At 61.1% G+C, this 57,386-nt stretch carries 53 protein-coding genes (2 of these 53 only partly in view); 22 read left to right on the plus strand and 31 right to left on the minus strand.

What is annotated here, in order from left to right; translation table 11 throughout:
• A protein-coding gene (locus tag AD665_RS16155) for a hypothetical protein (protein WP_024776347.1) crosses the window boundary here: on the plus strand, positions 1–109 show its 3' end. The gene continues 650 nt to the left of window position 1, outside the view; only the last 109 of its 759 coding nucleotides appear in the window; the start codon falls outside the window, past its left edge; the stop codon is at positions 107–109.
• 123 nt (positions 110–232) lie between these two features.
• Here AD665_RS16155 and AD665_RS16160 read toward each other — a convergent pair whose 3' ends face one another.
• Positions 233–697 (minus strand): CopD family protein, encoded by a 465-nt coding sequence (locus AD665_RS16160; protein ID WP_053192790.1) that lies wholly within the window; start codon positions 695–697, stop codon positions 233–235.
• 99 nt (positions 698–796) lie between these two features.
• Here AD665_RS16160 and dinG point away from each other — a divergent pair, with 99 nt between their 5' ends.
• From dinG to pdxH, 4 genes are all read left to right on the plus strand, one after another.
• The gene (gene dinG / locus AD665_RS16165; RefSeq protein WP_053192791.1) at positions 797–2,941 is read left to right on the plus strand and encodes an ATP-dependent DNA helicase DinG; all 2,145 of its coding nucleotides are present in this window, start codon (positions 797–799) and stop codon (positions 2,939–2,941) included.
• A 270-nt stretch (positions 2,942–3,211) separates the two neighbouring features.
• The gene (locus tag AD665_RS16170) at positions 3,212–4,357 is read left to right on the plus strand and encodes a serine hydrolase domain-containing protein (protein ID WP_053192792.1); all 1,146 of its coding nucleotides are present in this window, start codon (positions 3,212–3,214) and stop codon (positions 4,355–4,357) included.
• A 117-nt stretch (positions 4,358–4,474) separates the two neighbouring features.
• On the plus strand, positions 4,475–5,587 hold the full coding sequence (locus tag AD665_RS16175) for an OmpA family protein (protein ID WP_053192793.1): 1,113 nt from the start codon (positions 4,475–4,477) through the stop codon (positions 5,585–5,587).
• Positions 5,588–5,611: 24 nt separating this feature from the next.
• Positions 5,612–6,259 carry a pyridoxamine 5'-phosphate oxidase gene (gene pdxH / locus AD665_RS16180; protein WP_053192794.1) on the plus strand — a complete coding sequence of 216 codons (648 nt, stop codon included), beginning with the start codon at positions 5,612–5,614 and terminating at the stop codon, positions 6,257–6,259.
• Here the strand turns inward: pdxH and AD665_RS16185 are convergent.
• Entirely contained in the window at positions 6,207–6,491 is a 285-nt protein-coding gene (locus AD665_RS16185) for a hypothetical protein (RefSeq protein WP_024776353.1), read from the minus strand. The genes pdxH and AD665_RS16185 overlap by 53 nt on opposite strands.
• 171 nt (positions 6,492–6,662) lie before the next feature.
• Between AD665_RS16185 and AD665_RS16190 the strand changes: the two genes are divergently transcribed.
• Positions 6,663–7,127 (plus strand): outer membrane lipoprotein, encoded by a 465-nt coding sequence (locus AD665_RS16190; protein ID WP_024776354.1) that lies wholly within the window; start codon positions 6,663–6,665, stop codon positions 7,125–7,127.
• A 300-nt stretch (positions 7,128–7,427) separates the two neighbouring features.
• Here the strand turns inward: AD665_RS16190 and nhaA are convergent, their stop codons facing one another.
• The gene (gene nhaA / locus AD665_RS16195; protein WP_024776355.1) at positions 7,428–8,615 is read right to left on the minus strand and encodes a Na+/H+ antiporter NhaA; all 1,188 of its coding nucleotides are present in this window, start codon (positions 8,613–8,615) and stop codon (positions 7,428–7,430) included.
• A 259-nt stretch (positions 8,616–8,874) separates the two neighbouring features.
• On the opposite strand from nhaA, the gene AD665_RS16200 reads away from it, so the two are divergent.
• Positions 8,875–9,969: a PLP-dependent cysteine synthase family protein gene (locus AD665_RS16200; RefSeq protein WP_024776356.1), complete on the plus strand. Its 1,095-nt coding sequence runs from the start codon at positions 8,875–8,877 to the stop codon at positions 9,967–9,969.
• Positions 9,970–10,141: 172 nt separating this feature from the next.
• On the opposite strand, the gene AD665_RS16205 is transcribed toward AD665_RS16200, so the two are convergent.
• From AD665_RS16205 to AD665_RS16215, 3 genes are all read right to left on the minus strand, one after another.
• Entirely contained in the window at positions 10,142–11,755 is a 1,614-nt protein-coding gene (locus AD665_RS16205) for an NAD(P)/FAD-dependent oxidoreductase (RefSeq protein ID WP_053192795.1), read from the minus strand.
• An 87-nt stretch (positions 11,756–11,842) separates the two neighbouring features.
• On the minus strand, positions 11,843–12,517 hold the full coding sequence (locus AD665_RS16210; RefSeq protein ID WP_053192869.1) for a COG3650 family protein: 675 nt from the start codon (positions 12,515–12,517) through the stop codon (positions 11,843–11,845).
• Positions 12,518–12,596: 79 nt separating this feature from the next.
• On the minus strand, positions 12,597–13,196 hold the full coding sequence (locus tag AD665_RS16215) for a short chain dehydrogenase (RefSeq protein ID WP_053192796.1): 600 nt from the start codon (positions 13,194–13,196) through the stop codon (positions 12,597–12,599).
• Between the two features lie 104 nt (positions 13,197–13,300).
• Here AD665_RS16215 and AD665_RS16220 point away from each other — a divergent pair, with 104 nt between their 5' ends.
• Positions 13,301–14,215 (plus strand): LysR family transcriptional regulator, encoded by a 915-nt coding sequence (locus tag AD665_RS16220; protein ID WP_053192797.1) that lies wholly within the window; start codon positions 13,301–13,303, stop codon positions 14,213–14,215.
• Between the two features lie 84 nt (positions 14,216–14,299).
• On the opposite strand, the gene AD665_RS16225 is transcribed toward AD665_RS16220, so the two are convergent.
• The 10 genes from AD665_RS16225 to AD665_RS27410 form a co-directional block, all read right to left on the minus strand.
• Entirely contained in the window at positions 14,300–14,785 is a 486-nt protein-coding gene (locus AD665_RS16225; protein WP_053192798.1) for a DoxX family protein, read from the minus strand.
• Positions 14,782–15,543 carry an HvfC/BufC N-terminal domain-containing protein gene (locus AD665_RS16230; protein ID WP_053192800.1) on the minus strand — a complete coding sequence of 254 codons (762 nt, stop codon included), beginning with the start codon at positions 15,541–15,543 and terminating at the stop codon, positions 14,782–14,784. Before AD665_RS16230 ends, AD665_RS16225 begins: the two co-directional genes overlap by 4 nt.
• The gene (gene bufB, locus AD665_RS16235; RefSeq protein ID WP_053192802.1) at positions 15,540–16,427 is read right to left on the minus strand and encodes an MNIO family bufferin maturase; all 888 of its coding nucleotides are present in this window, start codon (positions 16,425–16,427) and stop codon (positions 15,540–15,542) included. Before bufB ends, AD665_RS16230 begins: the two co-directional genes overlap by 4 nt.
• A gap of 25 nt (positions 16,428–16,452) precedes the next feature.
• Positions 16,453–16,758 carry a BufA1 family periplasmic bufferin-type metallophore gene (locus AD665_RS16240; RefSeq protein ID WP_024776364.1) on the minus strand — a complete coding sequence of 102 codons (306 nt, stop codon included), beginning with the start codon at positions 16,756–16,758 and terminating at the stop codon, positions 16,453–16,455.
• Between the two features lie 357 nt (positions 16,759–17,115).
• Positions 17,116–17,817 (minus strand): ABC transporter ATP-binding protein, encoded by a 702-nt coding sequence (locus AD665_RS16245; RefSeq protein ID WP_024776365.1) that lies wholly within the window; start codon positions 17,815–17,817, stop codon positions 17,116–17,118.
• Positions 17,818–18,585, minus strand: coding sequence for a high-affinity branched-chain amino acid ABC transporter ATP-binding protein LivG (gene livG, locus AD665_RS16250; RefSeq protein WP_024776366.1), 768 nt, complete (start codon positions 18,583–18,585; stop codon positions 17,818–17,820). It abuts the gene before it with no gap.
• A complete protein-coding gene (locus AD665_RS16255) occupies positions 18,582–19,835 on the minus strand; it encodes a high-affinity branched-chain amino acid ABC transporter permease LivM (protein ID WP_024776367.1) in 1,254 nt (417 codons plus the stop codon). Before AD665_RS16255 ends, livG begins: the two co-directional genes overlap by 4 nt.
• Positions 19,832–20,755 (minus strand): high-affinity branched-chain amino acid ABC transporter permease LivH, encoded by a 924-nt coding sequence (gene livH / locus AD665_RS16260; protein WP_024776368.1) that lies wholly within the window; start codon positions 20,753–20,755, stop codon positions 19,832–19,834. The genes AD665_RS16255 and livH overlap by 4 nt, the downstream gene beginning before the upstream one ends.
• Positions 20,756–21,029: 274 nt before the next feature.
• On the minus strand, positions 21,030–22,157 hold the full coding sequence (locus AD665_RS16265) for a branched-chain amino acid ABC transporter substrate-binding protein (protein ID WP_024776369.1): 1,128 nt from the start codon (positions 22,155–22,157) through the stop codon (positions 21,030–21,032).
• Between the two features lie 60 nt (positions 22,158–22,217).
• Positions 22,218–22,496: a hypothetical protein gene (locus tag AD665_RS27410; RefSeq protein ID WP_057430961.1), complete on the minus strand. Its 279-nt coding sequence runs from the start codon at positions 22,494–22,496 to the stop codon at positions 22,218–22,220.
• Between AD665_RS27410 and AD665_RS16270 the strand changes: the two genes are divergently transcribed.
• Complete coding sequence (locus tag AD665_RS16270) at positions 22,495–22,800, plus strand: DUF2288 domain-containing protein (RefSeq protein WP_024776370.1); 306 nt, start codon at positions 22,495–22,497, stop codon at positions 22,798–22,800. The two genes, AD665_RS27410 and AD665_RS16270, sit on opposite strands and share 2 nt — an antisense overlap.
• Before the next feature lie 296 nt (positions 22,801–23,096).
• On the opposite strand, the gene AD665_RS16275 is transcribed toward AD665_RS16270, so the two are convergent.
• Entirely contained in the window at positions 23,097–25,274 is a 2,178-nt protein-coding gene (locus tag AD665_RS16275; protein WP_053192804.1) for a hypothetical protein, read from the minus strand.
• Positions 25,275–25,557: 283 nt separating this feature from the next.
• Here AD665_RS16275 and AD665_RS16280 point away from each other — a divergent pair, with 283 nt between their 5' ends.
• Entirely contained in the window at positions 25,558–26,907 is a 1,350-nt protein-coding gene (locus AD665_RS16280; RefSeq protein WP_053192806.1) for a spinster family MFS transporter, read from the plus strand.
• Between the two features lie 44 nt (positions 26,908–26,951).
• Here the strand turns inward: AD665_RS16280 and AD665_RS16285 are convergent, their stop codons facing one another.
• Complete coding sequence (locus tag AD665_RS16285) at positions 26,952–28,469, minus strand: MDR family MFS transporter (RefSeq protein ID WP_053192808.1); 1,518 nt, start codon at positions 28,467–28,469, stop codon at positions 26,952–26,954.
• Positions 28,470–28,539: 70 nt separating this feature from the next.
• Entirely contained in the window at positions 28,540–29,730 is a 1,191-nt protein-coding gene (gene pobA / locus AD665_RS16290; protein ID WP_053192810.1) for a 4-hydroxybenzoate 3-monooxygenase, read from the minus strand.
• Positions 29,731–29,903: 173 nt separating this feature from the next.
• Between pobA and AD665_RS16295 the strand changes: the two genes are divergently transcribed.
• A complete protein-coding gene (locus tag AD665_RS16295) occupies positions 29,904–30,797 on the plus strand; it encodes a helix-turn-helix domain-containing protein (protein WP_024776375.1) in 894 nt (297 codons plus the stop codon).
• Positions 30,798–30,804: 7 nt separating this feature from the next.
• On the opposite strand, the gene AD665_RS27605 is transcribed toward AD665_RS16295, so the two are convergent.
• The 12 genes from AD665_RS27605 to gap all read right to left on the minus strand — a co-directional run bounded on the left by AD665_RS27605 (position 30,805) and on the right by gap (position 43,394).
• Positions 30,805–30,981, minus strand: a complete 177-nt coding sequence (locus AD665_RS27605) for a hypothetical protein (RefSeq protein ID WP_167355727.1) — start codon at positions 30,979–30,981, stop codon at positions 30,805–30,807.
• Between the two features lie 137 nt (positions 30,982–31,118).
• Entirely contained in the window at positions 31,119–31,478 is a 360-nt protein-coding gene (locus AD665_RS16305) for a DUF5064 family protein (protein WP_024776376.1), read from the minus strand.
• Positions 31,479–31,542: 64 nt separating this feature from the next.
• Positions 31,543–32,472 (minus strand): carbamate kinase, encoded by a 930-nt coding sequence (gene arcC, locus AD665_RS16310; RefSeq protein WP_024776377.1) that lies wholly within the window; start codon positions 32,470–32,472, stop codon positions 31,543–31,545.
• 131 nt (positions 32,473–32,603) lie between these two features.
• Positions 32,604–33,614, minus strand: a complete 1,011-nt coding sequence (locus AD665_RS16315) for an ornithine carbamoyltransferase (RefSeq protein WP_024776378.1) — start codon at positions 33,612–33,614, stop codon at positions 32,604–32,606.
• 67 nt (positions 33,615–33,681) lie between these two features.
• A complete protein-coding gene (gene arcA / locus AD665_RS16320; protein ID WP_024776379.1) occupies positions 33,682–34,938 on the minus strand; it encodes an arginine deiminase in 1,257 nt (418 codons plus the stop codon).
• Between the two features lie 264 nt (positions 34,939–35,202).
• Positions 35,203–36,549: a CoA transferase gene (locus tag AD665_RS16325; protein WP_053192812.1), complete on the minus strand. Its 1,347-nt coding sequence runs from the start codon at positions 36,547–36,549 to the stop codon at positions 35,203–35,205.
• A 45-nt stretch (positions 36,550–36,594) separates the two neighbouring features.
• A complete protein-coding gene (locus AD665_RS16330; protein WP_024776381.1) occupies positions 36,595–36,999 on the minus strand; it encodes a YbaN family protein in 405 nt (134 codons plus the stop codon).
• Positions 37,000–37,170: 171 nt separating this feature from the next.
• Positions 37,171–37,761 carry a biliverdin-producing heme oxygenase gene (locus AD665_RS16335; RefSeq protein WP_053192814.1) on the minus strand — a complete coding sequence of 197 codons (591 nt, stop codon included), beginning with the start codon at positions 37,759–37,761 and terminating at the stop codon, positions 37,171–37,173.
• A 163-nt stretch (positions 37,762–37,924) separates the two neighbouring features.
• Positions 37,925–40,516 (minus strand): TonB-dependent receptor, encoded by a 2,592-nt coding sequence (locus AD665_RS16340; RefSeq protein WP_053192816.1) that lies wholly within the window; start codon positions 40,514–40,516, stop codon positions 37,925–37,927.
• Between the two features lie 119 nt (positions 40,517–40,635).
• Positions 40,636–41,541, minus strand: a complete 906-nt coding sequence (locus tag AD665_RS16345) for a FecR family protein (protein WP_392396959.1) — start codon at positions 41,539–41,541, stop codon at positions 40,636–40,638.
• Positions 41,542–41,683: 142 nt separating this feature from the next.
• A complete protein-coding gene (locus AD665_RS16350) occupies positions 41,684–42,190 on the minus strand; it encodes an RNA polymerase sigma factor (protein WP_053192820.1) in 507 nt (168 codons plus the stop codon).
• 202 nt (positions 42,191–42,392) lie between these two features.
• On the minus strand, positions 42,393–43,394 hold the full coding sequence (gene gap, locus AD665_RS16355; RefSeq protein WP_024776385.1) for a type I glyceraldehyde-3-phosphate dehydrogenase: 1,002 nt from the start codon (positions 43,392–43,394) through the stop codon (positions 42,393–42,395).
• 228 nt (positions 43,395–43,622) lie between these two features.
• On the opposite strand from gap, the gene edd reads away from it, so the two are divergent.
• The 11 genes from edd to AD665_RS16410 all read left to right on the plus strand — a co-directional run.
• Entirely contained in the window at positions 43,623–45,449 is a 1,827-nt protein-coding gene (gene edd, locus AD665_RS16360; RefSeq protein WP_024776386.1) for a phosphogluconate dehydratase, read from the plus strand.
• Positions 45,446–46,405: a glucokinase gene (locus tag AD665_RS16365; RefSeq protein ID WP_053192823.1), complete on the plus strand. Its 960-nt coding sequence runs from the start codon at positions 45,446–45,448 to the stop codon at positions 46,403–46,405. Before edd ends, AD665_RS16365 begins: the two co-directional genes overlap by 4 nt.
• Before the next feature lie 199 nt (positions 46,406–46,604).
• A complete protein-coding gene (locus AD665_RS16370; RefSeq protein ID WP_024776388.1) occupies positions 46,605–47,336 on the plus strand; it encodes a response regulator in 732 nt (243 codons plus the stop codon).
• Positions 47,326–48,795 (plus strand): ATP-binding protein, encoded by a 1,470-nt coding sequence (locus tag AD665_RS16375; RefSeq protein ID WP_053192825.1) that lies wholly within the window; start codon positions 47,326–47,328, stop codon positions 48,793–48,795. The genes AD665_RS16370 and AD665_RS16375 overlap by 11 nt, the downstream gene beginning before the upstream one ends.
• A 232-nt stretch (positions 48,796–49,027) precedes the next feature.
• The gene (locus AD665_RS16380; RefSeq protein ID WP_053192827.1) at positions 49,028–50,287 is read left to right on the plus strand and encodes a D-mannose isomerase; all 1,260 of its coding nucleotides are present in this window, start codon (positions 49,028–49,030) and stop codon (positions 50,285–50,287) included.
• A 114-nt stretch (positions 50,288–50,401) separates the two neighbouring features.
• A complete protein-coding gene (locus tag AD665_RS16385; RefSeq protein ID WP_024776391.1) occupies positions 50,402–51,688 on the plus strand; it encodes an ABC transporter substrate-binding protein in 1,287 nt (428 codons plus the stop codon).
• Positions 51,689–51,861: 173 nt separating this feature from the next.
• Entirely contained in the window at positions 51,862–52,770 is a 909-nt protein-coding gene (locus AD665_RS16390) for a carbohydrate ABC transporter permease (protein WP_024781174.1), read from the plus strand.
• Positions 52,763–53,608, plus strand: a complete 846-nt coding sequence (locus tag AD665_RS16395; RefSeq protein ID WP_024781175.1) for a carbohydrate ABC transporter permease — start codon at positions 52,763–52,765, stop codon at positions 53,606–53,608. The genes AD665_RS16390 and AD665_RS16395 overlap by 8 nt, the downstream gene beginning before the upstream one ends.
• Positions 53,609–53,610: 2 nt before the next feature.
• Entirely contained in the window at positions 53,611–54,771 is a 1,161-nt protein-coding gene (locus tag AD665_RS16400) for an ABC transporter ATP-binding protein (RefSeq protein WP_053192829.1), read from the plus strand.
• Between the two features lie 229 nt (positions 54,772–55,000).
• Positions 55,001–56,347, plus strand: a complete 1,347-nt coding sequence (locus tag AD665_RS16405; RefSeq protein WP_053192830.1) for a carbohydrate porin — start codon at positions 55,001–55,003, stop codon at positions 56,345–56,347.
• 240 nt (positions 56,348–56,587) lie between these two features.
• Positions 56,588–57,386, plus strand: the 5' portion of a protein-coding gene (locus tag AD665_RS16410) for a D-hexose-6-phosphate mutarotase (RefSeq protein WP_024781178.1). Its footprint extends 56 nt past the window's final position; only the first 799 of its 855 coding nucleotides appear in the window; its start codon is at positions 56,588–56,590; its stop codon lies beyond the right edge, outside the window.

The following is a 57,386-nucleotide window of genomic DNA, read 5'->3' on the forward strand; positions in this document are numbered from 1 at the left end:
GGGATGTTTCGTCTACACCGCCGACGGCGGTAAAAGTGGCCGCCCCGGAGCCGCTGGCCAGCCTGGACCTGCCGGAGCGGCGGGCACAGTGACCGTGCAACGATTCTAAGTCCAGGAAATAAACCCTGTGGGAGCGAGCCTGCTCGCGATAGCAATCCATCAGTCACATCAGGGCTAACTGACCGGACACAATCGCAAGCAGGCTCGCTCCCACAGGGGCTGTACGCAGTCTTCAGAACATCGGCCGGGCCGCGCCAATCGCCACCACCAGCAATCCGATCAGCAAGTTGCCCCCCACCAGCTTGCGGATTTTTCCCAGCACCGACGCAGCCGTCGGCCAGTCCTGCGCCGTCACGGCGTTGCGCAATGCCGGCAATTGCAAGCTCTGGATACGGATGAACAGGGCTGCCATCACCACATACAGCCCCATCATCACCTGTACGTAACGTGGTGCCGTTTCGAAACCGGCGAAGCGCACATGAATCAGTCCTACGCCGCTGATCGGCAAAAGCACCACCGCCACCCAGACCCAGATGAAAAAACGTTGAAACACTTCTACCCACAGTTTCAGCCGGGCAGGGCCCTCAAGCGCCGTCATTGCGGCGGGGCGCAGGATCATCCAGGCGAAAAACATGCCGCCAACCCAGACCAGGGCCGCCAGCAAATGCAGGGTGTAGATGAAGGCAAAGGGTGTCATTGAGTTACTCCGTTCTGCGCAGGATTCATTAGCGGGGTATGATAGCCGCCGAACCGAACCACTGAAAATTTATCCAGCGTTTCCAGCGCCCGACCATTCATGATCAGCACCGAACTCAAAACCACGATCCAGGGCGCCTATTCGCGTTTTCTCGAAGCCAAGAGCCTCAAGCCCCGTTACGGCCAGCGCCTGATGATCGCCGAGGTGGCGAAAGTCCTGGGTGACATCGCCACCGACGACGAGGGCCGACGCGGTGGTGATCCCGCCGTCGTGGCGGTGGAGGCCGGTACCGGTACCGGCAAGACCGTTGCCTACAGCCTGGCGGCGATTCCCACGGCCAAGGCCGCCGGCAAGCGCCTGGTCATCGCCACGGCCACCATCGCGCTGCAGGAGCAGATCGTTTTCAAGGACCTGCCGGACCTGATGCGCAACAGCGGATTGAATTTCAGCTTTGCACTGGCCAAGGGGCGGGGGCGCTACATGTGCCTGTCCAAGCTCGACATGCTGCTGCAGGAAGGCCAGGCGCAGACCGCCACGGCCCAGTTGTTCGAGGAAGAAGGCTTCAAGATCGAAGTCGATGAAGCCAGTCAGAAGCTGTTTACCAGCATGATCGAAAAACTGGCCGGCAATAAGTGGGACGGCGACCGCGACAGCTGGCCCACCACCCTGGAAGATGCCGATTGGGCTCGCCTGACCACCGACCACAGCCAGTGCACCAACCGCCATTGCCCGAACTTCGGCCAGTGCGCGTTCTACAAGGCCCGCGAAGGCATGGGTAAGGTCGACGTCATCGTCACCAACCACGACATGGTGTTGGCCGACCTGGCCTTGGGCGGTGGCGCGGTGCTGCCGGACCCGCGCGATACGATCTACGTATTCGACGAAGGCCACCACCTGCCGGACAAGGCCATCGGGCACTTTGCCCATTACACCCGGTTGCGTTCTACCGCCGACTGGCTGGAAACCACCGCCAAGAACCTCACCAAGCTGCTGGCCCAGCATCCGCTGCCTGGTGACCTGGGCAAGTTCATCGAGCAAGTGCCGGAGCTGGCCCGCGAGATCAAGACCAACCAGCAGTTCATGTTCACCGCCTGTGAGCAGGTGGCCGACTTCAAGCCGGGTGAAGACGTCGAGGGCCGCGAGCGGCCACGCCATCGTTTTGTCGGGGGCGTCATCCCCGAGCACATGCGTGAAATGGGCATCGAGTTGAAGAAGGGTTTTGCCCGCCTGACCGATCTGTTCACCCGTCTGACCGACCTGCTCAAGGAAGGGATGGACGGCGAGGTCAATATCGGCATCGCCAGCAACCAGGCCGAGGAATGGTACCCGCTGTTCGGCAGCCTGTTGTCCCGCTCCCAGGGTAACTGGGAGCTGTGGACAGCCTTCACTACTGAAGACCCGGAGGACAACCCGCCGATGGCGCGCTGGCTGACCCTGGCCGAAAGCGGTTCACTGTTCGATATCGAGGTCAACGCCAGCCCGATCCTGGCGGCGGACATGTTGCGTCGCAATCTGTGGAACGTGGCCTATGGGGCCCTGGTGACGTCCGCAACGCTGACCGCCCTGGGCACGTTCGATCGCTTCCGCATGCGTGCCGGCCTGCCGAAAGCCGCCGTGACCGCCGTGGTCCCGAGCCCGTTCCATCACGCCGACGCCGGTGTGTTGCGGGTACCGGACCTGAAGGCCGATCCACGGGATGCCGCCGCGCACACCGCCGCGATCATCCGTGACCTGCCGGAACTGGTAGAGGGTTCGCGGGGCACCCTGGTGCTGTTTTCCTCGCGCAAGCAAATGCAGGACGTATTCGACGGTCTCGACCGTGACTGGCGCAAGCAAGTGTTCATTCAGGGCAACCTGTCGAAGCAGGAGACCCTGAACAAGCACAAGGCGCGGGTCGATGGCGGAGATTCCAGCGTGCTGTTCGGCCTGGCGAGCTTTGCCGAAGGGGTTGACCTGCCCGGTGCGTATTGCGAGCACGTGGTGATCGCCAAGATCCCGTTCTCGGTCCCGGATGACCCGGTGGAAGCGGCATTGGCCGAGTGGATCGAAGCCCGGGGCGGTAACCCGTTCATGGAGATATCCGTGCCGGATGCCTCGCTGAAGCTGGTCCAGGCCTGCGGTCGTTTGCTGCGTACCGAAGAAGACCGCGGCACCATCACCTTACTTGACCGTAGACTGGTGACCCAACGCTACGGCAAGGCGATCCTCAATGCGTTGCCGCCGTTTCGGCGGGAGATTTCCTGATATCGACGGCACGGTCCCATGGCGAGGGGATTCATGCCAGGCTCTGTAGGAGCTGGCGGAGCCTGCGATTTTTTGATCTTTCGCTTGGGACTCAAGTGTCAGGGGAAAGATCGCAGCCTCGCTGCGCTCGACAGCTCCTACGAACGTAATTCAGCAGGGATAAATCAGGCAGCGTCAACCAGCCAGCTGTCCCATTGGTAGTTTCCAAAACCACCAATGGCTGAAACAATGCGGACACTTGAGAAAGTCTTTGTTTCAAAGGAGTTGCGGGTGCAGATTCAAGGCCATTATGAGCTTCAGTTCGAGGCGGTACGCGAAGCGTTCGCAGCACTGTTCGATGATCCCCAGGAGCGCGGTGCGGCGCTGTGCATCCAGGTCGGCGGCCGGACGGTGATCGATCTGTGGGCCGGTACGGCTGACAAGGACGGTCATGAAGCCTGGCACAGCGATACCATCGCCAATCTGTTTTCCTGCACCAAGACCTTCACCGCCGTCACTGCCCTGCAGCTGGTTGCCGAAGGCAAGTTGCAACTGGACGCCCCGGTCGCCCGGTACTGGCCCGAATTTGCTGCGGCAGGCAAGCAATCCATTACCCTGCGCCAATTACTCTGCCATCAGGCCGGATTACCGGCGTTGCGTGAATTGCTGGCGCCCGAAGCCCTGTATGACTGGGGCAAGATGGTCAACGCCCTGGCTGCCGAAACGCCTTGGTGGACGCCGGGGGATGGCCATGGTTATGCCGCGATCACCTACGGCTGGCTGGTCGGCGAACTGTTGCGCAGGGCTGACGGTCGAGGACCGGGAGAGTCCATCGTGGCACGGGTGGCCAAACCGCTGGGCCTGGATTTCCACGTCGGCCTTGCGGACCAGGAGTTCCACCGCGTGGCTCATATCGCCCGCGGCAAAGGCAACGTCGGCGATGCAGCGGCGCAACGCCTGCTTCAGGTGACAATGCGCGAACCCACCGCCATGACCACCCGGGCCTTCACCAATCCGCCGTCGGTCCTGACCAGCACCAACAAGCCCGAGTGGCGACGCATGCAGCAACCGGCCGCAAACGGTCACGGCAATGCCCGCAGCATTGCCGGGTTCTACGCCGCTCTGCTGGATGGCAGCCTGCTGGAAGGTGAAATGCTCGATGAACTGACCCGCCAGCACAGCTTTGGCGAAGACAAGACGTTGCTGACCCAGACCCGTTTCGGCCTGGGTTGCATGCTGGACCAGCCGGATGTACCGAACGCCACCTACGGCTTGGGCCCGAGGGCATTCGGCCATCCGGGGGCAGGCGGTTCCATAGGGTTTGCCGATCCGGAACATGACGTGGCGTTCGGCTTCGTGACGAACACGCTTGGACCTTACGTATTGATGGATCCGCGCGCGCAGAATCTGGCAAGGGTACTTGCCACTTGTCTGTAAAACGTTCTTGAAAGGGGGCGCGCCGGAACCTGGTGTCCTTTTTGGTTTCAAAGCGTCTGTTTATGTGTCCAGGACAGGGTCCTGTATTTTTCATTTACATCATTTTGTGGATATCCAATGTTATCGAATAAATCCATCGCCCTGGCGCTATGCTTCGCTATTACCGGTTGCGCGCAAACCCCACAAAATGATGCCAAGGGCGGCAGCGGCTGGTGGCCGTTCGGCTCTTCCGACCAGGCAGCGGTCAAAGAAGTGGTGCCAGTGGCTCCCTTGAAACCGACGTCCGTCGCGCCACAGGCCAAGGCCGAGAGCGTCAGCCACTGGTGGTGGCCGTTCTCCTCCGATGATGTCGCCAGCGAAGCTGCAGAAAAAGCCCCGGTCAAGGTTGAAACCAAGCCTGAAACGAAGGTACCGGCGCCTGTGGCCCAGGCCGAAACGCAGAGTGGTGGGAAATGGTGGTGGCCGTTCGGCGGCAAGGATCAGCAAGCCGTCAAGGCGGCGCCGTTGCCCGATCCGAAAGTCACCCAGGCCTGGCTCGATGACTATGAACCAAAGCTGCGCACTGCCATCGAGGGCAGCAAGCTCCAGCTGGAACGTCGCGACAACGTCCTGGTGGTCACGGCCCCGGTGGACGGGTCTTTCAACCCGGATCGCCCGGCCATGCTGCTGCCGGTGACCCTTGGCCCGTTCACTCGCGTGGCGAAGGTCCTGGAAGCCGACCCGAAGTCCGCCGTACTGATTCTTGGCCACGCCGACACCTCGGGCGCTGCGCCGGCGAACCTGAAGCTCAGCCAGGAGCGTGCCCAGTCCGTGGCGGCTATTTTCCGTCTCAGTGGTCTGCAACGTGATCGCCTGATGCTGCGGGGCATGGGTTCGGTAGAGCCGCGTGCAGCCAACGACAGCGTTGAAGGTCGCGCCTTGAACCGTCGCGTGGAATTGCTGGTGACGCCACAGAACACCTTGGTCGCGCTGCTCGGCAAATACAACATGCCGGCCCCGGCACCGCTCACGCTGGTGGCTGCCCAGGATGTGAAACCCGCTGTCCCGACGCCTGCGACCCGTAAAGCCGCAGTCCCGGCCACTAAAAAAGCGCCGGCCAAGAAAGCAGTCGCCAAGGCTCCAGCGAAGAAAGCACCGGCCAAGAAGGCCACCCCGGCGAAGAAGCCTGAGCCGGCCAAGGCCGCCACCGATGCCAAGAAAGTCGCGGCAGCCGATACCCCCAAGCAGTGATAGGCGAACCACAAGGAGTGCGCCATGACCCAAACGCTGGCTGATATGCGCCGCGACTACACCCGCGATGGCCTGACCGAGGCACAAGCTCCGACCGAGCCATTTGCGCTGTTCCATCAATGGTTCGCCGAAGCGGTGAAAACCGAACAGGCCCCGGTGGAGGCCAATGCCATGACCCTGGCCACGGTGGACGCCGATGGCCGTCCTCACTGCCGGATCCTGTTGCTCAAGGGCCTGGATAGCCAAGGCTTCACATTCTTCACCAACTACGACAGCGACAAGGGCCAGCAACTGGCCGCGAATCCGTTCGCGGCCATGACATTTTTCTGGCCGACCCTGGAGCGTCAGGTGCGCATCGAGGGCAAGGTGGTCAAGGTCTCGGCACAGGAGTCGGACGCCTATTACCAGGTTCGGCCCCTGGGCAGTCGCCTCGGCGCCTGGGCTTCACCCCAGAGCCGAGTGATTGACGGTCGTGGTGAGCTGGAAAACTTGCTCAAGGCCACCGAACAACGCTTCAGTGATAGCCAGCCCCACTGTCCGGAGCATTGGGGGGGGTATCGTTTACTGCCCGAGCGCATCGAATTCTGGCAGGGCCGCCCGAGTCGCCTGCATGATCGCCTCAATTACCGTCTGCAAGGGGCGGACTGGACTCGCGAGCGTCTGGCGCCTTAGCATCGGCATAGCCTGTCGCAGCGGCTTGAAGCCATTGCGGCAGGTCCCGACGCTTGATCCCTTGTTCTCGGGAGCGGGCCAGTTGTTGCAGCATGTAGGTTTTCTTCTGCTCATCCTGCCCCGCCAATGACAGCGCCAGATCGCGGTCCACCCAGTGTTTGATCCGCACGTATAACCACCAGTGAAAATACAGGCCGGCAACGGTGGTCGCGACGATGATGAAATAATCCATGCAAAATCCTTGGGCTGATGACGCAGGTTTCGGAAATTGACGCTACTGTTGGGTTAATTTTTCGGGTGCGCCTGTATCCCGCCTGAATGAAAACAATTTTATCCCGGCCGGGCCGTGACAGGCGTCAAGCTGCGGAGTTTAATAGTTCCCTGTCTTTTGGAGTTTGATCCTATGCGTAAGTCTGTTTTGCTGGTTGCTTCCTTTTCCACGATGGCGATGTTGCTCACTGGCTGTCAGTCGAGCCTGACCGGTGACTCTTACTCCCGTGACGAAGCGCGTCGCGTGCAGACCATTCGCATGGGGACTATCGAATCCCTGCGTCCGGTCAAGATCGAAGGCACCAAGACCCCGATCGGCGGTGCCGCCGGTGCGGTGGTGGGTGGTGTAGGCGGCAGCGCCATCGGTGGCGGCCGTGGCAGTATCGTCGCAGCCGTTATCGGTGCCGTGGCTGGCGGCCTGATCGGCTCCGCGACCGAAGAAGGCCTGACCCGTACCCAGGGTGTGGAAATCACCGTTCGCGAAGACGACGGCAGCATGCGCGCATACGTGCAACAGGTTCAGGAAAACGAAGTCTTCCGAGTGGGTGAGCGGGTTCGTATTTCCACTGTGGGTGGGACGAGTCGCGTATCGCACTAAGCTGATTGGGTAAGCGTTTCTCTGGTTTTTATGTTTGCTCAAGAAAAACGGCGCTTCTTCCATTGGGAAGGGCGCCGTTTTTTTGTGCAAAGCCAAAGCAAGGCGGTCTTACAGCGGACCGGAAGTTTGAGTGTACGTGTTCCCCTGTGGGAGCGAGCCTGCTCGCGATAGCGGTGGGACAGTTTGAATAGATGCTGGATGTGCCGACGCTATCGTGAGCAGGCTCGCTCCCACAGAGGGATAGCGTTTGCTTCGAGAAGAAGGGATCGCTATACAGCGATCCCTTCTTGCGCGGGCGTATCAGGAGGACAGTGCGGAAGGCTTGCGGCTGGCCGCCGCGGCCACTGCGTAGCCCAGCAGTGCCGCGAGGATCGACCCCGTGAGGATGCCCATCCGGTCCATGCCGGCATACTCGCTGACGCCGGGCTCGAAGGCCAGGGAACCGACGAACAGGCTCATGGTGAAACCGATCCCGCACAGGATCGCCACCCCCAGTATCTGACCCCAATTGGCGCCGAGGGGCAGGTTGGCGATGCCGATTTTCACGGCTAGCCAGGTCAGGCCGAACACGCCGACGGTCTTGCCCAGCAACAGGCCGACCGCGATGCCCATCGGCACGTGGTGGGTGAAGCTCTCGATGGTGACACCGCTCAAGGACAGGCCAGCATTGGCGAAAGCGAACAGAGGCAGGATGCCGTAGGCCACCCATGGATGCAGGGCATGCTCCAGGGTCAACAGCGGCGAGGTTTCGGCGTTCTTCGTGCGCAACGGAATGCAGAACGCCAACGTGACGCCGGCCAGGGTGGCATGAACCCCGCTCTTGAGCACGCAGACCCAGAGAATCAGGCCAACAATCATGTAGGGGCCTAGCCTGACCACGCCCATCCGGTTCATCGCCACCAATATGGCAATGCATGCCGCCGCCAGCATCAGGGACAAGGTCGACAGGGAGCCGGAGTAGAAAATGGCGATGATGATAATGGCGCCCAGGTCGTCGATGATCGCCAGGGTCATCAGGAACAGCTTGAGTGAAACCGGCACTCGTTTGCCCAGCAAGGCCAGCACCCCGAGGGCGAAGGCGATGTCGGTGGCCGTCGGGATTGCCCAGCCCGAAAGGGCCGCTGGATTGTCACGATTGAGGAACCAGTAGATCAGCGCGGGCACCACCATGCCGCCAATCGCCGCTGCCCCCGGCAGGACGATTTGCGAAGGCTTCGACAATTGTCCATCGAGCACTTCACGTTTGACTTCCAGGCCGATAAGCAGGAAGAACATTGCCATCAGGCCATCGTTGATCCACAGCAGCAAGGGCTTGGCGATTTTCAACGCGCCGACCTGGACCACCACGGGAGTATCCAGCAGGCCGCCGTACAACCAGGAAAGAGGTGAGTTGTTGATGACCAGGGCCAGCACTGCGGCGGCAATCAATAGCAGGCCACTGGCAGCCTCCAGCTGGAAAAAACGCGTCAGGGAATTACGTAGAGGCAAGATCGCTCTCCATTCGTCAATCAAAAAAGTGGATACACCCTAACCTGTGCTGTTAGTTGTTAAAACAAAAGTTATATTCTTTTTTGTTATATGACGTTACAAAGCCGTCGAGGCGGTCGGGCAGTTGCCGGGCATATTGGACCTTAGCTGTACCTGTGCGCGATGTCGGTTTTTTCCTAAGCTTGTGACTGGTTTTTCCCATATCCGGTCCAGACCGCCAGACTTTCCCTGCGTTGGACCTATTCCTGCGAGAAAACATATGAACGACCACCGTCAGTGGGCACGCGAAGCGATTCGCATCATTGAGGCTGATTTCCAGCGCAGCGCCGATACGCATCTGATTCCGCTGCCACTGCCGGGTTTTCCGGGCATCGAGTTGTACTTCAAGGATGAGTCCAGTCATCCCACCGGCAGTCTCAAGCACCGACTGGCGCGTTCGCTGTTTCTCTATGCACTGTGTAATGGCTGGCTCAAGCCCGGCGCCCCGGTGATCGAGGCTTCCAGTGGCTCGACGGCCATTTCCGAGGCCTATTTCGCCAGGTTGCTGGACCTGCCGTTCATTGCGGTCATGCCGGCAACGACGTCCCGGGAAAAAATCGCACAGATCGCTTTCTATGGTGGCCAGAGCCATCTGGTGGACGATCCTACGCAGATCTATGCCGAGTCCGAGCGTCTTGCCCGTGAGCATGACGGGCACTTCATCGACCAGTTCACCTACGCCGAACGCGCCACGGACTGGCGGGCCAATAACAACATTGCCGAGTCGATCTTCCAGCAGATGCGCTTCGAGCAGCACCCGGAGCCGAGCTGGCTGATTTCCAGCCCAGGTACCGGGGGGACCACCGCGACCCTGGGCCGTTATGTACGCTATCGGCAACACGGTACCCGCGTATTGTGTGCCGACGCAGAGCGTTCGGTGTTCTTCGACTACTACCGCAGCGGCGATGCCAGCCTGCGCCTGGAGTGCGGCTCGCGGATCGAAGGTATCGGCCGGCCACGGGTCGAGGCGTCGTTCCTGCCCAAAGTCATTGATGCGATGGTCAAGGTACCGGACGCCTTGTCACTGGCGGCGATGCATTACCTGGCCCAGCGATTGGGACGACGGGTCGGCGGGTCCAGCGGCACCAACCTGATCGGTGCGCTGATCGCCGCGAAGCGGATGGTGGAGGCTGGTGAGTCGGGGTCGATCGTGGCGATCCTGTGCGACGGCGGCGAGCGTTATGCCACGACGTATTACGACCCGGCGTGGCTCAAGGCCCAGGGGTATGAATTGGATGGGCTGATGGACGCCGTGGCGGCGAGCGCGGAGCGCGGCGAGGCGTTGCCGGAGACGGTGCTGCGGGCCAATATCTGAGACCTTCCGGACACTGGAAATCCCTGTGTGAGCGAGCCCTGTGGGAGTAAGGCTTGCCCGCGATGCATACGCCTCGGTAGCAAGATAAACCGAGGCGTATGCATCGCGGGCAAGCCTTGCTCCCACAAATGCTCGTTCCCACAGGGGATGGCGGAGCGCTCGTGAAAGGGGATCAGGCTTCGAGGCCGAGGATACCCCGCGCCACCGCTTCGGCAATGCGGATCCCGTCCACGCCCGCCGACAGAATCCCGCCGGCATAGCCGGCGCCTTCACCTGCCGGGTACAGGCCCTTCACATTCAAGCTCTGCAGCGATTCGTTGCGGGTGATGCGCAGCGGCGATGAGGTGCGGGTTTCGATCCCGGTCAACACGGCGTCGTGCAGCGAATAGCCGCGAATCTGTTTCTCGAAGGCCGGCAGGGCTTCGCGGATGGCTTCGATGGCGAAGTCTGGCAGCGCAAGGGCCAGGTCACCCAGCGAAACCCCGGGCTTGTAGGAAGGTTCGACGCTGCCCAAAGCCGTGGACGGTTTGCCGGCGATGAAATCGCCCACCAGTTGAGCCGGAGCTTCGTAATTGCTGCCGCCGAGTACGAAAGCGTGGGATTCCAGGCGTTCCTGTAGCTCGATCCCCGCCAGTGGACCGCCCGGATAATCGACTTCCGGGGTGATCCCTACGACGATGCCGGAGTTGGCGTTGCGTTCGTTACGCGAATACTGGCTCATGCCGTTGGTCACGACGCGGTTCGGCTCGGACGTCGCCGCCACCACGGTGCCGCCTGGACACATGCAGAAGCTGTACACCGAACGACCATTCTTGGCGTGGTGCACCAGTTTGTAGTCGGCGGCGCCGAGTTTCGGGTGACCGGCGTATTTGCCCAGGCGCGCGCTGTCGATCAGCGATTGCGGGTGTTCGATACGGAAACCCACCGAGAATGGCTTGGCTTCCATGTACACCCCCCGGCTGTGGAGCATGCGGAAGGTGTCCCGGGCGCTGTGGCCCAGGGCCAGGATCACATGCCTGGAATGAATGCGTTCACCGCCGGCCAGTTCGACACCGACCAGTTGGCCGTTCTCGATCAACACGTCCGTGACCCGCTGCTGGAAGCGCACTTCACCGCCGAGTGCACGAATCTGTTCGCGCATGGTTTCCACCACGCCTGTCAGGCGAAACGTCCCGATGTGCGGTTTGCTGACATAGAGGATTTCTTCCGGCGCCCCGGCGTTGACGAACTCGTGCAGTACCTTGCGACCGAGGAACTTCGGGTCCTTGATCTGGCTGTAGAGCTTGCCATCGGAAAACGTCCCCGCGCCGCCTTCGCCGAATTGCACGTTGGATTCGGGGTTGAGCACACTTTTGCGCCACAAGCCCCAGGTGTCCTTGGTGCGCTGGCGCACTTCCGGGCCGCGTTCGAGGACGATCGGCTTGAAGCCCATCTGCGCCAACAACAGGGCGGCGAAGATGCCGCACGGGCCGAAACCGACCACTATCGGCCGCTCGTCCAGGCCTGCCGGTGCCTGGCCGACCATCTTGTAGCTGACATCCGGCGCTTCGTTGACGTTACGGTCGTCGGCGAACTTGCGCAGCAGGCCGGCTTCATCGCGTACCGTCAGGTCGAGGGTGTAGATGAAGCACAGTTCGGAAGATTTTTTCCGCGCGTCGTAGCTGCGCTTGAACAAGGTGAAGTCGAGCAGGTCATCGCTGGCGATGCCCAGGCGCTGCAGGATGGCAGGGCGCAGGTCTTCTTCGGGATGGTCGATCGGCAGCTTGAGTTCGGTGATTCGTAACATGACGGGATCCGGTTCGCGGGGCGCACAACTGCGCCAGGGCGTTCTTCAAACCGGCGATTATAAGCTGCAATCCCCTGTCACAGTGAATCAGTCGTTACGCGCACCACCAAAGTAGGCGCAGCCACGCTGGACCGCGCCATTGACCCGCAGCTCGGCACTCATGTGCTGGACACTGCCGCTGACACTGTCGACGCAGCGCTGGGGCGCGACCCACAGCTCGACTTTCTGGCCATTCGCTTCGGTGCTCAGGTCGAAACGACCGTCCCCCAGTTGCTCTTCAAGGTACGGTACCGCCAGCGCAGGCTGGCCGTCACGTTCCAGCACAAGGCCCTTGCCACTGGCCTTGAGGCTCCACTCCGGGCCGTGGCCGGCGGCGTGCAGGACCAGCCGTTTGAAGTCGCCATCGTCGCAGGCCGTGCCCGAGCGTTCCAGGCGATACAACTGCTCCAGGTCCAGTTGGCTGTCGGCCCCCGCCGTGGCGCTGGAGACGATATGGCCGCGCACGTCGGCGAACAGCTTGCCGCGCTCATCGGCCAGGGCGGCGGCCTGTTGCAGCACGCTGGTACCGCCGCTGTCGTTGACGATGTAGCGACGTTGTTCCTGGCACGGCTGGAACACCAGCTTGCCGTCGGCCGCCGTGAGTTCGCCTTGCATGCGTGTCTGGCCGGCGTGGGACGCGCTCTGGCGCGGGGCGTCGAGCAGTTGGCAGCCAGCGAACAGGGGAAGGAGGGCAACACACAACAGGGAACGGGCGGCACGCATCATCGGGTCTCCAGACAGGTGCCGCCACGTTACTCAGACTGCTCCCGCATCACAAGCGGGAGCGTAGGCAAAGTGCTATTCAACCTACGTGAAAGGTCTGGCCGGTTTGTAGGCCTTCGACACTTTTTGCGTAGGCCAGTGCCACATCGGCGGCCGGCACCGGTTTGTAGCCGCGGAAGTAAGGGGCGTATTTGTCCATGGACTCCAGCAGCACGTTCGGGCTCACCGAGTTGACTCGCAGGCCCCGTGGCAATTCGATGGCTGCCGCCCGCACGAAACTGTCCAGGGCCCCGTTGACCAGCGCCGCCGAAGCACCGCTCTTGATCGGGTCGTGGCTCAGCACACCGGTAGTGAAGGTGAAGGATGCGCCGTCGTTGGCGAACTCCCGACCGATCAGCAGCAGGTTGACTTGGCCCATCAGTTTGTCTTTCAAGCCGAGGGCGAAACTTTCTTCGGTCATATCGCCCAACGGTGCGAACGTGACGCTGCCGGCGGCGCAGATCAGCGCATCGAAACGCCCGGCTTTTTCGAACAGGGCGCGGATCGAGGCGCTGTCGCTGATGTCGACGTGCAGTTCACCGCTGTTGCGGCCGATTCGAATGATGTCGTGGCGTGGTGCCAGTTCGCTGGCAATGGCCGAACCAATGGTGCCGTTGGCGCCGATCAACAGGATTTTCATGGACTGTTCCTCAGTGGCTTAAACGAGACTGCAGTCTAGAGTGGTTTTTTTCATTGATAAGCGTGCTAATAGGCAACCTTTGGTTTTCTATTGGAAACAATCCAGTGAGCGAGATGGATGACCTGGCGGCGTTTGCCGTTTTGATCGAGGCCGGCAGTTTTACTCTGGCGGCCCAGCAGTTGGGGTGCAGCAAGGGCCAGCTGTCCAAGCGTATCAGCCTGTTGGAAAGCCGTTTCTCGGTGGTGTTGCTGCAGCGCACCACTCGGCGCTTGAGCCTCACGGCGGCCGGGGCGGCCTTGCTGCCCCAGGCCCAAGCGCTATTGGTTCAGGTGCAAAGGGCGCGTCAGGCACTGGCTCGATTGAAGGACGATATTTCCGGACCGGTGCGTATGACGGTTCCGGTGTCGTTGGGCGAAACCTTTTTTGAAGGACTGCTGTTGGAGTTCGCCCACACGTACCCCAACGTGCAGATCGAACTGGAGCTCAGTAACGGTTATCGCGACCTGACCCGGGACGGTTTCGACCTGGCGATCCGCTCCGACGCTGCCATCGATGAGCGATTGGTCGCCCGGCCGTTGCTGGCGTGGCACGAGATGACCTGCGCCAGCCCGGCTTATCTCGATCAGTACGGCGAACCACAAACCCCCCAGGCCCTGGCTGAACATCGCTGCCTGCTCAACAGCCACTACAGTGGTCGGGAAGAGTGGCTGTACCACCAGCAACACGAGCTGCTGCGGGTCCGGGTGTCGGGTCCGTTCGCCAGCAATCACTACAGCTTGCTGAAAAAAGCCGCCCTGGCGGGTGCCGGAATCGCTCGGCTACCGTCCTACCTGCTGAATGAAGAATTGGCGGATGGACGCCTGTGTTGGCTCCTGCGGGATTTTCAGACCCGTCGCATGCCGATGTATCTGGTACATCCCTATCAGGGCGGCCTGCCCAAACGCACCCAGGTGCTGGCCGATTATTTGATTGACTGGTTCAAGCGCAGTGGTGAGGCGCTTGACCGACTCCAGCAATAGCGAGGCATCACCCCAGCCCTTGTGGGAGCGAGCCTGCTCGCGATAGCAATCTCAGCCTCAGCACAGTTGTTGACGGACCCACCGCTATCGCGAGCGGGCTCGCTCCCACACGGCAATCCGGTGGTCGATGGACAGCACGCCGGGGCCCCGGGCCATCAGGTAAAGCAATACCGCCGCCCAGGTGCCGTGGGTCGGGTAGGCGTCGGGATAGACGAACAGCTGAATGGTCAGGGTCATGCCCAGCAGCGCCAGCGCCGAAAACCGTGTGGCAAACCCCAGCAGGATCAGTACCGGAAAGAAATGCTCGGCGAACGCGGCGAGGTGTGCGGCGATTTCCGGTGACAGCAGCGGGATGGCGTATTCGCTCTTGAATAACGGGATGGTTGAGTCGGCCAGGTGTGGCCAGCCGATCTGGAAGGTGCCATCGATCAAGTCGATGGCCAAACCTTCGATCTTGGTCTGCCCGGATTTCCAGAACACTGCCGCAATGGAAAACCGCGCAATGAACGCGATCAGGCTGTGGGGGATTTTCTCCAGCAGGGTAATGGCGCGAATGACCGGGCTATTCATGGCGATACCTTGTCGTGATGCAGGCGGGTAATGGCGCCGTGACTGATCAGCAGTGCCAGGGTTTGTGTAATGTCGAACGTGGGTGCGCAGGCCAGCGCCTGCCCGAGCGGTTGGCCACTTTGCAAGTTGCGCAGAAAAGTGAAGGCACCGCGGTCCAGGGCAAAGACTTCAACCTCGTGCCCGTTGCGCAGTACCAACGCGTATTGCCCTTGGTTCGGGTCGATCTCGGCGAGCCCGATGTCCGTTTGATGGGCAGCCCAGATCGCTACGACCGCGAACGCTGAATCGAACAGGCGCACGGATGGATGAAGGGTTACGCACAGCCCGTCCAGGGATTGTGGATCGGCGAGTGCTGCGGCGATCTGCTCATGGCCCAGAGGGTGAGCGTCAGCAGCGTGATAGGCGAGGGTGCGCAATCTTTCCAACCTGGCGACATCCGCCAGATACGGTACGGAGGACGCCGGTTCGAAGCCTTCGATAAAGTCGGCCAGATCCGCGCCATAGCCACTCATCAACGGACTATGGGGGGCTGAAACTTGCACGTAAGCGGCCGCCATGGCCCGGAAGAACTCATCCCCGACCAACTGCCGAACCACCGGGTAGGCCTCCGCCAATGCATTGATCAGTGAACCCTGGACGTTGTTGCGGTACACGGCGAAACGGCTGGCCGGGTCTGCACCGTTGGAGCTGTACAAGCCTTCCGGGCATGGTTGCCGGATGTCGAGCAGGGCGGCGGTGAACGCGGCTTGGCTGCTCATGTCGGCTTCCTCGCAGACAGCAACAGTTCGTCGGCCTGATAGGCTTCGGCCAACAGGACGCTGAAAGCCGGTACCTGATTGTCACGCTCGATCAGGGTGGCTACCGGGCCGACACGTTCCAGCGCCTGTCGGTACAACGCCCAGACCGCCAGGTCGATGGGCGCGCCATGATCATCGATCAACAAGCGGTCGCCGAGACTGTCGGAGTCTTCGGCAAAACCGGCCAGATGAATCTCGCCCACTGCCTGCAACGGCAACGCATCGAGATAGGCCAGTGGATCGCGTTGATGATTGATGCAGGAAACGTAGAGGTTGTTGACATCCAGCAGCAGCCCGCAGCCAGTGCGGCGAATCACTTCGCTGATGAAGTCCGCCTCGTCGAGGGTCGAGCGCTGGAATGCCAGGTAGGTGGCGGGGTTTTCCAACAGCATCGGGCGCTTGAGGGTATCCTGCACTTGTCCTATATGGGCGCAGACGCGGTTCAGCGTCGGCGCGTCGTAAGCCAGGGGCAGCAGATCATTAAGGAACACCGGGCCATGGCTGGACCAGGCCAGGTGTTCGGAAAAGGCTTGGGGCTGATAGCGTTCGATCAGTTCGGCGAGGCGCTGCAGGTGTGTCGCATCCAGCTTGCCCTCGGTACCGATGGACAGGCCTACGCCGTGCAGCGACAGCGGATACTGCTCGCGGATCAATCCCAGGAAATGGTGGAACGGACCACCGTCCACCATGTAGTTTTCGGCGTGGACTTCAAAGAAACCGATGTCCGGCCTGGAACCGAGCACTTGCTGGAAGTGCCCGGTCTTGAGCCCCAGCCCGGCACGGGGCGGGAGCTCGACGCTGGCTGCCTGAATGCCGGTGAAAGCAGGTTTGCAAGACGTGGTCATGGTCGACACTCAGGCAGGCAGTGAATCAGGACTTGGCTTTGTAGGCTTCGAGCTGACCGAAACCGGTTGGCGAGGTCTTGCTCATGGTGGTCATGCAAGTGCCTTTCGGAACGAGCTTCCAGGCGTTGCTCTGGTAGTCCATCTTGGCGGTACCGGCGCAGGTGGTGCCGGCACCGGCGGCGCAGTTGTTTTGTCCTTTCATGGCCACGCCAAAGCATTTTTCCATGTTGTCGTCAGCGGCGTGGACGGTCGATACGGCGGCGATGCTCAACGCGGAACCGAGGGCCAGGACCAGGGCGGAGGCGGACAGGGTACGGGTGGTAGCGGACATGATGGTTCTCCAGTTCTTCTTGGGAAATGAACCGGCTTCAGCGCCGGTCTGCTGAACTAGAGAGGGGAGGTGGGGAAGTGTTACAGCGAGTTTCGAATTATTTTTGATCACCGCGAAATTTGTGTACAGAAAGAGATTAAAAGAAGCATCTCCATCTTTTGTGGCGAGGGGATTTATCCCCGCTGGGCTGCAACGCAGCCCCAAACCAGGCAACTCGGTGAGTCAGGCAGATTGAGGCTGCTGTGATGGGGGCTGCTTCGCAGCCCAGCGGGGATGAATCCCCTCGCCACAAAGGTGTTCACATCTAGCTGGTGCAAAAAAAACGGCCCGAAGGCCGCTTTTGTTTACTGCAACTTCTTACCCGCCCAGGTACGCCTCGCGCACCTTCGGATCGACCAGCAGCGCTTCGCCGGTGCCCTGCATCACCACGCGACCATTTTCCAACACATACGCCCGGTCGGCGATTTTCAGGGCCTGGTTGGCGTTCTGCTCCACCAGGAACACCGTCACGCCATCCTTGCGCAGTTGTTCGATGATGTCGAAGATCTGCTGGATGATGATCGGCGCCAGGCCCAGGGAGGGCTCGTCGAGCAGCAGCAGCTTGGGCTTGCTCATCAGCGCACGGCCAATGGCGAGCATTTGCTGTTCACCGCCGGACATGGTGCCTCCGCGCTGGGTAAAGCGTTCCTTCAGGCGTGGGAAAAGGTGCAGGACCTTGTCCATCTGTTCCTGAAAATCGCCCTTGTCGGTGAAGAATCCGCCCATGGCGAGGTTCTCTTCCACGGTCAGCCGGGCAAACACCCGACGACCTTCCGGCACCACGGCGATACTCTTGCGCATGATCTGCGATGAGTCCTGGCCCACCAGCTCCTCACCCATGTAGCGGATGCTGCCACTTTGGGCCTGGGGCGAACCGCAGAGCGTCATCAGCAGCGTGGACTTGCCGGCGCCGTTGGCCCCGATCAGCGTCACGATTTCGCCCTGGCGGACCTCCACGTTGACGCTGTGCAGGGCCTGGATCTTGCCGTAGAAGGTGGAAACGTTTTCGAACTGCAGCATTTACGCTTCCCCCAGGTAGGCTTTGATCACTTCAGGATTGTCCCGGATCTGTTCCGGCGTGCCGTTGGCCAGGGGCGTGCCCTGGTTGATCACCACGATATGGTCGGAAATGCTCATGACCAGTTTCATGTCGTGCTCGATCAGCAGCACGGTGACGTTGTGCTCCTCACGCAACACGCCGATCAGGGCTTTCAGGTCTTCGGTTTCCCTCGGGTTCAGGCCGGCGGCCGGTTCGTCGAGCATGAGGATCCGCGGACGGGTCATCATGCAACGGGCGATTTCCAGGCGCCGCTGCTGACCATAGGCCAGGGTGCCGGCGGTACGGTTGGCAAACTCCTTGAGATTGACCTTTTCCAGCCAGTACTCGGCGTACTCCATCGCTTCGCGCTCGCTCTTGCGGAACGACGGGGTCTTGAACAGGCCGGCCAGGAAGTTGGTGTTCAGGTGACGATGCTGGGCGATCAAGAGATTCTCGATGGCCGTCATGTCCTTGAACAATCGCACGTTCTGGAAGGTGCGCACCACGCCCTTGAGGGCGATCTTGTGCCCCGGCAGGCCCTGGATCGGCTCGCCGTCCAGCAGGATGCTACCGCCGGTTGGCTGATAGAAACCGGTCAGGCAGTTGAACACTGTGGTCTTGCCTGCGCCGTTTGGTCCGATCAGGGCAACCACTTGTTTCTCTTTCACGGTCAGGGCCACGCCATTGACGGCCAGCAGGCCGCCGAAGCGCATGCTTAGGTTTTCAACCTTGAGGATCTCGCGGCTCATTTGCGCAGCTCCATGTGTGGGCGTTGCATAGGCAGCAGACCTTGAGGACGCCAGATCATCATCAGCACCATCAAGGCGCCGAACATCAACATGCGGTATTCGCTGAATTCACGCATCATTTCGGGCAGCAGGATCATCACGATGGCGGCCAGGATCACACCCAGCTGCGACCCCATCCCGCCCAGCACCACGATGGCGAGGATGATTGCCGACTCGATGAAGGTGAACGATTCCGGCGTGACCAGACCCTGACGGGCGGCGAAGAAGCTGCCGGCGAAACCGGCGAATGTGGCACCGAGGGTAAAGGCCGACAGCTTGATCACGGTCGGGTTGAGACCCAGGGCACGGCAGGCGATTTCGTCTTCGCGCAGCGCTTCCCACGCACGTCCGATGGGCATGCGCAGCAGGCGGTTGATGACGAACAATGCGGCCAGGGCCAGCAACAGCGCAACCAGATAGAGGAACACCACTTTGCTCACCGGGTTGTAGGTCAACCCGAAGAACTCGTGGAAGGTTTGCATGCCCTCGGCTGCATTGCGGTCGAAACTCAATCCGAAGAAGGTCGGCTTGGGAATGCTGCTGATGCCATTGGGGCCGCCGGTGAGGTCCGTGAGGTTACGCAGGAACAGGCGGATGATCTCACCGAAGCCCAGGGTCACGATGGCCAGGTAGTCGCCCCGCAGACGCAGCACCGGGAAGCCGAGCAGGAAGCCGAACGTGGCCGCCATCATCCCGGCGATCGGCAGGCAGATCCAGAAGCTCAGGCCGAAGTAGTGGGACAGCAGCGCGTAGGTGTAGGCGCCCACGGCATAGAACCCCACGTAACCCAGGTCGAGCAGCCCGGCCAGGCCGACCACGATATTCAGGCCCAGACCCAGTAACACATAGATCAGGATCAGGGTGGCGATATCCACCGCCCCGCGGGAGCCGAAGAACGGCCAGACCAGCGCAACCACGATCAGGCCGATGATGATCCGGCGCTGGGTACGCGGCAGGGTCAGGAACTGGCTGAGCTTGGGCGAAACCAGCGGGCCACGGCTGGAGCGCAGCGCGGCGCCGACCTGTTGGCTGAACAGCACCCGCAGGAACATCAGCACCGAGCACAAGGCAATGACACTCAGGGTCAGCGGGCCGGTGCCGTGCACTTCAAGGTTGACGCCGACAATGCTCAGCTTGAGGCCGAGCACCGGAAAGGCCACGGCCCAGACCAGCAGGGCGCTGAACAGCGCCTGTTTAAGATATTTGCTCATACTTTCTCAACCTCCGGACGGCCCAGGATGCCGGTCGGCCGGAACAACAGAACCAGGACCAGGAGACCGAACGCAACCACGTCCTTGTACTGGTCACCGAAGATATCGGCGCCGAATGCTTCGGCCACCCCCAGCACCAGCCCGCCGAGCATCGCTCCCGGAATACTGCCGATGCCACCCAGTACCGCTGCGGTGAAGGCCTTCAGGCCCACCAGGAAACCGGCGTTCGGGTTGATCACGCCATACTGCATGCTCAACAGCACGGCAGCGACGGCCGCCAGTGCGGCACCGATGACGAAGGTCAGGGCGATGATGTTGTTGGTATTGATGCCCAGCAGGTTGGCCATCTTGATGTCCTCGGCACAGGCGCGACAGGCGCGGCCCAGGCGGGAACGGGAGATGAACAGGGTCAGGCCGAGCATGGCGATCAGGGTCACGACAAAGACCAGGATCTGCATGTAGGAAATCAGGACTTCTTCAGCACCGCCCGGGCCGAAGGAGAAACTCCCCGGGATCAGGTTGGGAATGGACTTGTCCTTGGAGTCCTGGGACAGCAATACAGTGTTTTGCAGGAACAGCGACATGCCGATGGCGGAAATCAGCGGGATCAGACGGTTGCTGCCACGCAAGGGCTGGTAGGCAACACGCTCGATACTGTAGCCATAGGCACTGGTCACGACGATCGATGCGACGAACGCAGCGGTCATCAACAGCGGCAGTGAGTGGATACCCAGCATGGCCAGCCCGGCAAGGGCAATGAAAGCCACGTAGGAACCGATCATGTAGACCTCGCCATGGGCGAAGTTAATCATTCCAATGATGCCGTAAACCATTGTGTAGCCAATGGCTATCAAGGCATAGGTGCTGCCAATGGTCAGGCCATTAACCAGCTGTTGGAAAAAGTGATAGATCTCAGGCATTACAGCGCTCCTAAAAACCCGATACGCATTTCACTGGTGGAGTCATGTTCCGGCCCGGTGCTGTGTTCTGTGATCACATTTGCACGGAGCGTTTGCCAGCGAACCGCTGGTGACGGTTTTAAGATTTTCAGGTGAACCAGCGCCCGGATCGCGGGTGCCTGGCCCATAAACCTCGTAAAACAAAGCCCACTGCTTGCACAGTGGGCTCGTTGACCGTGAGTGTCCCGTATCACAAAAAAAGAACGTATTTGTGAAACAGGACACTAGGCCTGGCTTACTGAGGGGAAACTTCAGTTTTCGGTTTGCCGAAGTGCCACTGGTAGACCACGAATTTGAAGTCCTTCAGGTCGCCCTTTTCATTGAACGACAGTTCGCCGGTCGGGGTCTTGAAGGTGCCTTTGTGGAGGGCTTCAGCGACCTTGGTGGTGTCGTCGCTCTTGGCGGCCTTGATGCCTTCGGCGATCAGCTCGACGGCGGAGTAGGCCGGGAACACGAACGGACCACTTGGATCCTTGCCGTCGGCCTTGATGGCCGCAACGATCTTCTGGTTCTCAGGATCGGCGTCGAAGGATTTCGGCAGGGTCACCAGCAGGCCTTCGGAAGCGTCCTGGGCAATTTGCGAGATGGAGTCGTTGCCGACACCTTCAGGCCCCATGAACTTGGCGTTCAGGCCTTTTTCCTTGGATTGACGCAGGATCAGGCCCAGCTCAGGGTGGTAGCCGCCGTAGTAGACGAAGTCGACGTTGTTCTGCTTGAGCTTCTGGATGATCGAGGAGAAGTCCTTGTCACCAGCGTTCAGGCCTTCGAATACGGCGACTTTCACGCCTTTGCTCTCGAGGGTCTGCTTGACGGCGCTGGCGATGCCTTCACCGTACTGCTGCTTGTCGTGCAGGACCGCAACGACTTTCGGCTTGACGTAGTCGGCAATGTAATTACCGGCGGCAGGGCCCTGGGCGCTGTCCAGGCCGATGGTGCGGAAGACCAGCTTGTAGCCACGGGCGGTGATTTCCGGGCTGGTGGCCGCTGGGGTGATCATGATCACGCCTTCGTCTTCGTAGATGTCCGAAGCCGGTTGGGTGGAGCTGGAGCACAGGTGACCGACGACGAACTTGACGCCATCGTTGACCACTTTGTTCGCCACGGCTACGGCCTGTTTAGGGTCGCAGGCATCATCGTATTCCTTGGCTTCGAGCATTTTGCCGTCGACGCCGCCCTTTGCGTTGATGTCCTTGATGGCTTGTTTCGCGCCGACGAATTGCATGTCGCCGTACTGGGTCACCGGACCGGTCTTCGGACCGGCGATGCCGATCTTGATGGTGTCGGCGGCGAACGAATGGCTGGCAACCCCGGCCAGAACCATAGCGGCAAACAGTTTGGAAATCTGCTTAGTAGCCTTAGTCATAGTGCTCCACTCATGCTGTTGTAGTTTTTATAGTCCTGGCGCCGTAGCGGCAGAACCGGGTCAGATATTCTGGATATCCCCCCGGAAAATGCCCCCGGCAACTGTACCGGTACAGTGTAGAGCGCCGGTTGTTGGCAAGGGAAGCTGGCGCTTGGGGGCAAAATCAGAGGGTGTCGCTTTATCGAAAGAAAAAGACAGAATAGCGGCGGGCAATGTCCGGTCAAATCGGCAGTCCCTGGCTTTGCTGTGCTTTTCAATCGTACTCCAATTGCTACCGGGTTTTTCTGCCAGACCACCGACGTTATCATTCGCGTCGATTTCTTTTCCGGACAGTCCCATGAATCAAGAACCTAGCACCCTCTATGCCAAACTGCTTGGAGAAACTGCATCCATCACCTGGAAGGAGCTGGAGCCGTTCTTTGCCAAGGGTGCCCTGTTATGGGTCGAGCCGGCACTGGATTTGATCGCCGCCGCCGAGGCAGTCGCTCAGGATGAAGGCGATAAAGTCGCCGCCTGGCTGGCCGCCGGGCAACTCGCCAAGCTGTCTGAAACGCGGGCGCTGGATTTTCTGGAGCGCGATCCATTGCTGTGGGCGGTGGTGGTTTCGCCGTGGATAATGATCCAGGAAAGGGCGTCGAATTGATCGATGCACCAAATTGGGTCGTATCTTGATCGAATAAAAGTGTGTAGCTGAGTAGCGTGATGGCACCCTGCCGTGGTGAAACGCCACAGGGCAGGGTGACGTATACGTAACGGGAACAGTTCATGGGGCAGCCTTCGGGCTGCCTAATTGTTTCTGGATGTTGTTCCGGGGTGTTGTCCAGGCCGCCATCGCGAGCAGGCTCGCTCCCACGGAGGACCGATTTCTTCCAGGAAGATCGCGATTCAATGTGGGAGCGAGCCTGCTCGCGATAGATGCGCGGCGGTCTCGCGACAGCTTCAGTAAGTCTTGCCGGTATGGTTATTGAGCGAAATGACCTTGGTCTTGCCGATGCGATGGCGGTAGATCTCGCGCAGATATTTGATGGCCTTCTTCACACAATCACGGGACAGGCGGATATCGTTGATCGAGACGAACTTGTCCTTGTCGTTGATGAGTTCGCGGTACTTCTTCTCGTACATCGGCTTGATCGCGTACCAGTTGGTATCGAGGATCTTCGCCGGGTTCTCGAATTCGTTGAGCAGGTCGTCGATCCGTTCCTCGTCGAAGTCTTCATTGATGATGAAGTCCAGGATCGAGTTGTCCAGGGTGTCGTCGAAGCGATACGGGTTGCGGGCGAAGCAGCGCTTGATGAAGGCCACGATCAGGGTCAGGAAGTCATCCGACAGGCACGGGCTCTTGGCGATCAGGGTGGTCAGCGACAGGTTGGCCGATGCGCCGATCACCAGGGCATAACGCTTTAGGGTGGTGTTGGGAAACAGGCTGTTGAGATGGGTCTTGAGCCGGTTCAGGTCCATGTAGGACAGCTTGTAGTCCTTGGGCAGCGAAACGATGGACACCACCGAGGAGCAGTTCTTGAAGAAGTGCAGGTCATGCAGGGCGGCGGCGTCGTAGCCGGAATTCTTGTATTGCTCCAGCGAAGCCCGGTAGCGCTTGGATTCGATCGGCAACAGGCTGATCCCCTCGATGGCCTGGGTCACTTTATTGAAGTGCGGCAGGTCGATGGAGCGGAAGAACAGGTCGTCGATGTTCAGGCGCGGCGGTTCTTTGTCGAACACCTTGAACTTGTCGCTGCTTGGCGCCGGGGTTTCCGGGACGACGGATTCGGCGTAGGCAATCGCCACGGGGCCGGCCAGACTCATGAACAAGTCGTTGGCGTCCAGGCGAATGGTTTCACCGATGTCGATGCCGGCACGACGGAAGTAGTTCTGGTCGTAATCGGTGGTGACCGCCTGGGCCGTCAGGATGTTGAAGATCTGCTGGGAGATGTACTGGTTGGCGTGCTTCTCCATGGCGTTGACGTCGATGTTCTGGATGTTGCCGTCATCGTTCTCTTCGGCGTAGCGCATGATGTCGTTGGAGATCAGCATCATTGCGTTCCACGGGCGGATACGGCCCATGACGCTGGCTTCGCTGCTGTCTTCATTAGCGAAGTTGTACGAGAAATCCCATTCTTCCGACAGGTACTTGCACAGTAGACGCCCGGCGTTAATGTGCAGGGCTTCGGACATTTCGCTGCGGTGATCGGAAATGTTCGGCAGTACGCAGATGCCGCTGGTGAAAATTGGTTCGAAGACGAAAGAGTGACCACTTTTGCCGTCGTGCTCATCCATCGGCTTGGTGTCGAACGTCTTGTTCATGTACGAGTGCTGTTGGGCCAGGCCGAACTCCGAGGCCATGCCCGAACCGGTACCGCCGCCGGCGCTGAAGATCGAGAAGTACAGGCGCGACTGGTTGGCCTTGATGCCGCAGCTGTCGATCAGGTACGAGTGGATCATCTTCCAGTCGGGGCTGGAGAAGCGCTGGGTGTCCTTGTTCAGGATGATCTTGGCCAGGTACTGGCCCAGGATCGGCGCGTTACCGGCGCCACCGGCATGGACTTCCGACAGGTCCATGATTTTCATCTTGCTGTAGTCGCGCAGGAAGCCGGTTTTTTCGCCCTTGCGTGAGAATCGGATGCGTCCGGCAATGTCCTTGTCCAGATCGCCGAGCATCACCAGCGGCTCCACCAGGAACACCGGTTTGGTCGCCTTGCCGGTGCCCAGGCGCAGGTTGTTGCGGATCCACTGCGCAGGACGGTAGCCCTTGTCGCTGTAGGCCTTGTCTTCGTTGTTGAATTCGTTGAGGTAGAACTTGCGGGCGTTGTAGACCAGTTCCGCCACGTCCAGGGCGATGTTGGAGCCGCAGCGCCCCAGGCCGATCAGGCACACCGAAGGGAATTCCTGCTGGTCACGTTCGCTCTCGTCGTCCACCAGATGAGGTGGGCGCGGGAACACGGTATCGCGCAGGCCGTCGAGGTTATCGAGGATGCGGTCGGTGTTGGTCTCGGTGAAATACAGATACTGCTGCGTCGCCAGGGGACGCGAGCTGTTCGATGACTTCGGGGTCTCAGGGCCGTTGGCGGCCGGGCCCAGGGTCAGATCGGATACCGCAGTGGCTGTTTTTTTTGAGGTCATTATGCGCCGTAGCCTGAACTGGTGGGTTGGACGACCGCTGTCATCGAACCATCGCGGATGAAAGAAGCTTCATGATGGATCGGCCACCGGGACATGATCTTTAATCAAGAACGGGCAAAATGATGGCAATTGTTACGGTTTGTTGATCGGCATCAATAAACGGGTCGTGCCCCATGGTCGGGTATCAGCGCTACGAATGATTGGAGACAGTCTCCGCACTGCTGTCTAGATTGCAGGTTCCGGGCTCGGATGCCTCGCCCATAACAATAAAAGAGACGGAACCATGCAGAACTCGACCCAAGCGGCGAATGCCTGGCGCATTCTGTTCCTGTTGTTTCTGGCCAACCTGTTCAATTTCTTCGACCGCACCATCCCGGCGATCATCATCGAGCCGATCCGCATGGAATGGAGCCTCAGCGATTTCCAGATCGGCATCATCGGCACCGCCTTCACCATCGTGTATGCCATTGCCGGCCTGCCCCTGGGGCGCATGGCCGATACCGGGTCGCGCAGCAAGCTGATGGGCTGGGGACTGGCGGCCTGGAGCGGGCTGACGGCAATCAATGGCCTGGTGGGCAGTTTCTGGGCGTTCCTGTTGGTGCGCATGGGTATCGGTATTGGCGAAGCCAGTTACGCGCCGGCTGCGAACTCGCTGATCGGCGATCTGTTCCCGGCCCATCGCCGGGCTCGAGCCATGGGAATATTCATGCTGGGCCTGCCGATTGGACTGTTGCTGGCGTTCTTTAGCATCGGGGCGATGGTCAAGGCTTTCGACAGCTGGCGCGCGCCGTTCTTCATCGCCGCGGTGCCGGGGCTGGTGCTGGCGGTCTTCATGTTCTTTATCAAGGAACCCAAGCGCGGTGCGGCGGAAACCGTGCCGGTGTCCCAGGAAAAAATCGACCGGCCGATCCGTCGGGTGCTGGCGATTCCCACGTTCCTGTGGCTGGTGCTGGCGGGGCTGTGTTTCAACTTCGCCACTTATGCCTGCAACTCGTTCCTGGTGCCGATGTTGCAGCGTTACTTCCTGATGCCTCTGCATGAAGCCGCCGTGGCCACCGGGATCATGGTGGGCGTGACCGGACTGTTCGGGCTGACTCTGGGAGGCTGGATCGCCGACAAGATTCATCAGCGGGTGCCCAATGGCCGGTTGCTGTTCGCTGCGTTCAGCCTGGTCGTTTCCACGCTGACGACGGCCTGGGCGCTACATGCCGGGCGCATTGAGATTGGTGTGTTCGTTGCGGTGTTCAGCGTCGGTTGGCTGTTTGCCTATACTTTTTACACCTGCGTGTACACGGCGATCCAGGACGTAGTGGAGCCGCGTCTGCGGGCGACGGCGATGGCGCTGTTCTTCGCCGGGCTGTACCTGCTCGGTGGCGGCCTGGGACCGGTGGTGGTTGGTGGCCTGTCGGATTACTTCGCTCGCACCGCCATGGCCGCTACTGGCGCTCCGCAGATGACAGAGGCGTTCAAGGCCATCGGTTTGCACGATGCGATGTACCTGATCCCGGTGGCGCTGTTCTTGACCATGGTGTTCCTGTTCCTGGCGTCGCGCTGTTTCGCCCGCGATGCCAAGCGGATGAAGGATGGGATGAGTGCGCAGGTGGAACCGGGGATTGTTGCGGCGACGGCTTGAGGTGATAGGACATTATGAGGCTTTTGTGGCGAGGGGGATTTTGTTTACCGAACCTGTTCCTCCCGTCCCCGCAACAGTCTATTCGGCATTGCCACTGCCGCCGCCAATCCCAGCAGCGACACCGCTGCGCTGATCATCAGCAGATGGCGGAACGTCGTCTGCAACTCCAGGCGCAGGGCGTCCCGTGCTTCGCCCGGGGCGGCGTTCAAGCCGTCCAGCAGGGCGTTGCCGGAATGGCCTTCGCTGATCAGCGACGAACCGGCGAACTGAGCAAAACCTGAATCCTGCAGCAAGGCCAGCAGCAATGCTGACATCAGCGCCACACCCACCGCGCCGCCGAGGGAACGGAACAGGTTGGTGGTGCTGGTGGCGACGCCGATATCCCGTTGTTGCACCGAGTTCTGCGAACCCACCAGTGAGGTGGGGAACTGCATGCCGGAGGCGATGCCGCCGAGCAGCATGAACAGGCTGCTGAGCCAGAACGCGTCGGGCGCCGTGCAGGCCATGCCGAGGATTGCGAAGGGAAAGAGCAGGGCGCCGCTGAGGATCATCGGTTTGTAGCGGCCCGTGACCGAGGTGCGGCGTCCGGCGAAATACGCGCCGATGGGCAAACCCATCGCCAGTGGCAGCAGATGCAACGCCGCGCTGTCGGCGCCGGCACCGGTCACGCTCTGAAAGCGCAGTGGTACCAGCACTGTCAGGGAAATCGCTTGGAAGCTGGTGAAAAATACCGTGCACCAACACAACACCGCGCTGCGGTTGACGAACAGGTGCATCGGCAGCAAGGGCTCCCGGGTACGGCGTTCGTGCCAGACGAACATGCCCAGCGTCGCCACGGCGCAACCCAGCAGTCCCAGTACGCTCCGGCTGTGCCAGGCCTGCCCCTGACCGACTTGGGTAATACCCAGCAGCAACGCGCTCAGGCCGATGATCAGCAGGATGGTGCCCAGGTAGTCGATGATTGGCGTGCGGTGCGGCAGCGACAGCCCGACCAGGGTGCGGCGCGCCACCAGCCAGGCGCCCAGGCCCAGTGGCAGGTTGATCCAGAATACCCAGCGCCACGACAGGTACTCGGTCATGTAGCCGCCCAGCACTGGTCCGGCCACACTGGCCACCGCATACATGCTGCTGAAGTAACCCTGATAGCGGCCACGCTCGCGGGGCGGCACGATGTCACCGATGATCGCCTGGCTCACGGAGATCATCCCGCCAGCACCGATGCCCTGGAGAATCCGCGCCAGCACCAGCTGTTCCATGTTTTGCGCCAGGCCACAGAACAGCGAGGCCAGGGTGAACAGCCCCATGCCGAACAGCATCAGCGGTCGGCGACCGTAGAGATCGCCCAGCTTGCCGTAGATCGGCACCGCCACGGTCATGGCGACCATGTAGCCGGAAATGACCCAGGCCAACAGGCTGAGGTCCTTGAATTGGGCGGAGATGGCCGGCATCGAGACGGCGACAATGGTCTGGTCCAGCGCGCCCAGGAAAATCGCCAGCATCAGGGCCACCAGTACGCTGTGGATAGCGGGCTGCTGGACGTTGAGGGTGTTGAGCTGAGTCACGATAGAGCCTGCGGGCATCACGCCAAAGAGGCGAGTGAAGAAGGAGCCCGCAGTGTAAGTCGGTAGCCGGCTATTCGATAGCCTCGTAAGGAAGTCCGACGTAATTTTCTGCAATGGTTTTTCGCCCGGCTTCAGAGTCGACGAAATATTCCAGCTCGGCTTCGCTGATGCGCTGGTTGAAGGCGTCGTCGTCGAAGCGGTGCAGCATCGACGTCATCCACCAGGAGAAGCGCTCGGCTTTCCAGACGCGCCGCAGGCAGATGGCCGAATACCGCTGCAGCAGGTCCACTCGGCCTCCGCGATAGACCTTGAGCAGGATGTCGAACAGTGTGCTGACGTCGCTGGCCGCCAGGTTCAGGCCCTTGGCCCCGGTGGGCGGGACGATGTGGGCGGCATCGCCCACCAGGAACATGCGCCCGTACTGCATGGGCTCGACCACGAAGCTGCGCAGCGGCGCGATGCTCTTCTCGATGGACGGGCCGGTGACCAGGGCCTCGGCCAGATCGGCGGGCAGGCGGGTCTTGAGTTCGGTCCAGAAGCGCTCGTCCGGCCAGTCAGTCACCTGTTCTTCGGCGGGTACTTGCAGGTAGTACCGGGTGCGGGTCTTGGAGCGCATGCTGCACAAGGCAAATCCGCGCTCGTGGCGGGCGTAGACCAGTTCCTCGTTGACCGGCGGAGTGTCGGCCAGGATGCCAAGCCAGCCGAAAGGGTAGACCCGCTCGAAAACTTTCAGTTTTTCCGCCGGGATGGATTGCCGTGCCACGCCATGGAAGCCATCGCACCCGGCGATGTAGTCGCAATCCACGCGCCAGGTTTCACCCTGATGCTCGAACGTCACGAAAGGCTGGTCGGTCTGCATGTCCTGGGGGCGGGCGTTGTCGACCTGGTAAAGCGTCCGGGCACCGGCCTTTTCGCGGGCGGCCATCAGGTCGCGTGTCACTTCGGTCTGACCATAGACCATCACGTTCTTGCCGCCGGTCAACCCTTTGAGATCGATGTGTACCCTTCGGCCATTGAGGACCAGTTCGAAACCGTCATGCTCCAATCCCTCGGCATCCATGCGTTGGCCGACGCCGGCCCGACGCAGCAGTTCGGCCATGCCTTGCTCCAGCACACCGGCGCGGATGCGACTCAGGACATAGTCCGGGGTCTGGCGTTCAAGGATAAGGGTGTCAATTCCGGCATTGTGCAATAACTGGCCGAGCAGTAGTCCAGAGGGGCCTGCACCGATAATGGCGACTTGGGTCTTGAGGGTTTTCATTGTTGTTATGACTCGCACGAAGCACGCGACCAGGGCCGGTGTGGATTGTTATGAACCGAGTCCTTGCATTTTTTCCTTGCGGGCCTGTCAATTGAAGGGGAAAACTGAGCCGATACCTGTACTTTCTGCCAATCGGTGCGATTATCGCCCGTTACCCGAGGCCGATCCTCGTTATGAAGAAAACAGACCTGCCTTCGATCCCGGTGTTCAAGCTCTACGGCGAAAGCCTGGATTGGCCGACGCCGGACTTGCTGCACTGCGAAACCATTTCCAAGCGCAGTCGCGAGCATCAATGGGAAATCAAACCCCATCGGCATGCCGACCTTTGCCAGTTGCTGTTCGTCTTCAAGGGCCAGGCTGAGCTGGAAATCGAAGGCCAGCGCACCCGACTAGACGAGCCGGCGGTGCAGATCCTGCCGCCGCTGTCGGTCCATGGCTTTCGCTTCTCGGAAGATGTGGAAGGTTACGTGGTGACCCTGGCGGCGCCGCTGGTGACACACTTGCAAGGGCAGTTGGGCCATTCGGTGAACATTCTGGCCCAGGCCGAGAGCTACCCGGCCGGTGAAAACGCCGAATACCTCAACAGCCTGTTCAGCGCCTTGCAGAATGAGTACATGGGGCATCAACCGGCCCGGGAAATGCTCATGCATGCGCTGGTCAACGTGATCATGGTCTGGGTCAGCCGCCAGGTCATGCAGCGACGTACCCAGACCCAGCGCCCGCAGCGGGCCCGGGAATACCTCAACGGGTTCATGCAACTGGTGGAGGAAACCTATCGCGAGCACGTCAAGGTGGAAGACCTGGCCCATCGCCTGGGCATTTCCGTGTCGCACCTCAACGGCACCTGCCGCGAGTTGGCGGGGCAGCCGGCTTTGCAGATCATGCATGAGCGTCAATTGCTGGAGGCCAAGCGGATGCTGACCTACACCGGCATGACCATCTATGAGATCTCCGAGATGCTCGGGTTCTCCGACCCGACCAATTTCACTCGCCTGTTCCGCCGCCGCGTCGGCATTTCGCCCAAGGCCTTCCGAGACCGGCTCAAGACCGATCAGCAGGACGACTGAGCGCGCGTCAGCGCAGGGCGTTCAAGGTCGCGTTGTGCGGAATGCAGCGTTCGAAGTTGCAGCTGGCGTAGTCCCGGGGCAGTTGTCTGGCCTGCTCGACCCGATAGGCCGCCGTACCATACAGCGCGAGCGTAGCGGCGCAGGTCACGAAAATGGCGAGGCGTCTTTTTGTTCTGATGTTCATGGCGATGACCTCTGAACGAATACCCTGGGGTACTGCTTTCAGCATAGGTCAGCCGGGGGGAGTTGCCAGTGGGGTGGAGGGTGCAATTACCCTGGCATTCAGAGCACTGATGTCCCCCTGTAGGGCTGCCAGGTGGATTAGGTCAGGTGCTCGGGCTTCACCGGATCGCCCGGTTTTACATCCAGTTGCTTGCGCACGTCCTCGAACATTTCGTCGTAATACGTGTGCATCGAGCCAATGCTGGCGCTCTTCGGCATGCCGTATTTTTGCGCGATGTTTGTGGCGTGCCGGGCAAAGTCGAAGGCGAGGTCCTTTGGCAGGAAAAAACGCTCGTCCACGCTTTTGTCCTCGACCGTGCCGTGCAACCGGAATGACATGCCTGTGCCTTCCTTGGGGTCCTGGGCCACTTCGTAGTCGATGCACAGGTTGTAGCTGAAGTCATCCTTGTTCAGCGCATGGCGCTCCATGTGCAGGTGACCGGGTTGGAACATGGCCATGAGAGACTCTCCTTGAAAGGCATAGAAGTAGGGCAGACCCTGGATCTGGCCCTGGAGTTTCCGGTTATCGATAAGCGATACCCGTTGTTTCCATGCTGATGCGGGTGCCGGCGGTGCCGTGGACGATAGCATCGATATCCGAGAGGGACCCGATCACCGCGACCTTGCCGGTATTGCGCGCAAATTCGCAGGCGGCCTGCACCTTGGGGCCCATGGAGCCGGCGGCGAAGTCGAGTTTTTCCATGTCGTCGGGGTGGGCCCGGGCAATGGCTTTGCAGGTCGGCTTACCAAAATCGATGAAGACCGCGTTGACATCGGTGGCGATCACCAGCAGATCGCTTTCCAGTTGTTCGGCCAGCAGCGCCGAGCACAGGTCCTTGTCGATGACCGCTTCGACGCCTTGCAGCTTGCCGTCGACACCGTACACCGTCGGGATGCCTCCACCCCCGGCACAGATCACGATGCTGCCCTTTTCCAGCAGCCACTTGATCGGACGGATTTCAAAGATGCGCTTGGGCCTGGGGCTGGCGACCACACGGCGAAACCTGTCGCCGTCCGGGGCGATGGTCCAGCTTTTTTCGGCGGCCAGTTTCTGCGCCTCCTGCTGGCTGTAGACCGGGCCGATGGGCTTGGTAGGGTGTTGGAAGGCCGGGTCGTTGGGGTCTACTTCCACCTGGGTCAGCAGCGTGGCGAGGGGCACGTCGACGTCCAGCAGATTGCCCAGTTCCTGCTCGATGATGTAGCCGATCATGCCATCGGTCTCGGCGCCCAGCACGTCCAGCGGATACGGGGTCACCGAGGTATAGGCCGCCGCTTGCAGCGATAGCAGGCCGACTTGCGGGCCGTTGCCGTGGGCGATCACCAACTGGTTGCCGGGATGGATCCGGGCGATCTGTTCGGTTGCGGTGCGAATGTTGCTGCGTTGGTTGTCGGCGGTCATGGGTTCATCCCGACGCAGGAGGGCGTTACCGCCCAGGGCAACGACGATGCGCATAGTGCTCTCCTTGAAAATGGAACATGGTTCCTGTGGGAGCGAGCCTGCTCGCGAATGCGGTGTATCAACCCATGAATGAGCTGGCTGATCGTCCGCCATCGCGAGCAGGCTCGCTCCCACAAGGGACGGCCTTACAAGTCCGCCAGCGTCGACACCAGCACCGCCTTGATGGTGTGCATGCGGTTTTCCGCCTGCTCGAAGGCGATGCACGCGGGTGACTCGAACACGTCGTCCGTGACTTCAATGCCGTTGGCCAGATGCGGATACTGCTCGGCGATCTGTTTGCCGACCTTGGTGTCGCTGTTATGGAATGCCGGCAGGCAGTGCATGAAGCGAGTACGCGGGTTGCCGGAGGCTTTCATCAAGTCGGCATTGACCTGGTAAGGCAACAGTTGCTCGATACGCTCGGCCCAGGCTTCGACCGGCTCGCCCATGGAGACCCAGACGTCAGTGTGAATGAAGTCCACTCCCTTGACGGCCGCTTTCGGATCCTCGGTGAGGGTGATACGTGCGCCGCTTTCTGCGGCGTAGTGATGACAGCGCTGCACCAGATCGTCGTGGGGCCAGAGGGCCTTGGGCGCGCAGATACGCACATCCATGCCCAGTTTCGCGCCGATCAGCAGCAACGAGTTGCCCATGTTGTTACGGGCGTCCCCCAGGTACGCATAGCTGATCTCATGGATCGGTTTGTCGGCGTGCTCGCGCATGGTCAGCACATCGGCAATCATTTGCGTGGGGTGGTATTCATCGGTCAGGCCGTTGAACACCGGTACTCCGGCGAACTTCGCCAGTTCCTCGACGATCTCCTGCTTGAAACCCCGGTATTCGATGGCGTCGTACATGCGCCCGAGTACGCGGGCGGTGTCCTTCATGCTTTCCTTGTGGCCGATCTGCGACGAGTTGGGGTCGATGTAGGTGACATTGGCGCCCTGGTCGTAGGCGGCCACTTCGAAGGCGCAACGGGTGCGTGTCGAGGTTTTCTCGAAGATCAGCGCGATGTTGTTGCCCTTGAGATGCTGCTGTTCGGTACCGGTGTACTTGGCCCGCTTGAGGTCGCGGGACAGGTCCAGCAAGTAGTGCAGTTCTCGGGGAGTGTGGTGCTCAAGGCTGAGCAGGTTACGGTTATGGATGTTGAACGCCATGATGCATCTCCTTGGGTTTCGGCGGGCCCCGGAAGGTGTCCGGTCAACCGGGGCCCAGGCTCGAAGGTCAGTAGTCGATCGGGTCGCGAATGATCGGGCAGGTCATGCAATGTCCGCCGCCGCGGCCCCGGCCCAGCTCGCTGGCGCTGATGGTGATGACCTCCACCCCGGCCTTGCGCAGCAGAGTGTTGGTGTAGGTGTTGCGGTCGTAGCCAATCACCACGCCCGGTTCCAGGGCCACCACGTTGTTGCCGTCGTCCCATTGTTCGCGTTCGGCGGCGAAGCTGTTGCCGCCGGTTTCCACTACCCGTAGCGCCGGGAGCTTGAGGGCGGCGGCAACGGTGTCGATGAAGCTGCCTTCTTCGCGGCGCACGTCGATACCGCCGGGTTTGCTTTCGTCGGGACGCAGGGAGAAGGCGACGATCTGGCCCACCACCTCCGGGAACACAGTCACCAGGTCGCGGTCGCAGAAACTGAACACGGTATCCAGGTGCATGGCAGCCCGGGACTTCGGCAGGCCGGCGACGATGACCCGCTCCACGGCCTGGTGCTTGAACAGGTTCAGCGCCAGTTGGCCGATGGCCTGGCGGGATGAGCGCTCGCCCATGCCGATCAGCACGACACCGTTACCGATGGGCATCACGTCACCGCCTTCGAGGGTGGCACTGCCATGGTCCAGATCCGGGTTGCCGTACCAGATCTGGAAATCGGCATGGGTGAACTCGGGGTGGAATTTGTACAGGGCGGTGGCCAGCAGGGTTTCCTGGCGGCGCGCCGGCCAATACATCGGATTCAGGGTGACGCCGCCATAGATCCAGCAAGTGGTGTCGCGGGTGAATTGGGTATTGGGCAGCGGCGGCAGGATGAAGCTGGAATGTCCGAGGAAGTCGCGAAACATCTGGATGGTCTTGCCACCGAAGCTGTCGGGCAGGTCATCGGCCGAGACGCCACCGATGAGGAATTCGGCGATACGGCGGGGTTCCAGGCTGCGCAGCCACGAACCGACCTCACTCACCAGGCCCAGGCCCACCGAGTTGGGGATCACCTTGCGTTGCAGGATCCAGTCCAGGGCTTCGGGGATGGCGACGATGTCGGTCAGCAGATTGTGCATCTCCAGCACGTCGATGCCCCGCTCGCGCATCTTGGTGACAAAATCGAAATGGTCGCGCTTGGCCTGGGCGACCCACAGCACGTCATCGAACAGCAGTTCATCGCAGTTGTTCGGGGTCAGCCGCTGATGGGCCAGGCCTGGGGAACACACCAAGACTTTACGCAATCTACCGGCTTCCGAATGAACGCCGTACTGCATTTTTTCCGTGGTCATCACACATCCTCCCGTTAAGCGTTTAGCGATCACAAAGTCAGGAAGCCGCTGTAGAGCCCATGGGCGGCAATCAGGACGGAGAGCAGCGGAGCCGCGAAATGATCAGGCCGACGTTGCCCGGCCTGGCGCTGATCCAATACCCCCTGGCCGATTGAAAACCCATGTAGTCGCAGGCATCGCATGAATCCGAGGCAGCAGAGAAGAGTCACAGCGTATGTTGATTTACCACTTCAATAGCTGATCCAGGTCAGAAGGCGGAGCCGATCACCATTGCGCTCGATGGGCGCCGAGTGTCGTTGCCGCACGGGCCCACTGCCAGGGCGTGCCGGTGATTTTCAGTGGCACCTGCAACCGCCGCGCCGGCCCCCAGGGCGTCTGCTCGACCAGCATGCCCTGATCGTTGGCGTCCTCGGCCCGTAGCGTGGTCGGATCCCCCGCGCCGTGCTCGATCAGCAGTTTGGCCGTGCGTGCCAGGGAAAGGCGTGCCGAGCCGCCCTGGCCGTTTGCCAAGCGTTGGGCCAGCAGCACCACGGTGCTCGCGGCCATCAGGTATCCCGTGGCATGGTCCAGTGCCTGGACGGGCAGCGGGGTCGGTGTGTCAGTCTGTTTCCAGGTCATGCCTGCGTCGGCAATGCCGCTGCTCATCTGCACCAGGCTGTCGAAGCCGCGCCGGTTCTGCCAGGGGCCGCTCCAGCCATAGGCGTTGAGGCTGACATCGATCAGGCCCGGGGCGATCTTGTGCCGTTGTTCGGCGCCGTAGCCGAGGCGTTCGAGGGCGTCGGCCCGGTAGCCGTGCAGGAGAAGGTCGGTGTCCTTGAGCAATGCTTCGAACGCCGCGCGGTCGTCAGGCTGATGCAGGTCGAGGCGCGCGCAGCGTTTGCCCAGGGTGACCTCCGGCACCACGCCGGGCTCGTCCCAGGTCGGTGGATCGATGCGCAGGACGTCGGCGCCCAGGCCAGCGAGGAAGCGGCTGGCGACGGGGCCGGCCAGCACGCGGGTCAGGTCCAGTACCTTGAGACCGGCCAGTGGCTGGGCCACGGAACCGAACCAGGGCTTTCGGTGTGCGTCGACAGTTGCAGCGAAGTGCACCAGTGGCTCGGCGTTCACTGCCATGCCTTGGGAATGCGCTTGCCAGGCCTGCCACGAACGCATCTCGGCGGCGCAGCCACCAGCATCCACGACGGCTTGTTCCAGTTCGGTCTTGTTCCAGCCGGCAACCCGGGTCGCCATGTCGAGGCGATCAACGCAGGTGCCGAGGACTTTTTCCGCGGCCCGACGATGATGCGGTGCATTGGTGTGCAGGCGAATCCAGCCGTCGGACGTGGCATAGTCGCCGGCCACCGGGTCCCACATCGGCGGCACGCTCCAGCCAATGGGGCGCAGTGATGTGGAAAACCAGAACGAGGCCAGGCGCCGGTCGACCTCAAGGGACGGCAAGCGCCCGGTTTGTTGGCAAATGAGTTCTGCAATTGCCTGGCCGGCTACGGCGATACTGGCGCAGGCCAGCTCGGTGACGGCGAACGCCGAAGGCAGGGCGCCGTCACTCGCGAAGTGGATCGGAGTCGTGGGCAAGCCAAGGGCGGCTTGCATGGACGCGAGTAGGTCTGTCATCGAAGGCCCTCCGGATTTGAGAGGCCGAGCATAGATCAAAACGGTTTATTCGGGCGTTCGTGCTGTTGCCAGTTCCCTCGCCTCGGGGCGGGACCAGATCCAGAGATTGCCCGCGCCCATGCCCGCGAGGGCCAGATAGACCGGCCAGCCATGATTGAGCGTCACCAGCATCAGTGCGGCGCAGAACAGCATGCTCAGGGTAGCGCCAACCTTGGCCCGACGCGGGATTACCTTGCCGTTGCGCCAGTTGTACAGCATTGGCCCGAACAGCCGGTGGCTCTCCAGCCACGCACTCAGGCGCGGCGAACTGCGAGTCGCGGCCCAGGCGGCCAGCAGGATGAACTCGGTCGTCGGCAGGCCGGGCACGACGATGGCGACCAGGCCGATGGCCAGGCTGGTGTAGGCGAGCAAGCCGAAGAGCAATCGGGCGGTTTTGGAGGGTGGATTCATCGTCACCTTTCAAACATGCACATATCTCCGTGGGAGCGAGCCTGTGGGAGCAAAGCTTGCTCGCGATGAACGAAACACGGTCAATGGATTGAGGCGTCTTCATCGCGAGCAAGCTTTGCTCCCACACAGTGCTCGCTCCCACAAGGGAAGGGGTGATCCAGATGTCAGTGTTCAGGCTAGCTCAGCGGCGTAGGCCTGTTCCAGCAACACCGTAAATCGGTTGAAGGCGTCCAGTGCGCCTTTGTCCGCCTCGGCTTCCTGCTGCTCGGTGAGCGCCATCTCATCGAGGATACGGGTGAAGGTCTTCCAGCCTTCGGCGCGCCCGCCCGCCGGTTCGGCAAGGTGGCGGGCACCGAAGGTTTCGCTCAGCCCCAGGCCCGCTGCGCGCTTGATCAGGAATGCCGCGCCCAGTTTCGAACCTTCGGAGACGAACAACCAGCCCAGGGCCTCGGCCATGGTTGGGTTGTCCAGTGCACCGGCCACCGGGGCCGGGACATCGGTATCCAGGTCCGCCAGGTCGGCCTTGGCCGCTTCGGCCCGGCAGCGGACCGGCAGGTCGGGGATCAGGGCGGACAACTGCGCGTCGTTGTACAGCGCCACCAGTTCCGATTGGAACAGGTACTGGGCGATGACGAAACGGGCAAAGCTGGCCGGGCTGTCGAACGGGGCGTGGGCCTTGACCAGGGCGTCGAGCTTGCCGTGGGGCTCGTGGGTGATCTGGTTGAGGCGTTGGGAGCGTGAGGTGGGGTGTTGGGGGCTCATGAACATTCCTTAAGTGAAAGTAGGTCGCTGTTGTGGCGAGGGGCACCACTGTGGGAGCAAGGCTTGCCCGCGATGCAGACGATGCGGTCCTTCAGAAATCGAGGCACCTGTATCGCGAGCAAGCTTTGCTCCCACCTATGAACTGTTTGCTGTGGTCAGCGGATCAGATATCCCAGATCAGGTTGATCGCGAAATTGCGCTCCGGCGCTGTCAGGCGATCGAGGTTGGCGGGGCTCAGCACGGCCGCTTCGCCGACGCTGTCGTAGCCGCGCACGTCATCCCACAGCCAATACTTCTTGTCAGTGAGGTTGTAGAGGCCGCCGCTGACGGTGACCTCCTGGGTCACCTTGTAGAACCCGGTCAGATCGAGAATCCCGAAACCGGGCGTCTTGAACTGGCTGCTGACGCCATCGGGCGAGTTGAAGTTGCTGTCGTCGACGCGGTTTTTCTTCCTGACCAGGGTCCAGGTAAGCAAGCTGCCGTAGTCGTTCTGGTCGTAACCCAGGCCGAACACACCGGTCAGTGGGTTGACGCTATTGAGCGGCTGGCCGGAATCGTCGTTGCGACCGTAGGCGTAGGCCACCGAACCCTGGGTATATAGCCCCTGGGGCGCCCCCAGGACGGAGAGGTCCAGACGACCCTTGACCTCGGCGCCCTTGATGGTGGCGTGCTTGATGTTGTTGCTCTGGAAGGTCAATTGATCGGCGCCGGGGGTGATGGCGTCTTCGTTGATGAAATCGCGGTACTTGTTGTAGAACACCGCCACGTCGAACGAACCGGAGTCGAAACGGCCGCGCAAGCCGGTCTCGTAGCTTTTGCTTTTTTCCGGTTCCAGGTTGGGGTTGGGTTTCACGCTGTAGCCGACGTCGGGGTTATCGAAACGACCGTACAGGGCCTTGGCGGTCGGGGTGCGGAAACCTTCGGCGTACTGGCCGTACCCGGTGTACTGGTCGGTAAAGGCGTAGGTCAGGCCGAACTTGGGTGAGACGCGATGCCAGGTCTTGTTGCTGTCGCTGACCTGGCCACCGCCGGTCGGGTCGACGGTGTCGAGAAACGCCTGGGTAAGGTGCGGCTTGAGCTGGGTATAGTCGTAGCGCAGACCCGGAGTGAAGGTCCACTTGTCCCAACTGATCTGGTCCTGGGCGAACAGGCTGTAGGTGTTGATGGTCGGGTCCGGGAAGTCGCTGGCTTTTGCCAGTACGTCCCGGGTGCTGATGGCGCCGACGGCGGAACAACCCACGCCGACCGCCAGGCACACGCCATTGCCGCTGCGCGAGCCGGTGACTTTCTGTTGCTTGATCGTGGTGCCGTAGGTCAGCGCGTGATCGGTGTCAGCGAGGCTGAAGGCCTTGTCCAGTTGTGCGTCGAAGACCCATTGCTTGTCTTCGTAGAGGGTTTTCCGGGTGCGTAGGACCTGGCGGGTAATCGGGAAGTAGAACTCGGCGGTGCTTTCGTCGGTCTTGGCGATCTGGTGATTCAGGCTCCACTTGATATTGTCGGCCAGCAGGCTATCGAGGGCGAAGCTGTGCTCCAGGCCGAAACGCTCGCGGGTGACTGTGTCGTTGCCGGTGCGCCACTGGTACATGCCGCCCGGCAGGATGCTCGTGGGGATGGCCGGCTGACCGTTGGAGAAGGGGCCACCGTAGGCGCTTCTCAGATCGGTGTCGCGATCATCCTTGTACTTCTCATAGACCAGACTCAGGCGGGCGTCATCGCTGTAGTTCCAGCCGAGTTTGGCCAGTACGTTGTTGGCACGCACATCCTCCGGGTTGGCCGCGGTGCGGTCCAGGCCTGTGCCGTTGTTGCTGCCGTAGGATTCGGTTTCATGGCCGTCGCGCTGGCTGTAATGCAACAGGCCGTCGAGTGCACCGCTGCGGCCGGCGACGGTGGCGGATTTGAGCCAGCTTTCGTCGGCGGAGCTGTAGCCGGTCTTCAGACGGGCACCGACGTCCTGGCCGGGCTTGATGATGTCATCCGGATCCAGAGTGAAATAGCTGACGGCGCCACCAATGGCGTTGCTGCCATAGAGCACCGAAGCCGGGCCACGGAGGATTTCCACGCGCTTGATGATTTCCGGATCGACATAGTTGCGCTGGGTCTTGGCGTAGGGGCCGTTGAAGAAGCCGTCGGGAATCGATACGCCGTCGACCTGGGTCAGCACCCGGTTGCCGTCGATTCCGCGGATGTTGTAGCCGCTGATGCCACCGCGCTGGCCCGCTCCGCCCACCGACACGCCGGGCTCATAGCGCACCAGGTCCTTGAGGGTGCTGACGTTGTTGCGGTCCAGTGCCTGGCGCTCATGGACGCTGACGGTACTCGGCACGCCGTTGATGTCCTGCTCCTGGCGGGTGGCGCTGATGGTCATCTGTTGCAGGTTCACCACGTTGCCGGCGCTGCGTTTCTCCAGCACGATGCTGTTGTTGCCCAGCTTGCGGTAGCTCAGGTGGGTTCCCGTCAGCAGGCGCTCCAGGGCTTTTTCAGGTGGCAGCGAGCCATTGACGCCGGGCGATGCGACGCCTTCGGCCAGTTCTGCCGGCAGACCCACTTGCCAGCCCGTGATGGCCGTGAATGCATTGAGGGCCGAGACCAGTGGCTGCTGGGCGATGGCGAAGGTGTAGTCGCCGACGTTGCGCGCTGGCGGTTGCGTCGTGGCGGCCAGGGCGACGGGCGCGATGCTGGCCATCAGGATGGCGGCGGTCAGCAACGACAGCGTACGGGAAGGGGCAAGGAACCGGCAGGTAAGGCGAGAGGACATCGATAGCGCTCCGTGTCGCATCTGTTATAGGTGCAGATCGGCATCAGTAGATGCGAATCAATTGCATTGGCTATAACGAGACGAATCAGCGAAGGCTATCGAGTAAAAATAATTCTCATTTAGTTCAGGATCACCAGTGCCGGGAACTCCTGAAGCTGCGCGGACGTGATGTGAGCCAGGGAGCGAACCACGTCCAGCGGCTGGTCGAGTCGGTAGTTACCGGTCACGGCAACCTGGGCCAATTGTTCGTTGCGGTTGATGATCCAGCCGGGATAGTAGCGCCGCAGTTCGGCCAGGACCTGGCTCAGCGGCCGGTTTTCGAACACCAGCCGACCCTGGACCCAGGCCAGATCGGTGCGGGTATCGAGCGGTGCCGGACGGTCAAAGCCGTTGGGGCCGATGCGGATGCTTTCCCCGGCCGAGAGCCGGATGTGGGTGTCGTTGCGGTTGGCCCGCAACTCGACATCGCCGCGCTGGACCTGTATCTGGGCTACACCGTCGAGGTAGCGCACCGCGAACGTGGTGTTGCTGACACTGGCGGTGACCGGTCCGGCGTCGACCTCCAGAGGCAAGCTGCGGTTGTCGGGCACCTCGAAAAACGCTTCACCCTTGTACAGTCGGGCCACATGGCGCCGTTCGTTGAACGTGCTGGAAAACGCCGAGTCGGTGTTGAGCAGGACCTTGGAGCCATCCTCCAGTTGCAGGCGCTGGCGTTCACCGACCACCGTCAGATGATCGGCCTGGAAACGCAGGGGCAGGTCGCTGAAATTGAACAGGCCCAGGAACAGCACGGCAGCGGTGGCCAGGGGCTTCCAGTGGGCGCGCAAGCGTGACAATACGCTCACCCTGGGAGCGGCCTGGAGCCGCCGGGCACTCTCCTTCACTTGCGGGCCGTTCCAGAGAGTCTGGGCTCTGACGAATGCTTCGCCATGGCGCGGATCGGCCGCCAGCCAGACCTGAAATTGCCGGGCCTGCTCCTGGCTGGGGTTGTCCATCAGGATCAGCCAGTCCAGCGCCTGTTCCATGGCATGAGCAGTGTCCTGTGCTGACGCAGACTCGGGGGCGTGGTGATTATCCGTCACGGTGGTTACTCGGCATTAGTGGCAAGTGACAAGCTACGAGCTGCAAGCAACAGGTGGCAAGCATGCGCTGCTTGCCGCTTGAAGCTTATAACTCACAACTACCCACACAGATCGCCATGATCAGTTTCAGTTCCTTTTGCACGGTGCTCAAGGACACACCCAGTTCTGCAGCGATGTCCTGATATCCATGTCCATGCAGGCGACTGAGAATGAAAATTCGTTGTTGGCGCGGACTCAGCGCTTGCAGGCTGGAGTTGAGACGCTCAAGCATCTGTTCGGCATGGACGGCGTCTTCGGCGCTGCTCTGGGGAGCGATCACATTGTGGACGACCTCCAGAGGCACGTCGTCCAGCACCGTACGGGACTGCATGCGCCTTGTACGCAGATGGTCCCGTGCCAGATTGCGGGCGGTCTGGAAGACAAAGGGTTCGAGATGCTCGACTGTGCGGTCCCCCAATGCGCGGGAGACGCGCAGATAGGTTTCCTGGAGCAGGTCTTCGGCGGTGCTGCGGTTGTTGACCATGCGCTCGAGGGTGCGCAGCAGAGGTGTGCGCTGGGCGAGGAAGACGTGGTGAAAGCGCGATTGACTCACGATAAGGCCCGATCCGGTAGGAGTAAATGATAATGCTTATCATGTGCTCTGCAGGTCAAGCCCGGATTTCATCACTGCTCGAAAACCAATGTGGGAGCGAGCCTGCTCGCGAAAGCGGTGTATCAGTCGAAAAAATGCTGACTGACACACCGCTTTCGTGAGCAGGCTCGCTCCCACAAAAGCGTTCAGCGGCTGTGCCCGGTCACTCGGCGTTACACAATGCCAGGCAGTTATCGAGCATGCGGTTGGAGAAGCCCCACTCGTTGTCATACCAGGCCAATACCTTGAGCAGCTTGCCGCTGACCTTGGTGTGGTTGGCGTCGAAGATCGACGACAGCGGGTTGTGGTTGAAGTCACTGGAGACCAGCGGCAGGGTGTTGTAGCCGAGGATCTTCGAATGTTGGCTGGCCTGGCGCAGCAGTTCGTTGACTTCTTCGGCCGACGCTTCGCGCTTGAGCTGCACGGTCAGGTCCACCAGAGACACGTTGATCACCGGCACGCGCACAGCCATGCCGGTCAGCTTGCCCGCCAGTTCCGGCAGTACCAGGCCCACCGCTTCGGCGGCACCGGTCTTGCTCGGGATCATGTTCTGGGTGGCCGAACGGGCGCGGTACGGGTCGGTGTGGTAGACGTCAGTCAGGTTCTGGTCGTTGGTATAGGCATGGATCGTGGTCATCAGGCCGCTTTCGATGCCCAGCTCGCGATGCAGCACCTGGGCCACCGGGGCCAGGCAGTTGGTGGTGCACGAAGCGTTGGAAATGATCTGGTGGGACTGGCGCAGGATGTCGTGGTTCACGCCATACACCACGGTGGCGTCGGCGCCCTTGGCCGGGGCCGAGATGATCACCTTGCGGGCGCCGGCGCTGATATGGGCGGCTGCCTTGACGCGGTCGGTGAACAGCCCGGTGCACTCGAACACCACGTCGATCTTCTCGGCGGCCCAGGGCAGTTCGGCCGGGTTGCGGATGGCGCTGACCGCGATGCGGTCGCCATTGACCGTCAGGCTTTCGTTATCGTGCTGCACCTCGGCATCGAAAGTGCCGTGGACGGTGTCGTACTTGAGCAGATGAGCATTGATCGCACTGTCGCCCAAGTCGTTGATGGCGACGATCTGCAGGTCGCGACGATAGCCTTGGGTATACAGTGCACGGAGGACGTTGCGGCCGATGCGGCCAAAACCATTGATTGCGATTCGAAGAGTCATTACTGCGCCGCCATCGATTTGTTGTTGGAATTACAAGATTATTCGCATAAAAATAGAAAACAAGCCTTTTTGATGGCAATATTTTGTTTTATCTACAACGAGTGACCTGAATCAACTGGTCCGAGTGGTCAAAAACCGTTTGTCGCCTTCCCTGTCACGGGGTGTTCGGCCGGTTTTGATCAGCATAGACAATCAGGTCGCCACACCCGTTAGCCTGGAGTTCTACACATGCATCCCCGCGTTCTTGAGGTCACCGAACGGCTTATCGCCCGCAGCCGCGCCACGCGTCAGGCTTACCTTGCACTGATCCGCGGTGCCGCCAGCGACGGTCCGATGCGCGGCAAGTTGCAATGCGCCAACTTTGCCCATGGCGTGGCCGGTTGCGGCAGCGAAGACAAGCACCACCTGCGGATGATGAACGCCGCGAATATCGCCATCGTGTCGTCCTATAACGACATGCTCTCGGCCCATCAGCCCTACGAAACCTTCCCGGAACAGATCAAGAAAGCCTTGCGCGAGATTGGCTCGGTCGGCCAGTTCGCGGGCGGCACGCCGGCCATGTGCGACGGGGTTACCCAGGGCGAGGCGGGGATGGAGCTGAGCCTGCCGAGTCGTGAAGTGATCGCCATGTCCACGGCGGTGGCGCTGTCCCACAACATGTTCGACGGCGCGCTGATGCTCGGCATCTGCGACAAGATCGTGCCGGGCCTGATGATGGGAGCCCTGCGCTTCGGTCACCTGCCGACGATTTTCGTGCCCGGCGGACCGATGGTGTCCGGCATCTCCAACAAGGAAAAGGCTGATGTGCGCCAGCGTTACGCCGAGGGCAAGGCCACACGCGAAGAGCTGCTGGAATCGGAGATGAAGTCCTACCACAGCCCCGGTACATGCACCTTCTACGGCACCGCCAACACCAACCAGCTACTGATGGAAGTGATGGGCCTGCACTTGCCGGGCGCCTCGTTCGTCAACCCGAACACTCCGCTGCGTGATGCCCTGACCCGCGAAGCGGCGTTCCAGGTGACGCGCATGACCAAGCAGAGTGGCAACTTCATGCCCATCGGCGAAATTGTCGACGAGCGCTCGCTGGTCAACTCCATCGTCGCGCTGCACGCCACTGGCGGCTCGACCAACCACACCTTGCACATGCCGGCCATCGCCATGGCGGCGGGCATCCAGTTGACCTGGCAAGACATGGCCGACCTCTCCGAGGTGGTGCCGACCCTGAGCCACGTCTATCCGAACGGAAAGGCCGACATCAACCACTTCCAGGCAGCAGGTGGCATGTCCTTCCTGATTCGCGAACTGCTGGAGGCCGGTCTGCTTCATGAGAACGTCAACACCGTGCTCGGTCACGGCCTGAGCCGCTATACCCAGGAACCGTTCCTGGAGGATGGCGAACTGGTGTGGCGCGACGGCCCGATCGAAAGCCTCGACGAAAACATCCTGCGCCCGGTGGCCCGTGCATTCTCGCCGGAAGGCGGCTTGCGGGTGATGGAAGGCAACCTGGGTCGTGGTGTGATGAAAGTCTCCGCCGTCGCCCTGGAAAACCAGATCGTCGAAGCACCGGCGATGGTCTTCCAGGACCAGCAGGACCTGGCGGATGCGTTCAAGGCCGGCCTGCTGGAGAAGGACTTTGTCGCGGTAATGCGCTTCCAGGGGCCGCGCTCCAACGGCATGCCGGAGCTGCACAAGATGACCCCGTTCCTCGGCTCGTTGCAGGATCGCGGTTTCAAAGTGGCATTGGTGACCGACGGACGGATGTCCGGCGCCTCGGGGAAAATCCCGGCGGCGATCCACGTCAGCCCCGAAGCTTATGTCGGCGGCGCGTTGGCCCGGGTGCAGGAGGGCGATATCATCCGCGTCGATGGCGTCAAAGGCACCCTGGAATTGAAGGTGGACGCCGAGCAATTCGCCGCACGCGAACCGGCCAAGGGCCTGTTGGGCAACAACATCGGCACCGGTCGTGAACTGTTCGGTTTCATGCGCATGGCCTTCAGCTCGGCAGAGCAGGGCGCCAGCGCCTTCACCGCTGCACTGGAGACAATTAATTGAAACTGGCCCTGGTCGGTGACATCGGTGGGACCAACGCTCGTTTTGCGTTGTGGAAGAACCACAATCTGGAAAACGTCCAGGTGTTGGCGACGGCGGATTACGCTTGTCCTGAAGATGCCATCAAGGTGTACCTGAGCGGCATGGGCCTGGAGCCTGGCGTCATCGGTTCGGTGTGTCTGTCGGTGGCCGGCCCGGTGGCGGGTGATCTGTTTCGTTTCACCAACAACCACTGGCGCCTGAGCAACCTGGCGTTCTGCAAGGCCTTGCAGGTAGAGAAGCTGTTGCTGGTCAACGACTTCTCGGCCATGGCCCTGGGGATGACCCGTTTGCGTCCCGATGAATACCGGGTCGTGTGCGAAGGCACCCCGGAGCCGATGCGCCCGGCGGTGGTAATCGGACCGGGCACCGGGCTGGGCGTCGGTACATTGCTGGATCTGGGGGGAGGCCGCTTTGCGGCGTTGCCGGGGGAGGGTGGCCATGTCGACCTGCCGATGAGCAGCCCGCGGGAGACCCAGCTCTGGCAGCACATCTACAACGAGATCGGACACGTCAGCGCCGAAACCGCCCTGAGCGGCAGCGGCTTGCCCCGGGTGTACCGGGCGATCTGCGCGGTGGACGGGCATGAGCCGGTGCTCGATACACCTGAATCCATCACTGCCGCCGGCCTGGCCGGTGACCCTATCGCCCTGGAAGTGCTGGAGCAGTTCTGCCGCTGGCTGGGGCGCGTGGCCGGCAACAATGTACTGACGGTGGGCGGACGAGGCGGTGTATACATCGTCGGTGGAGTGATCCCCCGGTTTGCCGATTTCTTCCTCCAGAGCGGTTTCGCCCGCTGTTTCGCCGACAAGGGCTGCATGAGCGATTACTTCAAGGGCATTCCGGTCTGGCTGGTCACCGCACCGTACTCCGGCCTGATGGGCGCTGGCGTGGCGCTGGAGCAATCGGCCACAACCTGACGCTTGGAATGATGTGATCTCCTGTGGGAGCAAAGCTTGCTCGCGATGAACGAAAATACGGTCAATGGATCGAGGTGTCTTCATCGCGAGCAAGCTCGGCTCCCACACAGGCTCGCTTCCCACAGAGGTTCTGTGGTGTTTGTAGGCTTTCTCCATCAGGCATAATCCGCACTAATCCAAACAACAAGGACGCGGCCCCGTGAGTTCAGTAAACAAATCGATTTTGTTGGTCGACGACGACCAGGAGATTCGCGAGCTGCTGGACACTTACCTCAGTCGGGCGGGGTTCCAGGTGCGGACCACACCCGACGGCGCCGGGTTTCGCCAGGCGTTGAACGACGCGCCGAGCGATCTGGTGATCCTCGACGTGATGCTGCCCGACGAAGACGGTTTCAGCTTGTGCCGCTGGGTTCGCCAGCACCCGCGCCAGGCCCACGTGCCGATCATCATGCTCACCGCCAGTTCCGACGAGGCCGACCGGGTCATTGGCCTGGAACTGGGGGCCGATGATTATCTCGGCAAGCCGTTCAGTCCGCGTGAATTGCAGGCGCGCATCAAGGCCCTGTTGCGCCGGGCACAGTTCGGCCAGGAGCGCTCCGGCGGTGAGGTGCTGGCCTTCGACGAGTGGCGGCTGGACATGGTCAGTCATCGGCTGTTCCACACCGACGGGGAGGAAGTGATTCTCTCCGGCGCCGATTTCGCCCTGCTCAAGCTGTTTCTCGATCATCCCCAGGAAATCCTCGACCGCGACACCATCGGCAACGCCACCCGGGGCCGGGAGCTGATGCCCCTGGACCGGATCGTCGACATGGCGGTCAGTCGCCTGCGCCAGCGCCTGCGTGATACCGACAAGCCGCCGCGGCTGATCCGCACGGTGCGCGGCAGTGGTTATCAACTGGCGGCCAACGTGGTTGCCAGCAATGGTCATTGAATGGGCCAGGAAAGTCGCCCGACGGGTGCCGGTGCCGCGCTCGCTGCTCGGAAGGATGCTGTTGCTGACCTTGCTGGTGGTGTTGTTCGCCCAGACGCTGTCCAGCGTCATCTGGGTGTCGCAACTGCGCGCCACCCAGCTTGAAGGCCTGATCACCAGCGCCCGCAGCCTTGCCCATTCGATGACGGCCAGCGTCAGCTACCTGCGTTCGTTGCCGGTGGCGTACCGGCCGCTGGTGCTGGACCAATTGCGCAGCATGGGAGGTACGCGGTTTGTAGTTACGCTCAACGACAAGCCGCTGGGCATGGAGGTGCTGCCGGTCACGCCGCGCAAGCTGGCGGTGCTCAAGGCAGTGGACGAAGTGCTGCGCAAGTCGCTGGGCAATAACGCCGATATTTCCGTGACCTTTGTCAGCCCCGACGACCTGCGGATTTTCAACGGCGGACTGAAACTCGAGGAGTTGCCGCGCTCGTGGGCGCACTACGCCTTGACGCTGGAGCCTGTGAACCCGCCGGTGCTGGTCACGCAGATCCAGATGGCACCGGGCGAATGGTTGTACATCGCCTCGCTACTGCCTGAGCCCTATACCAGTCTCGAAGAGCAGGACTTGCCCAAGCAACAGGTCGGCTTCATCGTGCTCACCAGTAGCCTGTTGCTGCTGTTCATCGGCTTGCTCGTGCACTGGCAGAGCCGGCCGCTAAAGCGTCTGGCCCGAGCGGCGCGGGACATGTCCCTGGGCGCCGAAGTGGAGCCGGTTGCCGAAGGTGGCGGCAGCGAAGTGGTGGAAGTGGGCAGGGCATTCAATGCCATGCGTGAGCGCATCAGCCGCTACCTGACCGAACGCAGCCAGTTGTTCAGTGCGATTTCCCACGACCTGCGCACGCCGATCACGCGCCTGCGGCTACGGGTCGAATTGCTCGAGGATGAGAACCTGCAAGCCAAGTTCGGCCGCGACCTGGACGAGTTGGAGTTGCTGGTCAAAGGGGCGCTGCAATGCGTCAAGGACACAGACATCCACGAAAACATCGAGCCGGTGGATCTCAATCATGTGCTCGATTGCCTGGTGGAACCTTACCTGGCTCCCAATGGCAACGGCCGTGTTACTCAGGATGGCCGGGCGCTGGCGCCTTATCCCGGCAAGCCGCTGGCTCTCAAGCGCTGTATCGGCAACCTGATCGACAATGCCTTGAAATACGGGCAGAACGCCCACTTGCACATCGACGACGATGAAACCTCGTTCATCCTGCACGTTGACGATGAAGGTCCGGGCGTGCCGGAGCAGCGTCTCGAGCAGGTTTTCGAGCCGCACTTCCGTCTGGCCGGGCAGCAGCAGGGGTGTGGCCTGGGGTTGGGTATCGCCCGCAACATCGCCCACAGCCATGGGGGTGAAGTGAGCCTGCAGAACCTGCGCGAGGGCGGGTTGCGGGTGACGTTGCAACTGCCTCGCAGTGTCGATTAGCGAGACCGCGTTATCGTTCATCGCGAGCAGGCTCGCTCCCACAAGAGCACTGCGGCGTTCACAATTTCTGTGTCCACCATCGAACCCTGTGGGAGCGAGCCTGCTCGCGATGGCGCCAGTCGTTTCACCTGTTTTGTAACGGGCTGGTGACATAACTCGCCCCTTTCGTTACCTGCCTTCCGCCATCCCTTGTTTAGACTCCCTGCGTCAAAACAACAAAAAGGTATGCCTGATGGACACCTTCCAACCGGGCTTCAGCAGTTGGCTGAACGCCCCTGCCCACCAGCAATGGCTCGCCGCCGAAGGCTTGCGGTTGCTGGCGTTCGCCAAGGCGTCAAGGCTGCCGGACGGTTTCGGCAATCTGGACGAGCGCGGTTGCCTGCCGACCGGGGCCCGGGCTGAAACCATGAACACCGCGCGCATGACCCACAGCTTCGCCATGGCTCACGCCCAGGGCCTGCCGGGTTTCGCCGAACTGGTGGACCACGGCATCCAGGCCCTCGGCGGCCCCTTGCGGGACGCCGAATACTGCGGCTGGTTTGCCACGACACAACCCCATGAAGACGACACCGGCAAGGCCGCCTACCTGCATGCCTTCGTGGCCCTGGCCGCCAGTTCCGCCGTGGTGGCCCAGCGTCCCGGCGCCCAGGCGCTGCTGGACGAGGCCGTACGGATCATCGACGCGCATTTCTGGAGCGAGGAAGAAGGCGCCCTGCGCGAATCCTTCAACCGTGAGTGGAGCGTCGAGGAAGCCTATCGCGGTGCCAACAGCAACATGCACGCCACCGAAGCCTTCCTGGCCCTGGCCGATGTCACTGACGATCCGCGCTGGCTCGCCCGTGCGCTGCGCATCGTCGAGCGAGTGATCCACGGCCATGCGGCGGCCAACGATTATCTGGTGGTGGAGCATTTCGACCGCCACTGGCAGCCGCTGCGCGAATACAACCATGATAATCCCGCCGATGGCTTCCGTCCGTATGGCACCACGCCGGGCCACGGCTTCGAATGGGCCCGCTTGCTCTTGCATCTCGAAGCGGCTCGGGTGCGGATCGGTATGCTGACCCCGGGCTGGCTGCTCCAGGACGCGCAGAAACTGTTCGAGCAGAACTGCCGTCACGGCTGGGATGTCGATGGCGCGCCTGGCATTGTCTATACGCTGGACTGGGACAATCGCGCGGTGGTCCGCCATCGCCTGCACTGGGTCCATGCCGAAGCGGCGGCAGCTGCCAGCGCCTTGCTCAAGCGCACCGACGAGGCACAGTACGAAACCTGGTACCGGTGCTTCTGGGAGTTCTGTGAGAAGCACTTCATCGACCGTTGCAACGGCAGCTGGCACCACGAACTCGATCCGCAGAACCGCCCCAGTGCCGATATCTGGCCAGGCAAGCCGGACCTGTATCACGCCTGGCAGGCGGTGCTGATTCCACGCCTGCCCCTGGCGCCGAGCATGGCCTCGGCCCTGGCGCAATTCTGCGCTCCGGCGACCGTGTAACCATGTCGTGACATTTACGCATCCCTTCGTTACCTGCGAAGGGAATGCCCCTGATTAGAATCCATGCAGCGCAAGCAACAGACTTGCATGCATAACAACAAGAAAGGTACTCAGATGAACGCGATTAATCGCCTCGCAGTTGCTGTCTCCATTGCCTCGTTGTTTCCCCTCAGTGCTTTTGCCGCCGACTCGAAAGGGACGGTGGAAGTGGTGCATTGGTGGACCTCGGGTGGTGAGAAGGCGGCTGTTGATGTCCTGAAGGCCCAAGTCGAGAAGGACGGTTTCACCTGGAAAGACGGTGCCGTCGCGGGCGGTGGTGGTGCCACGGCCATGACTGTGCTGAAAAGCCGCGCAGTCGCCGGCAACCCGCCAGGCGTTGCCCAGATCAAAGGTCCTGACATCCAGGAATGGGCGTCCACCGGGCTGCTCGACAGCGACGTCCTCAAAGACGTTGCCAAAGAAGAGAAGTGGGACTCCCTTCTCGACAAGAAAGTCTCCGATACCGTGAAGTACGAGGGCGATTACGTGGCCGTGCCGGTGAACATCCACCGGGTCAACTGGCTGTGGATCAACCCGGAAGTCTTCAAGAAAGCCGGCATCACGAAGAACCCTACCACCCTCGAAGAATTCTATGCCGCTGGCGACAAGTTGAAGGCGGCCGGTTTCATTCCGCTCGCCCACGGTGGTCAGCCTTGGCAGGACAGCACCGTGTTCGAAGCCGTGGTGCTTTCGGTCATGGGAGCCGATGGCTACAAGAAAGCCCTGGTCGACCTGGACAACGCTGCGCTGACCGGTCCTGAAATGGTCAAGGCCCTGACCGAACTGAAGAAAGTCGCAACCTACATGGATGCGGACGGCAAGGGTCAGGACTGGAACCTCGAGGCGGCCAAGGTCATCAACGGCAAGGCCGGCATGCAGATCATGGGTGACTGGGCCAAGAGCGAATGGACAGCCGCCAAGAAAGTCGCCGGCAAGGACTATGAATGCGTAGCCTTCCCGGGCACCGACAAGGCCTTCACCTACAACATCGACTCCCTGGCGGTGTTCAAGCAGAAAGACAAGGGCACTTCTGCCGGTCAGCAGGACATTGCCAAGGTCGTACTGGGTGAAAACTTCCAGAAGGTCTTCAGCATCAACAAGGGTTCGATCCCGGTTCGTAACGACATGTTGAAGGACATGGGCAAGTACGGTTTCGACTCCTGCGCCCAGACCGCTGCCAAGGACTTCCTGGCTGACGCCACGACCGGCGGCTTGCAGCCAAGCATGGCGCACAACATGGCGACCACATTGGCGGTACAAGGCGCGTTCTTTGACGTAGTGACCAACTACATCAACGACCCGAGTGCCAGCCCTGCCGACACTGCCAAGAAACTCGGCGCTGCGGTCAAGTCCGCCAAGTAACGGTTAATACCTGGATCCCTGGGAGCGAGCCTGTGGGAGCAAAGCTTGCTCGCGATGAACGATAACGCGGTCCGTCGAAAGACCGAGGCGTTTTCATCGCGAGCAAGCTCGGCTCCCACACAAGCGGCTCCCACAAGGGATGTCACTGTAGTTTTCAAGTAGTGGATTTCCCCATGAGCTCTGTTGCTGTGTTCAGCAAAGCCTCGCCGTTCGATGCACTGCAGCGCTGGCTTCCAAAACTGGTGCTGGCGCCCAGCATGTTCATCGTCCTGGTCGGCTTTTATGGCTACATCCTGTGGACGTTTCTTCTTTCGTTCACCAACTCGACTTTCCTCCCCACCTATAAATGGGTCGGCCTGGCGCAATACGCCCGGTTGTTCAACAACGACCGCTGGTGGGTCGCGAGCAAGAACCTTGCGGTGTTCGGTGGCATGTTCATTGGCATCACCCTGGTGATCGGCGTACTGCTGGCCGTTTTCCTCGACCAGCGTATCCGTCGCGAAGGTTTCATCCGCACCATTTACCTGTACCCGATGGCGCTCTCCATGATCGTGACCGGTACCGCCTGGAAGTGGCTGCTCAACCCGGGCATGGGCCTGGACAAACTGGTGCGTGACTGGGGCTGGGAAGGCTTTCGCCTGGACTGGCTGATCGACCCGGATCGCGTGGTGTATTGCCTGGTGATCGCCGCTGTGTGGCAAGCGTCGGGCTTCATCATGGCAATGTTCCTGGCCGGACTGCGGGGTGTCGATCAATCGATCATCCGTGCTGCACAGATCGATGGCGCGAGCATGCCCAGGATCTACTGGAAAGTGGTCCTGCCGAGCCTGCGTCCGGTGTTTTTCAGTGCCGTGATGATCCTGGCGCACATCGCGATCAAGAGTTTCGACCTGGTGGCGGCAATGACTGCCGGCGGCCCGGGCTATTCGTCCGACCTGCCCGCCATGTTCATGTACTCCTTCACCTTCAGCCGCGGCCAGATGGGCATGGGTTCGGCCAGTGCGATCCTGATGCTCGGTGCGATCCTCGCGATCATCGTGCCTTACCTGTATTCCGAGCTGAGGGCCAAGCGTCATGACTAGTCTCGCCACCAAACCTGGCATCAGCCTGAGTCGCATCGCGATCTACGCAGTGCTGATCCTCGCCGTACTGCTTTACCTGGTTCCGCTGGTGGTCATGCTGTTGACCAGCTTCAAGACCCCGGAAGATATCAGCACCGGTAACCTGCTGAGCTGGCCGACTGTGGTCAGCGGCATTGGCTGGGTCAAGGCCTGGACGACGGTCAACGGTTACTTCTGGAACTCGATCAAGATCACCGTTCCGGCGGTGCTGATTTCCACCGCCATCGGTGCACTGAACGGCTACGTCTTGTCGATGTGGCGCTTCCGCGGTTCGCAGCTGTTCTTCGGCCTGCTGCTGTTCGGTTGCTTCCTGCCGTTCCAGACCGTGCTGCTGCCGGCTTCCTTCACCCTCGGCAAGATGGGCCTGGCCAGCACCACTACTGGCCTGGTGTTCGTGCACGTGGTGTATGGCCTGGCGTTCACCACGCTGTTCTTCCGCAACTACTACGTCAGCATTCCCGACGCGTTGGTGAAGGCGGCGCGACTGGACGGTGCGGGGTTCTTCACCATCTTCCGCATGATCATCCTGCCGATGTCGACGCCGATCATCATGGTCTGCCTGATCTGGCAGTTCACGCAGATCTGGAACGACTTCCTGTTCGGCGTGGTGTTCTCCAGCGGCGATTCGCAACCCATCACGGTGGCGCTGAACAACCTGGTCAACACCAGTACCGGGGCCAAGGAATATAACGTTGATATGGCGGCGGCGATGATCGCCGGGCTGCCGACCCTGCTGGTCTATGTGGTCGCAGGCAAGTATTTCGTGCGCGGGCTGACGGCCGGCGCAGTCAAGGGGTAATCATGGCAACGCTCGAACTTCGCAATGTAAACAAGACTTACGGCGTCGGTTTGCCCGACACCCTGAAGAACATCGAACTGTCGATCAAGGACGGTGAATTCCTGATCCTGGTCGGGCCATCGGGCTGCGGCAAGTCGACGCTCATGAACTGCATCGCCGGCCTGGAAACCATCACTGGCGGCGCGATCATGATCGGCGACCAGGACGTCAGCGGCATGAGCCCCAAGGATCGCGACATCGCCATGGTGTTTCAGTCCTATGCGCTGTACCCGACCATGAGCGTGCGCGAGAACATCGAGTTCGGCCTGAAGATCCGCAAGATGCCGCAATCGGCCATCGATGAGGAAGTGGCCCGGGTTGCCAAGCTGTTGCAGATCGAGCATCTGCTCAATCGCAAGCCCGGTCAGCTCTCTGGCGGGCAGCAGCAGCGCGTGGCCATGGGACGTGCCCTGGCGCGGCGGCCGAAGATCTACCTGTTCGACGAACCACTGTCCAATCTTGACGCCAAGCTGCGGGTCGAGATGCGCACCGAAATGAAACTGATGCACCAGCGCCTGAAGACCACCACGGTCTATGTGACCCACGACCAGATCGAGGCCATGACCCTGGGTGACAAGGTGGCGGTGATGAAGGACGGGATCATCCAGCAGTTCGGTACGCCAAAGGATATCTACACCAACCCGGCCAACCTGTTCGTGGCGAGCTTCATCGGGTCACCGCCGATGAACTTCATCCCCCTGCGTCTGCAACGCAAGGACGGGCGCCTGCTGGCCCTGCTTGACAGTGGCCAGGCCCGTTGCGAGCTACCGCTGGGCATGCAGGACGCCGGCCTGGAAGACCGTGAAGTGATCCTCGGCATGCGTCCGGAACAGATCGCGCTGGTGGGCAGCGAGCCGAGCGGCTTGCCGACCATTCGTGCCGAGGTCCAGGTCACCGAGCCCACCGGCCCGGACACCCTGGTATTTGTCAGTCTAAATGACACCAAGGTTTGCTGCCGCCTGGCGCCGGATGCGGCGCCGCAGGCCGGGGAGAGCATGACGCTTCAGTTTGACCCGCAAAAAGTATTACTATTTGATGCGCAGACCGGTGAGCGCCTGGGTATGGCTGGTCAGGCGCAAGCCCAGGAGCGGGCGCCGAACGTGGCGCAGTTCAAGGGGCGCTGAAAGATCAATGTGGGAGCGAGCCTGTGGGAGCAAAGCTTGCTCGCGAAGAACGATAACGCGGTCATCCAAAAGACCGAGGCGTCTTCATCGCGAGCAAGCTCAGCTCCCACCCAGGCTCGCTCCCACAAAAAGAAGTATGCGGTGGGTGGGGGACTGCCCACCGCAATCGTTGTAAACCGCGTTAGAAAAATAAAAACAGTTAATAACAATAAAGACGAGGAATGTAGGGATGAAGAAGAAAAACAATGCCCAGCTTATCTGCCAGTTATCCGCCGTTGCGGCGATGATGCTGGCCGGTAGCGCGCACGCTGCCGACGCGTTCAGCGCCGACTCGCAGTGGATGACGGGTGACTGGGGTGGTGAGCGGACCAAGCTGATCGAGCAGGGTATCGACATCAAGGCTGACTACGTCGGTGAGGTGGGTGGCAACCTGCACGGAGGCTACAACAACGACAAGACCGCGCGTTACGCCGACCAGTTTGGTCTGGGCGTGGCACTGGACCTGCAAAAGCTGTGGGGCTGGGATAACACCCAGGCCAAAATCCAGCTGACCAACCGTAACGGCGAAAACATTTCCAACGACCGCGTCGGCGACCCGCGTGCCGGCACCTTGAGTTCCTCCCAGGAAGTCTACGGCCGTGGCCACATGGTCCGTCTGACCCAACTGTGGATCAAGCACCAGTTCCTCGACGGCAAGCTGGACGTCAAGGCCGGTTACTTCGGCGAAGGCGAAGACTTCAACACCTTCCCTTGCGAATTCCAGAACCTGGCATTCTGCGGCTCCCAAGTGGGTAACTGGGCCACCGGCATCTGGTACAACTGGCCCGTCATGCAGGCTGCGCTGCGCGTGAAGTACAACATCACGCCTGAGTTCTATGCGCAGATCGGCGCCTACAACCAGAACCCTTCGCAGCTGGAACACGGCAACGGCTTCAAGCTCAGCGGCAGTGGTACCAAGGGGACCGTGATCCCGGTCGAGCTGGTCTGGTCGCCGAAGGTCAACAGCCTGCCGGGCGAATACCGTGTCGGTTACTACAAGAGCACGGCCGATGCCAATGACGTCCGTGAAGACGACAATGGCAATGACGCCGCGACCACCGGCAATGCCTATCGCAGCCATAACAGTAAGCACGGCTATTGGTTCGTGGCGCAGCAGCAACTCACCACCCACAACGGTGATGCGTCCCGCGGCCTGAACATCGCAGCCAACGCGACCTTCCACGACAAGGACACCAACGTCGTCGACAACTACCAGTCGCTGATGTTCGTGTACAAGGGGCCGTTCGATGCGCGTCCTAAAGATGACATCGGCATCGGCTTCTCCCGTATCCATGTCAACGAGGATGTGAAGAAAAACGCCGAGCTGACCAACGCTGCCAATGGTGTGACCGATTACAACGATCCACTGTTCGCGCCGCTGCGCAGCACCGAGTACAACTACGAGCTCAACTACGGTGTACACGTCACCAACTGGCTGACCGTACGTCCCAACCTGCAATACATCACCCACCCAGGTGGCGTGGATGAAGTGGACAACGCGCTGGTGGCCGGCCTGAAAATTCAGTCGGTGTTCTAACGTTGTTGCGATAAGCTCCTCTCTATGTGCGCATATTTGCGGACAGCCAAGGCTGTCCGCTTTTTTTTGGGATGTTCCCGCGCCGAGAGGTCATCTGTGGGAGCAAGGCTTGCCCGCGATGAAGCTGAATGCGATTTGCCCAAGAGCCGAGGCGCCAAGCTTTTCTCCCACAGCAGGCTCCCTCGCCATAAAAACGCGCTGTACCCGTTGAATATTGAATGATTTCCAGGACCGCGGCCCATGCATGAGCATCCGCTACAACGCTTTTTCAGATCCTTGCGCGAGCGCCCGGTGTTTGCGTGGGAGCGCTATCGACAGCGCGATGTGCTGGTGATCGACCATCCACTGTGCCAGGCGGTGTTCAGTCGCCAGGGCGCGCAGTTGCTGCACTTCCAGCCGCGTGGGCAGAAACCCTGGTTGTGGTGTGCGGCCAAATGGCCCCAGGTCGGGGCGATACGGGGTGGGGTGCCGGTGTGCTGGCCGTGGTATGGCCGTCATCCGAGCGAAAACGCCTGGCCGTCCCATGGTTGGGCGCGGTTGATCGACTGGAAGCTGCTGGACAGCCGCAGCGACGACGATGGCGTGCATTTGCATTGGCAATTGCAGTTGTGCGACTGGCAGGTGGACTTGCACGCGGACCTTGGCGAGCGCATGGAGCTGCGCTTGAGCACCGAGCATCAAGACAGCCTGCCGTGCCAGTTGAGCCAGGCATTGCATGCCTATTGGCGTATTGGTGATGTTGGCGAGGTAGCGCTGTCCGGGCTCGAAGGTGCGCAGGGTTACGACCATCTGAACCGCGCAGTCTGTCAGCAGCAAGGCGAGTTGCGGGTCGAAGGGGGCTGCCAACGGGTGTTCCAGCACGAAGGGGAATTGCAGCTCAGGGACCACGCCTGGCAGCGAGCACTGTGCATCGATACCGGCGACAGCGCCGACACGGTGGTGTGGCATCCCGGTACCCGGCCACTGCTGGGGGTGAGCTGGGATGAAGTCAGTGAGTTTGTCTGCGTCGAAGCGGCCAGCGGCGGCACCGACAGCCTGT

Source organism: Pseudomonas corrugata (genome assembly GCF_001269905.1).
Taxonomy (GTDB): Bacteria; Pseudomonadota; Gammaproteobacteria; order Pseudomonadales; family Pseudomonadaceae; genus Aquipseudomonas; species Aquipseudomonas corrugata.

Excerpts from the sequence above, each read along its gene's own strand:
- AD665_RS16160 (WP_053192790.1), bottom strand. The coding sequence starts at position 697 with ATGACACCCTTTGCCTTCATCTACACCCTGCATTTGCTGGCGGCCCTG.
- dinG (WP_053192791.1), top strand. The coding sequence starts at position 797 with ATGATCAGCACCGAACTCAAAACCACGATCCAGGGCGCCTATTCGCGT.
- AD665_RS16175 (WP_053192793.1), top strand. The coding sequence starts at position 4,475 with ATGTTATCGAATAAATCCATCGCCCTGGCGCTATGCTTCGCTATTACC.
- pdxH (WP_053192794.1), top strand. The coding sequence starts at position 5,612 with ATGACCCAAACGCTGGCTGATATGCGCCGCGACTACACCCGCGATGGC.
- AD665_RS16185 (WP_024776353.1), bottom strand. The coding sequence starts at position 6,491 with ATGGATTATTTCATCATCGTCGCGACCACCGTTGCCGGCCTGTATTTT.
- AD665_RS16190 (WP_024776354.1), top strand. The coding sequence starts at position 6,663 with ATGCGTAAGTCTGTTTTGCTGGTTGCTTCCTTTTCCACGATGGCGATG.
- AD665_RS16200 (WP_024776356.1), top strand. The coding sequence starts at position 8,875 with ATGAACGACCACCGTCAGTGGGCACGCGAAGCGATTCGCATCATTGAG.
- AD665_RS16205 (WP_053192795.1), bottom strand. The coding sequence starts at position 11,755 with ATGTTACGAATCACCGAACTCAAGCTGCCGATCGACCATCCCGAAGAA.
- AD665_RS16210 (WP_053192869.1), bottom strand. The coding sequence starts at position 12,517 with ATGCGTGCCGCCCGTTCCCTGTTGTGTGTTGCCCTCCTTCCCCTGTTC.
- AD665_RS16215 (WP_053192796.1), bottom strand. The coding sequence starts at position 13,196 with ATGAAAATCCTGTTGATCGGCGCCAACGGCACCATTGGTTCGGCCATT.
- AD665_RS16225 (WP_053192798.1), bottom strand. The coding sequence starts at position 14,785 with ATGAATAGCCCGGTCATTCGCGCCATTACCCTGCTGGAGAAAATCCCC.
- AD665_RS16230 (WP_053192800.1), bottom strand. The coding sequence starts at position 15,543 with ATGAGCAGCCAAGCCGCGTTCACCGCCGCCCTGCTCGACATCCGGCAA.
- bufB (WP_053192802.1), bottom strand. The coding sequence starts at position 16,427 with ATGACCACGTCTTGCAAACCTGCTTTCACCGGCATTCAGGCAGCCAGC.
- AD665_RS16240 (WP_024776364.1), bottom strand. The coding sequence starts at position 16,758 with ATGTCCGCTACCACCCGTACCCTGTCCGCCTCCGCCCTGGTCCTGGCC.
- AD665_RS16245 (WP_024776365.1), bottom strand. The coding sequence starts at position 17,817 with ATGCTGCAGTTCGAAAACGTTTCCACCTTCTACGGCAAGATCCAGGCC.
- livG (WP_024776366.1), bottom strand. The coding sequence starts at position 18,585 with ATGAGCCGCGAGATCCTCAAGGTTGAAAACCTAAGCATGCGCTTCGGC.
- AD665_RS16255 (WP_024776367.1), bottom strand. The coding sequence starts at position 19,835 with ATGAGCAAATATCTTAAACAGGCGCTGTTCAGCGCCCTGCTGGTCTGG.
- livH (WP_024776368.1), bottom strand. The coding sequence starts at position 20,755 with ATGCCTGAGATCTATCACTTTTTCCAACAGCTGGTTAATGGCCTGACC.
- AD665_RS16265 (WP_024776369.1), bottom strand. The coding sequence starts at position 22,157 with ATGACTAAGGCTACTAAGCAGATTTCCAAACTGTTTGCCGCTATGGTT.
- AD665_RS16270 (WP_024776370.1), top strand. The coding sequence starts at position 22,495 with ATGAATCAAGAACCTAGCACCCTCTATGCCAAACTGCTTGGAGAAACT.
- AD665_RS27410 (WP_057430961.1), bottom strand. The coding sequence starts at position 22,496 with ATGGGACTGTCCGGAAAAGAAATCGACGCGAATGATAACGTCGGTGGT.
- AD665_RS16275 (WP_053192804.1), bottom strand. The coding sequence starts at position 25,274 with ATGACCTCAAAAAAAACAGCCACTGCGGTATCCGATCTGACCCTGGGC.
- AD665_RS16280 (WP_053192806.1), top strand. The coding sequence starts at position 25,558 with ATGCAGAACTCGACCCAAGCGGCGAATGCCTGGCGCATTCTGTTCCTG.
- pobA (WP_053192810.1), bottom strand. The coding sequence starts at position 29,730 with ATGAAAACCCTCAAGACCCAAGTCGCCATTATCGGTGCAGGCCCCTCT.
- AD665_RS16295 (WP_024776375.1), top strand. The coding sequence starts at position 29,904 with ATGAAGAAAACAGACCTGCCTTCGATCCCGGTGTTCAAGCTCTACGGC.
- AD665_RS27605 (WP_167355727.1), bottom strand. The coding sequence starts at position 30,981 with ATGAACATCAGAACAAAAAGACGCCTCGCCATTTTCGTGACCTGCGCC.
- AD665_RS16305 (WP_024776376.1), bottom strand. The coding sequence starts at position 31,478 with ATGGCCATGTTCCAACCCGGTCACCTGCACATGGAGCGCCATGCGCTG.
- arcC (WP_024776377.1), bottom strand. The coding sequence starts at position 32,472 with ATGCGCATCGTCGTTGCCCTGGGCGGTAACGCCCTCCTGCGTCGGGAT.
- AD665_RS16315 (WP_024776378.1), bottom strand. The coding sequence starts at position 33,614 with ATGGCGTTCAACATCCATAACCGTAACCTGCTCAGCCTTGAGCACCAC.
- arcA (WP_024776379.1), bottom strand. The coding sequence starts at position 34,938 with ATGACCACGGAAAAAATGCAGTACGGCGTTCATTCGGAAGCCGGTAGA.
- AD665_RS16325 (WP_053192812.1), bottom strand. The coding sequence starts at position 36,549 with ATGACAGACCTACTCGCGTCCATGCAAGCCGCCCTTGGCTTGCCCACG.
- AD665_RS16330 (WP_024776381.1), bottom strand. The coding sequence starts at position 36,999 with ATGAATCCACCCTCCAAAACCGCCCGATTGCTCTTCGGCTTGCTCGCC.
- AD665_RS16335 (WP_053192814.1), bottom strand. The coding sequence starts at position 37,761 with ATGAGCCCCCAACACCCCACCTCACGCTCCCAACGCCTCAACCAGATC.
- AD665_RS16340 (WP_053192816.1), bottom strand. The coding sequence starts at position 40,516 with ATGTCCTCTCGCCTTACCTGCCGGTTCCTTGCCCCTTCCCGTACGCTG.
- AD665_RS16345 (WP_392396959.1), bottom strand. The coding sequence starts at position 41,541 with ATGGAACAGGCGCTGGACTGGCTGATCCTGATGGACAACCCCAGCCAG.
- gap (WP_024776385.1), bottom strand. The coding sequence starts at position 43,394 with ATGACTCTTCGAATCGCAATCAATGGTTTTGGCCGCATCGGCCGCAAC.
- edd (WP_024776386.1), top strand. The coding sequence starts at position 43,623 with ATGCATCCCCGCGTTCTTGAGGTCACCGAACGGCTTATCGCCCGCAGC.
- AD665_RS16375 (WP_053192825.1), top strand. The coding sequence starts at position 47,326 with ATGGTCATTGAATGGGCCAGGAAAGTCGCCCGACGGGTGCCGGTGCCG.
- AD665_RS16380 (WP_053192827.1), top strand. The coding sequence starts at position 49,028 with ATGGACACCTTCCAACCGGGCTTCAGCAGTTGGCTGAACGCCCCTGCC.
- AD665_RS16385 (WP_024776391.1), top strand. The coding sequence starts at position 50,402 with ATGAACGCGATTAATCGCCTCGCAGTTGCTGTCTCCATTGCCTCGTTG.
- AD665_RS16390 (WP_024781174.1), top strand. The coding sequence starts at position 51,862 with ATGAGCTCTGTTGCTGTGTTCAGCAAAGCCTCGCCGTTCGATGCACTG.
- AD665_RS16395 (WP_024781175.1), top strand. The coding sequence starts at position 52,763 with ATGACTAGTCTCGCCACCAAACCTGGCATCAGCCTGAGTCGCATCGCG.
- AD665_RS16400 (WP_053192829.1), top strand. The coding sequence starts at position 53,611 with ATGGCAACGCTCGAACTTCGCAATGTAAACAAGACTTACGGCGTCGGT.
- AD665_RS16405 (WP_053192830.1), top strand. The coding sequence starts at position 55,001 with ATGAAGAAGAAAAACAATGCCCAGCTTATCTGCCAGTTATCCGCCGTT.